Below are 57,130 nucleotides of genomic sequence, written 5' to 3' on the forward strand. Positions count from 1 at the left end.
GAGCTGGCGGGCGACGCGCATCAGTCCTTCCATGCCGTCTAGGGCCACAATTTGTTCGGCAGCGATCACGTCCGACGTACCAGACAAGCGCACCAGCGACGAATACAACACGCGTCTCGCTTCGTTTGAGCCAGCGGCGGCAAGCTCTTTCAGGATCGCGCTGCGTTGATACATGTCGCGATGATTCTCGGGTGTCGGCTCCTGGACTGTTGCTTCAATCGCCTGCACCACCTTCGTATTGAGCTTCGCACGTTCGATGATCGAGAACAGCCATGGCGCCCGCTCCGCCTCGCACTGAGGATCGTAGGTCAAGCACGACACGCACGCTGCCACGATATTGGCCGCCAGTCCACCCAATCCATAGCCATAGACTTGCTGCATCGCCCGACCGTGACCCGTCCGCAAGGCAGCCTCGAAGGCAGCAATTGAGAGAGGGAAGATAGGCTGTTCTATTCGCATTGAAAAAGTTTTTTTATCCCGCGTTCATGACGATAACCGCCCAATTCTCACTGCCCTTCACCCTCCTGACCATCCCCTGAACGGGTGAACTTAGCGTGGTAACGCCAACCCCATCACGATTGGCAGCCCCCTTCTCCCTCAAAGCGACACGGTTTCGCCCAGATGGCGGAACACCGCAGACACCCGCCGCAGATGCCGTGATTCGGGATGCGTGAGCAGCCAAAGTTCGGTCTGGCATTCATCGAGCGGTTCGGTCAGCTGTACCAGATCGGACCGAGTCTGCGCCAGAAACAGCGGCAGCACGCCAACGCCCAGGCCCGCGGCCACCAATTCCATCACGGTCAGGATGCTGCCCACGCGGTAGCGCGGCATCACCTTGGGAAAGTGCCGTTTGCGCCAGACCACGGAGGGGTGTTCGGGCAAGCCATCGTCGGGCCCGATCCATGACGCCTTGCCAGCCTCCACATCACCATAGTTGCGCGCCGGGCCCTTCTTGGCGCCATACAGCGCCACGCGGATGGGGCCCACGTGCTTGCCGACCAGGTGCTGGGGCGGGCGCTTGGTCGCCCGCACCGCAATGTCGGCGTCGCGCCGCGTCAGGCTGGTGAGTTCATTGCCCGCGTGCAGCTCATACGTTAGCAGCGGGTGGAGCGTGGCTAGCGTCTTGAGCGCGGGCGCAATCAGGCCGTGCAGCAGCGTATCCGTGGTGGTGATGCGGACCATGCCCGACACCAGCTCCGGCGTAGCCTGCGCCGCGGACCGCGCGCGCTCCAGCTGGGCCTCCACCTGCTCCGCATGCTCGGCCAGCGATTGCGCCAGCTCCGACGGCGCATAGCCAGCGCGGGAGCGCTCAAACAGGCGCTGGCCCAGGCCGCGCTCGATGCGGCGGATGGAGCGGAACACCGTGGACGCATCCACGCCCAGCCGCTCCCCTGCCCCCGCCAGGTTGGCCGCGCGCAGCATGGCCAGGATGACCTCCAGGTCAGCCGCGCTGACACTGTATTGCGTCTTTGCAATCATTGAATGCACTCATGCCTATTTTCATTGCACTTTCACAATACTACAGTCGCGGCCTACCCACTGCATTTGGAGTTGCCATGCAACCGCCCTTCGTCCTGATATCGCACACCCTGTGTCCCTATGTGCAGCGCGCCGCCATCGTGCTGGCCGAGAAGAACCTGGCGTTCGAGCGCCGCGACATCGACTTGGCCAACAAGCCCGACTGGTTCTTGCGCATCTCGCCTCTGGGCAAGACGCCGGTGCTGCTGGTCGACGATGAGGCCATCTTTGAATCAGCCGTGCTCTGCGAGTTTCTGGACGAGACCACGGCTCCACGCCTGCACCCGGAAGCACCCCTCAAGCGTGCCCGGCACCGGGCCTGGATGGAGTTTGGTTCTTCGCTACTCAACACCATTGGCGCGTTCTACAACGCCAAGGACATGGGGGCTTTGGCAATGCAGGTGCAGCAGATTCGCCAGCGCATGCAGCAGCTGGAAGACGCGCTGGGCGTCGGCCCCTATTTCGGGGGCAACCGCTTCAGCCTGGTGGACGCCGTGTTTGGCCCCGTGTTTCGCTACTTCGAGGTGTTTGACGCCATCCAGGACTTTGGCTTCTTCGATGGCCTGCCCAAGGTACAAGCCTGGCGCAACCGGCTGGCAGAGCGCCCCTCAGTACGCCAAGCCGCGCATGCCGAGTACCCGGCGCTGCTGCGGAAGTTCCTGCGGGCCAGGCAGTCGGCCCTGTCCCGACTGATGGACAACGCGGTAGCGGCTTGATGACCCGTCTGCGGCACAGGCGGATTGCTACAAAAACAGGAGCTGCCAGCGCAATAAATACGGGGGATAGAGGCCTATTTACCTCTTAAACCTTGTCGTTCAACGTAATGTCGCCACGCAAATCCACCACCGCTCGGCGCAGGTCAGCGGACCAAGCTCGGCGATCACGTCCGTCCGCCGTCTGCGCGGTACCAAAGCTCACCACGGCCTGCAGGTTCTGCGTCTTGAGCGTGCGCCACAGCGAATCGAGCAGAGTGTCGTCACCGATGTAGCAAGGCGCAAAGCTCACATGGCCTGTGGTCGCGTCCGAGAAATGCAGGGCTACTGGCAGCACTGGGGCGTGGGCCGAAATGGCGGCTTGCAGCATGTTGGCGTGGAATGGCTGCACGGTGCTGCCGTCGCCCGTGGTGCCTTCGGGGAACACGGCCAGCACATCGCCCGCGGTCAGACGCTCGGCCATGTGGTGCACCACGCGCATGGCGTCGCGGCGGGACTCGCGTTCGATGTAGAGTGTGCCCGCGCCATTGGCCAGCGTGCCCACGATGGGCCAGTGCTGCACCGCAGCCTTGGAGATAAAGCGGCAATGGCGCGCGGCGTGCATGACCACGATGTCCAGCCACGAGATGTGGTTGGCCACCAGCAGCAAGGGGCCAGTGGCGGGCGGGGTGCCATTTACTACCAATTTGATAGCTAGTCGCGCAAGCATGGCGCGGGCCCAGGCCTGAACTTCTGCATCACGCTCGGGTTGCGTCAGCTTGGGGAACAGCCAATGGATGCGCCAAGCCCCCACCAACACGTGGACCAATACGCGCAAGAAGCGCCAGCAGGCCAGGACGCGGTACATGCTAGGCCGCAAACGCGATGCGACCGGCCACCAGCGTGGTGTGCACACGGCCCAGCAACTCATAGCCGCTGAACGGGGTGTGGCGGCCCTGGCTGCGCAATGCGGCGGGCTCCACCACCCAAGGGGCTTGCGGGTCAAACACGCACACATCCGCCATGCCACCCACCGCGAGGCGCCCGACCTGGTTGCCCAGCTCTGCGCCCAAAACTTTGGCGGCATCGCTGGTCACCACGGCCAGTGCCCGTGACAGGCCCAGCTGGTGGTCCCCCGCCCACTTGAGCGACAGGCTCAGCAGCAGCTCCAGCCCCGTGGCACCGGGTTCGCTCTCGGCAAATGGCAGGGCCTTGGCGTCTTCGTCCACCGGCGTGTGGTCGGACACCAGGGCATCGATGGTGCCGTCGGCCAATGCGGCGCGCAGGGCGTCGCGGTCGCGCTGCTGGCGCAGTGGCGGGTTCACACGCATGCGGCTGTCAAAGTAGCCCATGTCCACATCGGTCAGGTGCAGCGAGTTGATGCTCACGTCACAGGTGATGGGCAAGCCCTCGGCCTTGGCCTGGCGCACCAGTTCCACGCCAGCGGCGCTGCTGATGCGGCACAGGTGCACGCGCGCCTGGGTGGAGCGCACCAACTCGAAGATGGTGTGCAAAGCAATCGTCTCGGCTGCCACCGGCACGCCGGACAGGCCCATGCGTGTGGCCAGCGGGCCGCTGGCGGCCACGCCTTTGCCCAGGTGGTATTCCTGCGGGCGCAGCCACACGCTGTAGCCAAAGGTGCTGGCGTACTGCAGCGCGCGCTGGGTCACCTGGGTATTGACCAAGGGCACCTCGGCTTGGCCAAAAGCCACACAGCCGGCTTCCGTCAGCGCCACCATTTCAGTGAGCACTTCGCCCTTGAGCCCGCGGGTCAGCGCGCCCATGGGGAACACGCGCGCCTGATTGAGGCGCTCGGCGCGGTAGCGCAGCATTTCCACCAGACCGGCCTCGTCCAGCACGGGGTCGGTATCTGGCGGGCAGACCACGCTGGTGACTCCACCGGCCACTGCAGCCGCCAACTCCGAGGCCAGCATGCCTTCGTGCTCCAGGCCGGGCTCGCGCAGGCGCACGGACAAATCCACCAGGCCGGGGGCGACCACGCAGCCCGTGGCGTCCACGGTTTGTTCGGCCACAAAGCCTGCAGGCACTGCACCAATGGCCAGCACCTTGCCGTCAGCAATCGCCACATCGGCCAGCGTGTCCAGCGACGAAGCCGGGTCAATCACGCGGCCACCTTTGATCAGAATATTCATGGTGTCAGTCTTTCTGTCTGCGGCCATCAGGCGTCATTGCCGGCAACGATGCTCATCACCGCCATGCGCACGGCGATACCAAAGGTCACCTGCGGCAGGATCACGCTTTGTTTGCCATCCACCACCGCAGAGTCAATCTCCACGCCGCGGTTGATGGGACCGGGGTGCATGACGATGGCGTCGGGCTTGGCCAGTTGCAGCTTCTCGGGCGTGAGGCCAAAGCTCTTGAAGAACTCGTGCATCGACGGCAGCAGCGCGCCACTCATGCGTTCGTTCTGCAGGCGCAGCATGATGATGACGTCGCAGTCCTTGATGCCTTCTTCCAGCGTGTGGCAGACGCGCACGCCCATTTGCGCCATGTCGGACGGCACCAGGGTCTTGGGGCCCACCACGCGCACCTCGGCACAGCCCAGTGTGGTCAGCGCATGGATGTCCGAGCGCGCCACACGCGAGTGCAGCACATCGCCCACGATGGCCACGGTGAGGTTGGAAAAATCTTTCTTGTAGTGCCGGATGGTGTACATGTCCAACAGACCCTGCGTGGGGTGGGCATGGCGGCCATCGCCCGCGTTGATCACGTGCACATGGGGCGCCACGTGCTGGGCAATCAGGTAGGGCGCGCCAGACTCGCTGTGGCGCACCACAAACATGTCGGCGGCCATGGCACTCAGGTTGGCAATCGTGTCTAGCAGCGACTCACCCTTGGAGGCGCTGGAGCGCGCGATGTCGAGGTTGATGACGTCGGCACTGAGGCGTGTGGCGGCAATCTCGAAGGTGGTGCGGGTGCGGGTGCTGTTTTCAAAGAACAGGTTGAACACGCTCTTGCCGCGCAGCAGGGGCACCTTCTTCACTTCGCGGTCGTTGACGGAGACGAAGTTGGACGCGGTGTCCAGGATGTGGGTGAGGATGCTTTTGGGCAGGCCTTCGACCGACAGCAGGTGCACCAGCTCGCCGTGCTTGTTGAGTTGGGGGTTGCGTTTGTAGAGCATGTCAGGCTTCCTGTACGTCGAAAGAGAACACGCCCGCGTCGCTGCGCGCCAGCGCCAGCGACTGTGTGGGTGCCACGCTCACGCGCGCCGCGGCGAAGTCGGGTTGTATGGGCAGCTGGCGGCCGCCACGGTCCACCAGCACCGCCAGTTGCACCGAGGCAGGGCGGCCAAAGTCAAACAGCTCGTTGATCACCGCGCGCAGCGTGCGGCCGGTGTAGAGCACATCGTCCAGCAGCAAAATCTGCGCCCCATTCACATCGAACGGCAACTGCGTTTGCCCGCCCGACGACAGGCCACGCTGGGCAAAGTCGTCGCGGTGCATGGCCGACGAAATCGTCCCAGCCTTGCCCGGCAGTTTCAGGTCCGCCTGCAGGCGCTCGGCCAGCCAGGCGCCGCCCGAGGTAATGCCCACCAGTCGGGTATCGGCGTTGCACAACTGCTGCACACCGCGCAGCAGCTCGCGGTACAGCGCCTCCGCATCTAAAGCCAATGTACTCACGTCAAACTCCTCAAAAACTGTTCCAGGATGATGCAGGCCGACGCCGCATCCGCATCCTTCGCGCCCGAGCTGATGGCTTCGGTAGTGCTGTAGCGCTCGTCCACCTCAAACACCGGCAGGCCAAAGCGGCCATTCAGCTGGCGGCCAAATTTCTTGGCCCGTGTGGTGCTCTCGTGCGGCGCGCCATCAGGGTGGTAGGGCACGCCAATCACGATCGCATCAGGCTGCCATTCCTTGAGCTTGGCGGCCACGCCGTCAAACCGGGCGTTGCCTTCGGCGTGAATCGAGCCTTGAGGCTGGGCGGTCTTCAGCAGCCGGTTGCCCACGGCCACGCCGGTGCGCTTGAGCCCAAAATCAAAAGCAATGAAGGTAGTCAGGTTCGCAGGCACGATCGCAGCCGGTGCGTTCATGCGTGCCCCGCTTGGGTGGAGATCATCCAGGCCTGCAGGCCCAGCAAGGCCAGGGCCCTGTCGTAGCGCTGCTCTACGGGCGTGTCAAAAATGATGGCTTGGTCGGCGTCTACGGTCAACCAGCTGTTTTCGCCCAACTCGGTCTCCAGCTGGCCTTCGCCCCAGGCGGAATAGCCCAGCGACACCAACACCTTGCGCGGGCCAGACCCGCTGGAGATGGCTTCCAGCACATCCTTGGAGGTGGTCATTTCCAAACCGCCGGGAATCGTCATGGTGGAGGCGTAGAGCGCTTGCTCAGGCTTGGCATCGAGCGCCCAGATGGCTTCGTGGAGCACAAACCCGCGCTCAGTCTGCACGGGCCCGCCCTGGAACACGGGGTTGCCATTGAGGTCTGCACGCGTCAGTGGCAGGTCAATCTTGTCAAACAGGGCGTCGAGGTTGATATCAGAGGGCTTGTTGATGACCAGCCCCAAGGCCCCACGGGCGGTGTGTTCACACACGTAGACCACGCTTTTGGAGAACATGGCGTCCTCCAAGCCGGGCATCGCAATCAAAAAGTGGTTGGTCAGATTGATGGGTGCAGAATCGCCGGGCATATCTTGATTTTAACGGGTGCCATGCCAACACAATTCGCTACCGGACTGGTCTGGTTACGCCGCGACCTGCGCGTGCACAACAACACCGCCCTGCACACCGCTTTGCAGCAGTGCGAACGCGTGGTTTGTGCCTTTGTTTTTGACCAGGACATCCTGGCACCCCTGCCGCGCGCCGACCGCCGGGTAGAGTTCATCCGCGAATCCTTGGTGGAACTGGACAACAACCTCGCGGGCAAGCTGGTCGTGCTGCAAGGCCGCCCCGAGGCCTGCATTCCGGCGCTGGCGCAAGAGCTGGGCGTGCAAGCGGTGTTCGCCGCGCGCGACTACGAACCCCAAGCTCAGGCGCGGGACGCCAAAGTGCGCGAAAACCTGCGCGCGCTGGATGCCACGCTGGTCCTTGTCAAAGACCATGTGATTTTTGAAGAGCGCGAAGTGCTCACGCAAATGGCCAAGCCCTATGGCGTGTTCACCCCCTACAAGCGGGCGTGGCTTGCACGGCTGGAACAGACACCATTGGTGCAGAACGACAGCACGGCGCTGCTGCACAAGCTGGTGGCCAAGCCACCGGGCCATGCCAAGGCGGTGCCCACACTGGCAGAACTGGGTTTCGAGGCTACCAACCTCCAGCAGCTCAGCATCCCCACGGGAGAGTCAGGCGCCCAGCAGCTACTCGCCAATTTTGTGGACCGCATGGGCCGCTATGACCAGACCCGGGACTTTCCGGCCGTCAAAGGGCCTAGCTACCTGAGCGTACACCTGCGCTTTGGCACGGTGTCGATACGCCAGCTGGTGGCCCTGGCCCAAGAGCACTGTGCACAGGGCAGCCCTGGCGCGGCCACCTGGCTGGGCGAGCTGGTGTGGCGCGATTTTTACTTCCAGATCCTGGCGAATTTTCCACAGGTGGCCACCCAAGCCTTCAAGCCCGAGTACGACCACATCGCCTGGGAACAGGGGGAGCATGCGCAGTTGCTCTACGCCGCCTGGTGTCAGGGCCGAACCGGCTACCCACTGGTGGATGCGGCGATGGCGCAGCTGAACCAGACCGGCTATATGCACAACCGCCTGCGCATGGTGACCGGCAGTTTTCTGGTGAAACACCTGGGCTTGGACTGGCGTTGGGGTGAGCGCTACTTTGCCGAGCAGCTCAACGACTTCGACCTGTCGGCCAACAACGGCGGCTGGCAGTGGGTGAGTTCTAGCGGTTGCGATGCGCAACCCTACTTCCGCATCTTCAACCCCATCACGCAGAGTGAAAAGTTTGATGCCGAGGGTAAGTTCATTCGCCGTTATCTGCCGACCTTGGCAGCCTTGGGCGCCAAAAGTATCCACGCGCCCTGGCTAGCCAAGCCGCTGGAACTGAATGCCGCAGGTATCGCGCTGGGCGAGAACTACCCGCTGCCCATCGTCGACCATGCCACCGCACGTGCACGCACGCTGCAACGCTATGGCATCGTCAAAAAAGCCGACTCAGACGGCTAGCGCAGTGCTGCAGTAGCTGCGCACCAGGCCCAGCAACTCGTCTTCGTTGTAGGGCTTGCCCAGGTAGTGGTCCACACCCAGATCACGTGCGTGCTCACGGTGTTTTTCCGCAATGCGCGAGGTGATCATGATGATGGGCAGGTGCTTGAGCTTGTCATCGCCACGGATGTTGCGAGCCAAGTCAAAACCGTCCATGCGCGGCATTTCAATATCGGACAGCACGACGGCAGGAATTTCTTCCTGCAGACGCTCCAGCGCTTGCAAGCCATCGTTGGCCAGCGCCACACGGTAGCCTTCGCGCTTGAGCAGGCGCTGCGTCACGCGGCGCACGGTGATGGAGTCGTCCACCACCAGCACCAGCGGCAGTTGGTCCGCAGCTTCCATCATGGAAGAGTTGCTGGCTTCCGCAACCGACGTGCCTTCGCCTGCAGCGGCTTCATCGGCTACCGCAGCGCCCAATGCGCGGGCCTGCTCGCCATACACCGCGGCCAAGGCCACGGGGTTGTAGATCAGTACCACGGCGCCAGACGCCAGCACGGACATGCCGGCCAAACCAGGCAAACGCGCCAACTGAGGGCCCAAATTCTTCACCACCACTTCGCGATTGCCCAACACTTCGTCCACGTGGACGGCCAGGCGCTGGCCCGCGCTACGGAAAACCGCCACCGGCATGGTCTTGCTCTTGGGCTCGTGGCTGCGTGCAGACACCTGCAACAAGGCGCCCGCCCAGAAGAATGGCAAGGCCTGCCCTGCCATGTCAAAGGCCTGGTCGGTATAAGCCTGCTCCAGCTTGTCGGCGGGAACACGCAGCACCGTTTCCATGATGTTCGCAGGTACGCCCACCGAGAACTCGCCCATGCGCAGAATCACCACCTGCGTCACGGCGGTAGTCAGCGGCAAAACCAGCTTGAAGGTGGTGCCCTTGTCTGGCTCGGTCTGGGTTTCAATGCGGCCACCCAAGGCATTCACCTCGGAGCGCACCACATCCATCCCGATACCACGGCCCGCCAATTCGGTCACCTGGTCGGCGGTGGAGAAGCCCGGCATGAAGATCAGGTTGGCTGCATCGCTGTCGCTGAGCTCGGCATCCTCCGTGACCACCCCATTGGCGATGGCTTTGGCACGGATACGGTCCAAGTGCAGGCCGCCGCCGTCGTCGCTGAAGGATACGGACACGTCGTTGCTTTCCTGGTGCACCAGAATATTGATGGTGCCTACCGCAGGCTTGCCAGCAGCGGCACGGGCCTCTGCCGTCTCAATGCCATGGGCGACCGCATTGCGCAGCAAGTGCTCAAACGCGGGGGCCATACGGTCCAGCACACCCCGGTCCATCTCAATAGAGCCGCCGGTAATGTCCAGCTTGACCTGTTTGCCTGCATCCTTCGAGGCCTGGCGCACCACGCCATACAGGCGGTCTGAGATACCTTCAAACTCCACCATGCGGGTACGCAGCAAATCGCGCTGCAGCTCGCGGGCCTGACGGCCCTGGGCGATCAAATCGTCTTCGGTGCCTTCCACCGAGCGCTGCAAATTGCGCTGCACGGTCGCCACATCGTTCACCGACTCGGCCATCATGCGGGTCAACTCCTGCACGCGGGTAAAGCGGTCAAACTCCAGCGGGTCGAAGGACTGCGCGGAATCTTTGGTTTGCGCCAAGCGCGATTGCATCTGCGACTCGGCCTGAAGTTCCACGTCGCGCAGCTGTTGGCGCAAACGGTCCAGGTTTCCACCGAGTTCGCCCAGTGATGAACGCAACTGGTTCAAGCGCGCATCCATGCGTGAACGCGTGATCATGACCTCGCCCGCCTGGTTGACCAAGCGGTCCAACAGGTGCGAGCGCACGCGCACCGACTGGTTGCTGCTGGCCTTGGGCAAAGCAGTCAGCGGCGTATGCACCACGGGCTTGATCTTCAAGGGCGCGGGCGCAGCAGTCTCTGCATCGCCACTGGCCTCCACATCGGCATCGTCTGCTTCCGGCACGGAGGCAGGAGCTTCTTCAGCCTCTGCCTCTGGTTTGCCCAGCGCCGCGAACACGGCCTGCAGCGTGTCAAAGCGCGTCAGCAATGGCTCCAACTGCACGGCTTGCAAAGCCTCTGTGCCAACCTGCTCAATAGAAGACTCCATGCGGTGGGCCATTTCCCCCAGACGCATGGCTCCAGCCAAACGGGCGCTGCCCTTGAGCGTATGCAGCAGCCGCAAAATTTCGTTGCGTGCGCCCATGTTGTCAGGGCGCGCTACCCACTGGCGCAGCGCCGTACCCAGCTGGGGCATGAGCTCTGTCGCCTCTTCTTCAAAGATAGGCAGCAGATCCTCGTCCAGGTGATCCTCGGCGTCGATGTCTTCGTCTTCGGCATCGACAATAGTCAGCGGTGCCGCACCCAGGGATGGCACATACACAGGTTCCTGCACAGGCGTAGCTACGGGGGCAGGAGCCGGCGCCTCTTCTTCCAGCAGGGAATCCAGATCGTCCAACACCGAATCGTCCAACGATTGGTTCGATGCACTTTCCAGAGCCGGCGCAGGGAATTCGGTCTCCGTGATCGCATGCAGGGCAGACAGCACCGTAGCATCCGCGTCCTTGAGGAACCCGGCCGCAAATTGGTGCAACAAACGGCGAATGTCTTCTGCCGCGTCATTGAACACGGCGGCCTGTTCGGCAGAACCCTGGCGGTGCAATTGCACATGCTGCAGGGCTTGTTCCAGGGCACGGGCCATGTCAGACAAGGCCACAAAGCCGACCGTGGCGGAACTGCCCAACAAGGAATGCGACAGTGCAATCACAGAGTCTGGCACTGTCTTGGGCAACTCCAGCGCCCATTCGCTAAGCTCAGTCTGCAAGCGGCGCGACCACTCGTCCGCCTCGTTCAGGTAGACGTTGTACAGCGGGATGCTCAGGCGCAATGGCCCAATGATCTTCATGCCATCGTCGGGCTCCATGAGCGGCGACTCGAGCAATGGCTCTTCTTCTGCCAGCTCTGCAGGCAGTTCCACCAGATCAGATATCACGGTGTCTGGGCCAGAATCCGACTCGACTTCTTCCTCGACAGGGACTTCCGCCACCTCGGCGGCAGGCTGCGCCGGTGCGGTCACTGGCGCATCGAAGCTACCAAAGTCGAAGTCGCCCAAATCGACTTCACTGACTTCGGTACCACCATGCGCGTCCATCGCATCCGCCTTCGCGGTGGGTACTTCAAATGCCTGCGTGGTGTCAAAACTGAAGATCTGCGTCGACACAAAATCTGGCGGCGGCGTAGCAGCAACGGGCTCCTGCACATCCAGCCCCGAGAACAACTGGGTCGATGCGAAGTCAGCCTGTCGTGGTTCGGGCTTGGCATCCAGCGACAGACCGTTGGACAACTGGGGGGAGTCAAAGTCTGGCCATGCAGCTTCTGGCTCTGCTTCGGGTGGCAATCCAGCACTTGCGGGTAATACAGGCGCGTCCACCGCTGGCTCAGCGCCGGGTGTTTGCAAGGGCTGCAGCGTGTTGTGCAAGCGCAGCGCTTCCGCAGTTTTGCGAAACTCCGAGGCACTCCAGGGAACGTCGGCCCCGGAGGCAATGTCTTCTACCCAGCGGCCAAACGCCTGCATGGCGTCACCGGATACGGACACCAAGTCATCGCTAGCCGGGCGCTGCTCGGCCAGCGAGGTATTGAGCAATTGCTCAAACGACCAGGCGGCCTCGCCAAACTCATTCAGCCCGACCATGCGCGAGCTGCCCTTGAGCGTGTGGAAAGCACGGCGTAACGTCGTTTGTTCGGCTAGGTTGGTAGGGTCCGCACGCAGTGACTCCACTGCCGCCAAACCGTTTTGCACCACTTCGCGCGCTTCTTCCAGGAAGATGTCGCGCAACTCAGCGTCGTCGTCAGCGTCTTCTGCAGGAACGGGACTTGGAGCGGCAACTGCGACCGGAGCCACCACCGGCACAGCGATGGCGACGGTGGGAGGTGCAACCACTTCAGGCACCGCAGGCGGGGCCGCCGTCAACATTTCGAGCGCAGCCACATCAGAGGCCACATCGGGTTGCGGCACAGGGGCGGCATCTTGCACGGCTGCGCGCTCACGACCCATCAAGGGCTTGAACTCACCGAGCTCTTCGTCGTATACAAACAAGGTCTTGGCCAGCGCGCGCTGGTAGCTCAGCATGTCGATGAGGAAGCCCATTGCCCCCAAGCTGCTACCAATCTTCTCAAAAATTCCGGTACGGGCGGTCGCTTCGTCGATGTCATCCACCAGAAACTGCTCCACACTGGCCCGCATACGGATGGCGGCGATGGAGGGCTGGTCCAGCCCCAGCACCGAGAACACGCCACGCATTTGCGCCAACTGGCTGGGCACTTCACGCAGGGGCGATTTGTCACGAGGGTCGCGGAAGAACTGGTCTAGTGATTTTTCCACTTCGGCCAGATTGGTCCGCAATTCGTCCACCACACTGCCCATGGTTTGGCGGTCGCTGACGCGGCGGTACAGCTCCTCCATCCAGGACTCCAGTGGCTCAGGATCGCCACCAGCGCCGACGTGCTCAAGGCGCTGCGCAAGCCTGGCACTGCGGTCTGCCATCTGGCTGTCCGTGGGGTCCAGATCCTCGTACGCTGCTTCCAGGTACAACACCGAAGTAGCCACTTCCATGGCCACAGCGGGTACAGGAGCAGCACCGGAACGCACCGTAGCCTCAATGGCACGGGACAGCGCCTTGGCCAAATCACCACTTTCCGCGTGCAGCTTCACCACCGCATCGGCCACGGCTGCAAATTGCTCACCCGCCGCCTTCAAACGGTTGGTGTCGCCACCTGCCAAGGCCGACCAAGTCTCCGCCGCGGAGGCAATCCGCTTGCGCGCCAAAACCAACAGCGCAGGATCAAACCGGCCGAACTGCTCGGTGTCGTAATCCACCGGCTTGGTCCGCGTCAGGCCGTAGGCATTGCGCACAGCCAACAAACTTGGCGAAGAGGCTGCGTCCTTGGGCGTTGCCCGCGAGCAGAAAAACACCAAGTCTTGGGCAAGGCGTTCAGAGACCGACGCACCACCCTTGGCCAGGGCCACATACTGCTGCAGGATGCGCGACGCGGCACGCTTGGTGTAAACATCACCAGAGAACAGGCCTTGGGCCATGGCCTCAAAGTAGCCTGCACACACCATCCAGAAGGTTTTGGTTTCAAGTTCGGTCGCCGCAGCGGCAAAACCGTGACTGATATCGCGCAGTTTCTGCGCAGCCCTGAGGTCACCGCTCTTGACCAACCGCAACACTGCTTGGTCCATATCACGGCGCACTTCGGCACCGTAGGCCAGCGGCGCTACACCGGCAGGCGCGGCTATCGCCACCCAGCGCCACTCGGGTGGCCACAGGTCTGCGGGATGAATGCGGTCCGCGCCAGCCAGCTCTTGCAAAGCCCGGTACTGCGGGAATAGCGCCACCGAGGATGCGGTTTTGCCTTTGAGTACGCCTTCCAGATATTCCGTCAGCGCAAAGCTGGCGCGCTCCATACGGTTGGCGGCGTCATCGCTGCACAACTCAGGGCGCTGCACGAACTTTTGCGCAAGCGACTCCATGGAACGCAAAAACTTGGCAGGTGCCACCAGCCCGACCATCTCCAACGCGCCCACCGCTTGGTGCAACTGCTGACGGGCAATACGCAGGTGGCTGGCATCCAGCTCCGTCAGGTCGGAGCCCCGAGCCAATTCGGCATCACGCACGAACCGGCGCATCGCCTTCGTCGCCCCGTCTAGTGACTTGCGCAGCTCATCAAGCACCCAGGCCAAAGGCCCAAGATCATTGACCGCTAGTTCGTTGTCGCCGGGAGCGGCTGTGTTCGATGACATGGGTTCAAGCTCTCCTGGATCTCACGGGGCGGGGTGAATGCGAAGCATGGCCTATCAGGCGATCTTGAATCGGGACACCGATTGGCGCAGTTCTTCCGCCATGCGGGACAGTTCACGCACCTGGTTGGCTGTGGCGCGGGTACCTTCACCGGTTTGCTCAGTCACCGCAAAAATGTGCTGGATGTTGTCGGCCACCACGTTGGCCAGACCGGCCTCGCGGGATGCGGAGTTGGAAATCTGCTCAATCAGATCCGCCACGCGGCGTGACACACGGTCAATTTCGGTCAGCGCCGTACCCGCGTTGTCGGACAGCTTGGCTCCTTCCACCACACCCTGGGTGGAACGTTCCATAGCGCCAATGGCATCCTGTGTGTCGGTCTGAATCGCCTTCACCAGCGCTGCAATCTGGCGCGTCGCATCGGCAGAACGTTCAGCCAGACGCTGCACTTCTTCCGCCACCACCGAGAAGCCGCGACCGGCTTCACCGGCGGACGCGGCCTGAATGGCAGCGTTCAAGGCCAGCACGTTGGTTTGTTCGGTAATGTCCGAGATCAGCTCGGTAATTTCACCAATTTCTTGGGAAGACTCACCCAGGCGTTTGATGCGCTTGGAAGTTTCCTGGATCTGGTCGCGGATGGAGTTCATACCGCCGATGGCGTTTTGCACGGCTTGCAGACCAGACTCGGCAGCTTGCAGCGATTGGCGCGCCACCGCGGCAGACTCTTGCGCCTGGGCGGATACCTCGTTGATTCGACCCGCCATGTCCACTACAGATTTACCGGTTTCACGAATCTCGTGCAGTTGTTCGTTAGAGGCTGCCAGCAGCTCGGTGGACGTGGCATCCACATCGGCCGTCGTCTGCGCAACCCGTGCCGCCGTGTTTTGCACGTTGGATACCAGCGAACGCAGTTCTTCCACCGTGTAGTTCACCGAGTCGGCAATAGCGCCGGTAATGTCTTCGGTCACCGTGGCTTCCTGGGTCAAATCGCCTTCAGCCACAGTTTGCAGTTCGTTCATCAGTCGCAAAATGGCGGCCTGGTTGGCGTCGTTCACGCGCTTGGCTTCCTGCTCCTGATGCTCAGCCTCCACACGCTGACCTTCGGCCATCACCTGGCGTTTTCGGCTGTCCAGCAACTGCACACGGGCTAGACCACCAGCGCACAACAGCGCAAAGGCCGCAGCAGCCACCATGATGGCAAAAGAAGCACCGCCGATACCGGCTTGACCAGACAGCTTGGCCTGCAGCTCTTCCAGGTTACGACGCAGCGGTTCGCTGTCCGCAATGATGGCACCCTGCGCTTCACGCGCAGACACCAGACCCTGCAAGTTGCCCAAAATGGCACCGGCTTGCACACGGGTTTCTTCGTACATCTTGATCAGCGCTTCCAACTGTTCGCGGGTGGCGGGGTCCTTAGTGGCAGTCAGGCGCAACTCGGTGCTGCCAGATAGCAGAGCTTCGGAGATTTCCTTGAAGGTATTCAAATCTTTACCCAGCAAGAACACAGCCTCAGGGCTCACGCCCTCAGCGGTCAAGAACTCGTTGGACGACTTGCCAATGCGCTGGGTCAACATCACCAACTGACCAACAGCAGAAATTTCCACCGCTGGCGCGTTTTGTTGCAGCTTCAGGGAGGCCACGGTTTCGGCAATTTCCAACAAGTCAGACGACTGGCGGTTAATCAAGCGCAGCGCTGACCCAATCTGGGTCAGCATCTTCTGTTGGCCCATCACAGCCTTGGCATTCTTTTCAGCACGCTCAACCAGCGGCGCAACTTTATTCAGCTCAGGCGCGTAATTTTCGTCCAGCGCATTGATGCGCATTTCGTCGTCACCGGCCTGCAAGCCTTTGACCGATTTGCCCAAAATGCCCGCGCTTTCCGACACGTCAGGAAACGCCTGCGCACTCCCCACCACGGCCTGGGAAACCGACTTCGCCAGGCGTTGCGACTGCATCAGCGATTGACCAGTCGCCCCTAGCTGTTGAGCCACGCGCTCAGATTGCCCCAGCACAACGAACACCACCACCCCGAGCACAACCAGCGCGACACCCAGCAAGATGGACAAAGTGCGCTGGTGTTGCCCCACAGTGCGCCGGCCCAATACAGGAATGGATACCAAGTCAGCCTCGTCCACCTGCGGTTCTGCAAGCACGTCTTTCGCAGGCTCAGCCGGCGTGGCTTGCAGTGGCGAGTTTTGCGATGGCGACTCTTGCAAGGTTTCGTTGCCCCCGCTGTCCACTGTGGCGTCCGGCATAGCCAAACTCAGACGCGAATCCAGTTCGGACTCTGGCGGCTTTTTGGAAAACAGGTTTTTTAATTGATCGACAACAGACATGATGGGACCTTACGGGTGAACTAAGCGCTGATGCTCAAAAACTGGGGACTGAGGGACAGAGTACGCAAATTGATTTCTTGCCAATGCTCGCCGGCCGAATCGACAAACTGGTTGCCAAAAAACGGTGGGGCATCAGCTTCGGGCGGTTTGGAAGCCGTGAATGCGTCCGGGCCACGCAGCCCCGCCAACACATCGACCTGCAAGGCGCAATTGACTTCCAGTGCGGCGTTCATCGTGACCACGCTGGGCTCGGCCACCGCTGGCTCCAGGCGCTTGGCAGCACCACAGGCCGTCACAAACGCAGCCAAATCCACCACACCGAACAGGCCGCCACGGATGTTGAGCACCCCGCGAAACCAGTCCAGTGCATAGGGCACCGGTTGCAAATGGCTTACGGGGACGATTTCACCCGATTGACCCAGTGGGAATAGGTAGTTGTTGCCCCCCGCCCGCACCGCAAGCCAGGCCACAGACATGCCCTCGGAACGGGCCGCTTGCAAGCGGCTCGCCAAACGGGCTTGGAGTTCTCGAAGTGCTTCTCTGTTGGCCATGGAGCGAGCGAATCAGTCCAGAGCCTTGATTTTGGCGAACAGCTCAGCGGCATCCACCGGCTTGGTGATGTAGTCCTTGGCGCCCTGGCGCATGCCCCATACCCGGTCTGTCTCCAAGCTCTTGCTGGTGCAGATGATGATGGGGATCTCGGAATATTCGGGTGTACGGTTGATGGCACGGGTGAGCTGGAAGCCGTTTTGGCCCGGCATCACCACATCCATGAGAATCAGGTGGGGCTTGTCTTCGGCCAGGCGCTTGAAGGCCTCATCGGCGTTCTCGGCAGAGCGCACAGTGAAACCGTTTTTCTGCAGCAGTTCGGTCAAAAACATCAACTCGGTTTTCGAGTCGTCCACGATCAGTACTTTAGTTATTGCCATCAAATAGCTCCTTGCAATACGGCCCCAAACTGCTGCACAGCCTGCAGCAATTGGTCTTTGGTAAAGGGTTTTGTCAAATAGTCCTGCGCGCCGACCATGCGACCACGCGCCTTGTCAAACACCCCGTCCTTGGAGGACAGCATCACCACCGGAACCCCAGAAAACTTGGCGTTGCGTTTGATGATGGCGCAGGTCTGGTAACCGTCCAGACGCGGCATCAGGATGTCGCAAAAAATCAAGTGCGGCTGGTAGTCGTTGACTTTGGCCAGCGCGTCAAAACCGTCTTCAGCCAGCATCACTTCGTGTCCACCTTGCTTGAGAAAAATCTCTGCACTGCGCCGAATGGTGTTGCTGTCGTCAATAACCAGAACTTTGAAAGTGGGTGCTGTCGTGCTCAAGGGGCGTTGCTCCAGTACTAGTGCATCAAATCTGCACCATTTCAAAATCTTCCTTGCGCGCGCCGCACTCGGGGCAAGTCCAGTTCATGGGCACATCGGCCCACAGGGTTCCTGCTGCAATTCCGTGGTCGGGCGCGCCGGCGGCCTCGTCATAGATCCAACCGCAAATCAAGCACATCCAAGTTTTAGTATCGGTCACAGCTTATAGGGCCTTCAAATAGAATGCAACGATTGTATAGAGCAGCTATTGTCAAAAAGCACGCCGCCCGCTGAAAGATCGCCATTCTGCATGAAGACAAACCCCAACACAGGCCTCTAGATGTCGGCAACCCCCGCCCCCGCTCCTGAAGAAGAAATCGACGACGACGGCCCGTCCGCCTGCGTCATGGCGTTCAACGCCAACGACCCCAGCGGGGGCAGTGGCACCGCCGCCGACCTGAGCGCGATCGCCTCGGTCGGTGCCCACGGATTGCCGGTGGTGACCGGGGCCTATGCCCGCGATACCTCGGAGATCGTGGACCATTTCCCCTTTGACGACGAGGCCGTGAGCGAGCAGGCGCGCGTCATCCTGGAAGATGTTCCGGCCCAGACGTTCAAGGTCGGTTTTGTCGGTACGCCGGAGAATCTGAGCGCGATCGCCGAACTGGCTTCTGACTACGCCGACGTGCCCTTGGTGGCCTACATGCCCGACCTGTCTTGGTGGCAGGAAGACCAGATTGACCTGTACCAGGATGCCTGTACCGAGCTGCTGCTGCCGCAAACCACGGTGTTGGTTGGAAACCACAGCACCCTGTCCCGCTGGCTGCTGCCGGACTGGAGTTCGGACAAAAGCCCGACCGCACGCGACATCGCCAAGGCCGCCAATGCCTTCGGTGTGCCCTACACCCTGGTGACCGGCATCCCCCTGCCCGACCAGTTCATCGACAACGTGCTGTGCTCGCCCACAGCGGTGCTGTGCAGTGAGAAATTTGAGCGCTTTGAGGCCGTGTTCACCGGCGCGGGCGACACCCTGTCGGCCGCCCTGGCCGCACTGATCGCCAGCGGCACCGAACTGACCGAAGCCGTGACCGAAGCGCTGAGCTACCTGGACCGCTGCCTGGAAAGCGGCTTTCGCCCCGGCATGGGCCAGGTCATCCCCGATCGCCTGTTCTGGGCCCACCCCGACGCCGAGGGCGAAGACGCCCCCGAAGAAACCGACTTTGAAGTTCCTCCCCATGCCACCCGCCACTAATACCGACACCACCGATCGCAACCAGCAACTCTTTGACCGTGCCAAGCGCGTCATTCCCGGTGGCGTGAACTCCCCCGTGCGCGCCTTCAAGGCCGTGGGTGGCACGCCGCGCTTTGTGCAGCGCGCCCAAGGCGCCTACTTCTGGGACGCCAATGGCAAACGCCATATTGATTACATCGGATCCTGGGGCCCCATGATCCTGGGCCACGGCCACCCCGCGGTACTGGAAGCGGTGCAAAAAGCCGCCCTGGACGGCTTTTCCTTCGGCGCCCCCACCGAGCGCGAAGTGGAGTTGGCTGAAGCGATTTTGGAACGCGTACCCAGTATGGACATGGTGCGCCTGGTCAGCAGCGGCACGGAAGCCGGCATGAGCGCCATCCGTCTGGCCCGTGGCGCCACCGGCCGCAGCAAGATTTTGAAGTTTGAAGGCTGCTACCACGGCCATGCCGATGCGCTCTTGGTAAAGGCTGGCTCGGGCCTGGCCACCTTTGGCAACCCCACCAGCGCCGGTGTGCCGCCCGAGGTGGTGCAGCACACGCTGGTGCTGGAGTACAACAACATCCTGCAACTGGAAGAAGCCTTTTCGCTGCACGGCAAGGAACTCGCATGTCTCATGATCGAGCCGATTGCCGGCAACATGAACTTTGTGCGGGCCAGCGTGCCCTTCATGAAGCGCTGCCGCGAGTTGTGCACGCAATACGGTGCGCTGTTTGTGTTTGACGAGGTGATGACCGGCCTGCGTGTGGCCTTTGGCAGCGCCCAAAGCGTGTACGCCCGCAGCATTCCCGGTTTCGAGCCCGACATGACAGTGTTGGGCAAAGTGATTGGCGGCGGCATGCCGCTGGCAGCCTTTGGCGGCAAGCGCGCGGTCATGGAGCAGCTCGCACCGCTGGGCCCGGTCTACCAGGCCGGCACCCTGTCTGGTAACCCCGTGGCCACTGCGTGCGGCTTGGCCACCTTGAAAGAAATCGGTAAACCCGGCTTCTACGAAGACTTGGGCCGCAAGACCCAGCTGTTGATCAGCGGCCTGCAAGCCGAGGCTGACAAGGCCGGCGTGGATTTCTGTGGTGACAGCGAAGGCGGCATGTTCGGCTTCTTCCTGTTCAAGGAGCTGCCGCAGAACTACGCCAAGGTGATGACCACCGACAACGCCCGTTTCAACACCCTGTTCCACGGCCTGCTGGACCGCGGCGTCTACATCGCCCCGGCGCTGTACGAGGCCGGCTTCATGAGCGCGGCGCACACCGACGTCGACATTGCAGAGACCGTGGCTGCGGCCAGCGAGGTGTTCAAATTGCTATCAAAATAGAAGCTGCTGGCGCATGTTTCACGGGGGCTAGAGGCCAATTTGGCATCTAGCCCTTGTTTCTTTGGGCGCCCGCTTCGTCCGCCCGCAAGCCTCACTCGCCGATGTAGTTCTCAGGGAAGAAGTGGCGTTCGATGAGCTCGATCAGGATGTGCAGCACCTTGATGTGCAACTCCTGCACGCGATCGGCGTAGGTACCGCCGGGCGTGCACACATAGACGTCACTCAGGGGCTCCAGCTTTTCGCTGCGTTTGCCGCTGAGGATGATGACCTTCATGCCCAGCGCCTTGGCAGCCTCTGCGGCCTTGATCACATTCTTGCTGGTGCCGCTGGTGCTCAGGGCCACCAGGCAATCGCCAGGCCGGCCATGGCCTTCGATGTAGCGGGCAAACACCTGGTCATAGCCGTGGTCGTTGCCCACACAGGTCAGGTGTCCTGCGTCGCTGATGGCTGTAGCGCCCAAGGCCTTGCGGTCCTTGCGATAGCGGCCAGTCAGCTCTTCGGCAAAGTGCATGGCGTCACACATGGAGCCGCCGTTGCCGCAGGAATACACACGGCCCTTCTTCTCGAAGGTGGCAATCAGCAGCTGCGCGGCCTGCTCCACGGACGCCAACGCAGCCGGGTTGGCCAGCAAAGCCGCCAGTGCGGAGGAAGCCTCTTGCAGGCTCGATTCAATATGGTGTTTCATGCAGCGATTATTCCCGGTCGCGCCGAAACCGTACGGTAACCACGGGTTTGGCCGTCAGACGCGTCAATCCACCCGCGCGCCGGTGGCCTTGACCACCTTCTCGTACTTGGCGCGTTCGGCCTTCATCAAAGCATCAAAGGCTGCGGGTGTGGTGGGCGTGGGTTCGGCCAGCAGGGTGGCGAAACGGGTCTTGGTTTCAGGCGCCTGCAGGGCCGCCACAAAAGCCTGGTTCAGCTGCGCAATGCGCTCCTTGGGCGTGGCGACCGGGGCCACCAGCCCCCACCAGGTGTCGATGCCAAAGCCCTTGAGCGTTTCCGACATTGCGGGCACATCGGGCAAAGCGCTGCTGCGGGTCAGTGACGTCACAGCCAGGGCCTTGAGCTTGCCCGAGCGGATGTTGGGTGCGGCATTGGCCAGGTTGTCGAGGTTGAAGTCCACCTGACCGCTGAGTAACGCCATCTGCGCCGGGTTGCCGCCGTTGTAGGGAATGTGCAGCGCAAAGATGCCTGCTTCCTTCTTGAACATCTCGCCCGCCAAGTGGCCAGCACTGCCATTGCCACCGCTGCCGTAGTTCAGCTTGGCGGGGTTGGCCTTGGCATAGGCAATGAGGTCGGCCAAGGAGTTGATATGCAGGCGCTGTGCCGCCTCCGCGTTCATCACCAGCACATTGGGCACGCGCACCATCTGCGTGATAGCCGCAAAGTCGGTGGCGGCGTTGTAGGGCATCTTGGCGAAGAGCCAGGGGTTCACCGCATGCGTAGCCGTGGCCGCAATGCCAATGGTGTAGCCATCGGGCACGGCCTTGGCAATCGCGTCCGCGCCGATATTGCCACCGGCACCAGGGCGGTTGTCCACCACCACCGTACCCAGGCTGTCTTTCACCCGCTCGGCCAGCACGCGGGCCGTGATGTCCAGCGGGCCGCCAGGCGCATAGGGCACGATCAGGCGGATGGGTTTGTCAGAGGCTTGCGCCCACACGGCAGACACCGCCAGCAGTAGCGAAGCACCGGCCAGAACACGTTGGAACGACAGCATGGATGGCCTTCTGCTTAGTGGCGGAAGTGGCGCACGCCGCTGAACACCATGGACACACCGTGCTCGTTGGCCGCGTCGATGACTTCCTGGTCGCGCATGGAGCCGCCGGGCTGGATGACGCAGGTGGCGCCTTGGTCCACCACCACGTCCAGACCGTCACGGAAGGGGAAGAACGCATCACTGGCCACCACGGTGCCAGCCAAAGACAGATTGGCGTGACCGGCCTTGATGGACGCGATACGTGCCGAGTCCAGGCGGCTCATCTGGCCGGCGCCCACGCCCATGGTCATGCCGCCCTTGCAGAAGACGATGGCGTTGGACTTAACGTATTTGGCTACGGTCCAGGCGAACAGCAGGTCGTTCAGCTCTTCGGCAGTCGGTTGCTTGGTGGTGACTACTTTCAGGTCGCTCAACGCCAGCTCGTGGTTGTCAGCCGTTTGCAGCAGGATGCCGGACCCGATGCGCTTCATGTCCATGAGGTTACGGCCCTGGTCCCATGCAGTACTGCCACCTTTGGGCAAATCAATTTGCAGGATGCGCACGTTCACCTTACTCTTGAAGACTTCTAGCGCGGCAGGTGTGAAGCTGGGCGCCATCAACACTTCCACAAACTGCTTGGAAATCTGCTGCGCACCGGCTTCGTCTAGCTCGCAATTCAAGGCGATGATGCCGCCGAAGGCCGAAGTCGGGTCAGTCTGGAAGGCCTTGCTGTAGGCCTCCAGCGCGTGGGCACCGACGGCCACACCACAGGGGTTGGCATGCTTGACGATCACACAGGCCGGGGTGGTGAAACTCTTCACGCATTCCCAGGCTGCATCGGCATCGGCGATGTTGTTGTAGCTGAGTTCCTTGCCCTGCAATTGCTTGGCGGTGACCAGCGAGCCGGGCGCGGGGTACAGGTCGCGGTACAGCGCGGCTTGCTGGTGGCTGTTTTCGCCATAGCGCAGGTCTTGCACCTTGACGAAGCGGCCGTTGCTCTGGCCGGGGAATAGGTCCAGTGTAGGCGCCTTGTCGCCCGCAGGCACATCGTCACCCATAGCAATCGCCGACAGGTAGTCGCTGATGGCACCGTCGTACTGGCTGATGCGGTTGAACGCAGCGATGGACAGGCCCAGCTTGGTCTTGTCGCTCACCTTGCCGTTGGCCTTCAATTCAGCGATCACGGTGGTGTACTGGGCCGCGTCGGTCAGTACCGCCACGTCCTTCCAGTTTTTGGCGGCGCTGCGCACCATGGCGGGTCCGCCGATGTCGATGTTCTCGATCGCGTCTTCTAGCGTGCAGCCGACCTTGGCCACGGTGGATTCAAACGGGTAGAGATTCACGACCAGGAAGTCGATGGTGTTGATCTGGTGCTCAGCCAGCGCCGCCATGTGCGTCGGGAAATCGCGGCGTGCCAACAGACCGCCGTGCACGCGCGGGTGCAGGGTCTTCACACGCCCGTCCAGCATTTCGGGGAAGCCCGTCATCTCGGCCACCTCGGTCACGGGCAGGCCCTTCTCGGCCAGCAGCTTGGCCGTGCCACCGGTGGACAGCAGCTTGACGCCCTGGGCGTGCAAGGCCTGGGCGAGTTCAACGATGCCGGTTTTGTCCGAGACGGACAGCAGTGCGGTTTGGGGTGCGTTCATAGTGCGGGAGTGAAGTAAAACCAAAAATCAAAAGGCCCGCACCACCGCCCATGGCGGCCATGCCGGGCAGCGGGGTGTCAGGGAACCAGCTTGTGTTCCAGCAGTTTCTTGCGCAGGGTGTTGCGGTTCAGGCCCAGCCACTGGGCAGCTTTGGACTGGTTGTGGTCGGCCTGGGCCATCACCACTTCCAGCAGGGGCCGCTCCACCGCACGCACCAGCATGTCGTACATGCCATCGGGCTCTGTGCCACCCAGGTCTGCGAAATATCCTTCCAGGCTCGCGCGAACGCACTCCTCGATGTGCTTCTTGCTCATGCTGCCATTTCCATCATGTCATGTCCCCTTGCCAGACTGGACACTTGCCCCCGGCTCGGGATGCGGTCCATGTTTTCATTCAAACCATCCAAATACTGTTCCACCGCGGCCACCTGCGCCCCGCTGTCTTCCAGCAAGTTCATCTGGCGGCGGAAATCCTCGCCTCCGGGCAGCTCACGCAGGTACCAACCAATGTGCTTGCGTGCCGAACGCACGCCGATGAACTCGTCGTACAGGCTGTAGTGGTCATGCAGATGCTCCACCAACAGCCGTTTGACTTCGCTCACCAGCGGTGGTGCAAGGTGCGTGCCAGTGGCCAGAAAGTGCGCCACCTCGCGAAAGATCCAGGGGTAGCCTTGGGCCGCGCGGCCAATCATGATGGCGTCGGCGCCCGTGGCTTGCAGCACGTCACGCGCTTTCTCGGGCGTGGTGATGTCGCCATTGGCCACCACAGGAATCTTCAGAGCGGCCTTGACGGCGGCAATCGTGTCGTACTCGGCCGCACCCTTGTAGCCCTGCTCGCGCGTGCGGCCATGCACGGTGACCATCTGCACGCCCACAGCCTCGGCGGCGCGCGCTAGCACCACGGCATTCTTCTCGGCCTGGCACCAGCCGGTGCGCATCTTCAACGTGACCGGCACGTTACGTGGGGCACAGGCATCCACCACGGCCTGCACGATCTCCATGGCCAACTGCTCGTCCTGCATCAGCGCAGAGCCGGCCCACTTGTTGCACACCTTCTTGGCGGGGCAGCCCATGTTGATGTCGATGATCTGCGCGCCGCGGTCGATGTTGTAGCGCGCTGCGTCGGCCATCATCTGCGCCTCGGTACCGGCAATCTGCACTGCAATGGGGCCGGGCTCACCGTCGTGGTTGGCGCGGCGCGAGGTCTTGAGCGTGTCCCACAGATCGCGGCGCGAGGTCACCATTTCGCTCACCGCATAGCCCGCACCCAGCCGCTTGCACAGCTGGCGAAATGGGCGATCTGTCACCCCCGCCATGGGCGCGACAAAGAGGTGATTCGCCAGAGCGAACGGGCCAATGTGCATGGACGACAACTGAAACGGGAGTGGCTATAAAAGACAAGGGCCCCAAGACGTTGGGGCCTGGGCGCAATTCTAACTGCTCAAAATTTCAGCAATTGAAATTTGCCTGCTGCAGCGCAACGAAACCCCACCCTGCCTATACTGCGCTCGCCATGGACACTTGGATACCCACCCTTCTGCACCTGCTTGCACTGCCCGAGTACAGCCTGTCCACAGTGTTTGTGGTGTCCTTTGTGTCCGCCACGCTGTTGCCCATGGGCTCCGAGCCGTTGGTGCTGGGCCTGGTGGAGCTGAACCCCGCGTTGTTCTGGCCTGTGATCGGCGTGGCCACGGTGGGCAACACCCTGGGTGGTGCGGTGAGCTGGTGGATGGGGTTTGGGGCGCACCGCGTGGTAGACAAATACGGCCATTCGGCCCACCACCTGCGGGCACTGGATTGGTTGCGCCGCTTGGGGCCCAAGGCCTGCCTGCTGGCCTGGCTGCCGCTGGTGGGAGACCCACTGTGCGCGGTAGCGGGTTGGCTCAAGCTGCCGTTCTGGCCCTGTGTGGCCTACATGGCCGTGGGCAAGTTGGCCCGCTATGTGCTGATGACCGCCGCACTCACCGGCCTGTTGCGCCTGTGGTGACACCGCAGGGCTAGAGGCTAAAGCTTGGCCACCAGCGCGTCTGCGCGATCCAGCCAGGTTTGCAGGGGTGCCGGGTAAGCGGGCTCGTCTCCCAAGCGCCAGCGCCGCTTGGTTTGCCTTGTCAGGGCACGCAGTTGCCAGAGCGCCTCCTGCGCCAACAGGCTGAGTTCCAGGCGCAGGGCCTCGTCCAGGGTTTCGCCTCCCAGTTGGGTCAGCTGCAGATCGGCCACGCCCACCGTGGCCAGCGTGCGGCGCAACTGGCTGGCCTGCACCAAAACCGCCGCCATGCCCTCACGCCGCGCATCGCTGAGCGGCAACTCTTGCAGCGCCGCGGCGGGCCAGTCCGACACCGTGGCATTGATTTCCTGCAACCGGCCGACCGGATCGTCCAGCAACTCCAGCCCTTCCCCCGTGAGCTCGCTCTGCGGCCGCAGGTGCTGCTGCACCCGCGCCACGAGGGCCGCGTCATAGCGGTGTTTGTTCATGCGCAGTTGTACCCACAGCCGCATCTCGGGCGCATCGCGCCCGGACTCCAGCATGGAGGTCACCAACTCGCCCAGCGACAGGATGCGACCCAGTGGGCCAATCGCGTCGCCCTGCAAATTGCGCGGGTAACCCGAACCATCCAGAAATTCGTGGTGTTCCTTCACCGCCCGCAGCAGCTCGCGCGGGTACTCGTGGTGGCGCTCAATCAACACGGTAGAGACCAGCGGATGCGAATAGAGTTGGCGGCGTTGCAGGCTGGTGATCTCGTCCTCTGGTTGGAGCAAACGGGGATCCAAGTGCAACATGCCAATGTCATGCAACAGCCCTGCGGCAGCGGCCATTCCCAGGTCATAGCGCGACACCACCGGCGTCAGGCTCAGCCAGGCCGCAAACAGCGCCATCTGCACCGAATGGCGAAACAGCGCAGGGCGCACCTCATTGGCCAGCAGCAACTGAAAGGCCATGGGCTCGGGCAGGGTCAACTTGTCCAGGCTGTCCAGCAGCAGGCTGCGGTGCTTGGGGTCCGCGCCGATGCGCTCGAAGAAAGGCACCTCGCGCATGGCCTGCTCGGCATGCTCGCGCAAGACCGGGCCCGTAATCATGGGGACGCTTCTGACGGATTGCTCGATGGGAATGGGCAACTTGTGGGCAATCAGCCGGTCATAGAGCGTGGCGTTGACCGCCACCCCTTTTTCCAGAATCTTGACGCCGCGGTCGTTGAAGATCGCCTCGGTGGTCACCACGGGGCGTTTTTCGCCCAGCTCGGTTACGGCCTTGGTGAAATAGTCAGGGTTGACGTCTGTTGCATTCATACAGTGGGGGACATCAGAGTCTGAGAGCGGCGAGATAGCCGCTCCGTCTCGCATTCTAGTGCGAGGGGTACACGAATTTCGCTATTATTTCAGGAGCAGCTGGCGCAATACTTACGGGGGCTAGCGCACTAAAACGAGTGCAGTCCCGAGGACGGTACAAGCTGCGCCCCACCAGGCACCGCGCGCCGGCGCGCGGCCCAGATGCCACCATAGCAATGGCAGCACCAGCACGGGCGAGACGGACGATAGGATGCCCACCATGCCCACGTCGCCATAGCGCAGCGCCAGCAGGATCAGGCTCATGCCCAGCCCCATACCGATCATGCCGCTCAGCGACACCCAGGCCAGCACACGGGCGGAGAGTGCGTTCTGCGTGCGCGCCACACCCACGCCAGCCCAGAGCAGCACCAGGTGCGCCACGCAAGTCGCGCCCACACGCACCACGGTCGCCGCCACCGGGTCCACGCCCGCTGCCATGATGGGTTTGGCAATCAGCGAGCCCATCGCCTGGCACAGCGCGGCCAGCAGGCCCAGTGCCACACCCAAGGGCCAATGGCCGCGCGTGACTTCCAGCGCATGTGATTCATTTTTGTGCGCGCCCAACGCAACGGCCATCATCACACCGCCCACCACCAGTGCACCACCCAGCAGGGCTTGTGCACCCATGCGTTCGCCCAATACCCCAAACCCCAACAAGGCACTGAAACAGGCGTGGGTGGCAAACAGCACGCCAGTGCGGCGCGGCCCCAGCCGGTTCATGGAGGCGAACAGCGCGGTGTCACCCACAAAAATGCCGATCAGGCCGCTGAACGCCAGCACGCCGAAGGAGGCCCAGGACAGGGTATGCCAGCCTCCGCTGAACACCACCACCGGCAGCAGCATGAGGAACACGAGCCCCATGCGCCAGCGCGTAAATGCAAACGCGCCCAGATGGCGCGCTTGCGGGGCCGAGAGCAGCCCGGTGACGGCCCAGCAGGCCGCGGCCCCCAGGGCCAGCCAGTCGTACGACAGGGTCACGGTGTGGTGAAAAGCAGGGCCTAGGAGCTGAACAGGAAGTTCATCACGTCGCCATCCTTGACGACGTATTCCTTGCCTTCGGCGCGCATCTTGCCCGCGTCCTTGGCGCCCTGCTCGCCCTTGTGGGCGATGAAGTCGTCAAACGCGATGGTCTGGGCGCGGATGTAGCCCTTCTCGAAATCGGTGTGGATCACGCCGGCCGCCTGCGGACCGGTATCGCCCACATGGATGGTCCAGGCGCGCACTTCCTTCACGCCGGCGGTGAAGTAGGTTTGCAGACCCAGCAGCGTATAAGCCGAGCGGATCAGGCGGTTCAGGCCGGGTTCAGATTGGCCCAACTCTTGCAAAAACTCGAGCCGATCGGCATCTTCCATTTCCGACAGCTCGGCTTCGATCTTGGCGCAGATGGCCACCACGGGCGCGTTCTGCTTGGCGGCAAAGGCTTTCAGGCGGTCGAGAAATGGGTTGTTCTCGAAGCCGTCTTCCGACACGTTGGCCACAAACATGGCAGGCTTGGCGGTGATCAGGAAGAATTGCTTCAAGAGCGGCTGCTCTTCCTTGCTGAAGTCCAGCGTGCGCACGGGCTTGGCCTCGTTCAGCGCGGCCTGGCATTTCTCCAGAATCGCCACCAGCTTGATGGATTCCTTGTCACCGGAGCGCGCCAGCTTGGTCACGCGGTGCAGGGCTTTTTCCACCGCGCCCAAGTCGGCCAGACACAGCTCCGTCTGGATCACTTCGATGTCGGCGATCGGATCCACCTTACCGGCCACGTGGATCACGTTGTCGTCTTCAAAGCAACGCACCACGTTGATGGTGGCGTCGGTCTCGCGGATGTGGGCCAGGAACTTGTTGCCCAGGCCTTCGCCGGTGCTGGCACCGGCCACCAGGCCAGCAATGTCCACAAACTCCACGATCGCCGGCACGATGCGCTCGGGCTTGACGATGTCAGAGAGCTGTTGCAGCCGCGGATCGGGTACTTCCACCACCCCCACATTGGGCTCAATGGTGCAAAACGGATAGTTTTCTGCAGCAATGCCCGCCTTGGTCAGGGCGTTGAACAGGGTACTTTTCCCCACATTGGGCAGGCCTACAATGCCACACTTCAAACTCATAACAAACCTCTAAAAACTGGGTGCCAAGTGTATGCCATACCTGCTTTCGCGCCCGTTGCTGGCCCTGGCACTATGGCTTGCCGCCACTCTGACACCGGGTTGGGCCGCCGCTGCAGCTGGCATTGACGCCCTGGTTTTGGGCAATGGCAACACCCAGTTCGAACTCGATGAGCCGGTGCCCACCTGGCTGGACAGCAACGAGCGCACCACGGTGCAAGAGGTCGCCAGCAATCCCAAAAACTTCGTCCCTACGCCTGCGCTGCAGCGCCATGCGCTGACCGCAAACAACCGCCTCTGGATTCACCTGCGCCTGGTGCGCGCGGCGGGCAACACCGAGCGCTGGGTCCTGAACATTCCGCTGCCCTTTGTGGACCAGGTGACGCTGTACCAGCGCCGTACCGATGGCAGTTGGGCAACCCAGTCTGCAGGCGACCAGTTGCCTCAATCCGCCTGGGCCAAGCGCGGTCTGTACCCCGAATTTGAGCTGGATCTGCCCAGCGGCGTGCCGCAAGACCTGTACCTGCAGGTGCGCAACTTCAAGCACCTGAGCATCCCGCTTCGGCTGGCCACCAGCCCGGAGCGCGAAGCCCAGCGCCTGCTGGAGGTCATCAGCCTGGGGCTGGTGCTAGGCACGCTGATCACCCTGGCAGCGCTGTCCATCATTCGCCACCTGGAGTACCGCAATCGCGTTGACATGACGGCCGCGCTGTACGGCCTGCTGATTGCAGCCTCGGTGGCGCAAATCAATGGTGTGCTCAACGCGCTGCTGTGGAGCAACACGACCACCTGGGCCGACTACGCCAACAGCGTGATGCCGGCCCTGGCCGTGGGTGCCTCGCTGCTGTTTGTGCGGCGGCTGTATGCGCTCTCTACCCACTTTCACCATTACGACAAAGCCCTGGGCTTTATCGCCTGGACCACCCTGGGTTCGGTGCTAACCTATGTGGTGCTGGACCGCCCGCTGGCCGACCAACTGGGCGCCGCGGTCCTGTTTGTGGCCACCACCGCCGGGCTGGGCGCCACCGTCCTGAGCTGGCGCAGCGGCTCGCAGATTGGCACCTGGCTGTTGTTGGCCTATGTGCCGCAGTTTCTGGTGCTGCTGCGTCTGGTGGCCGAGGCCTTTGGCCTGGCGCCCACCTTTTGGCAGTTGCGCTACCTGATGTCCATGGGCGTGGCGCTGTCGGTCCCTGCGCTGATCTATGCCCTGAGCCGCGCCACCCACGACCGCAAGGAATTGGCCCTGCGCGCCGAGCAACTACCCACGCAAGATGCGCTGACCGGCCTGCTGACCGAGCAGACCTTCCAGTCCCATCTGGGGGACGCCTACCAGCGGGCCGTGGACAACCGCGAGCCCACGGCGCTGGTGCTGGTGAGCGTGATCAACCTCGAGCACATTCGCGCCAGCAGGGGCAACCCGATTGCCGAACAGTGCCTGCTGCGCGCAGTGATCAAGCTGCACCGCATCCTGCGCGATGTGGACCCCGCCGCACGCATGGGTACCGACCGCTTTGCCATGCTGCTCGAAGGGGTGGCCAGCCGCCAGGCACTGACAGAACGCCTGGTCAAGCTGGTGGCCTCGGGCCTGGTGCCGCTGCAGGGCCTGCAGCCCGAGGTGACGCTGCAATTCCAGGCCGCCTGCGTGCTGCTGCATGACAACCCGGTGCCCGCCGACCGGGTAATGCAGGACCTCTCCAAAGTGTTGGCCAGCATCTCGCCACGCACGCGCCGCCCCATCCGTTTTCTGGAGCCGGTGCCCACACTGGCTGCCCCGCTAGGCGGCACGCCTGAAACCCCATGACCCCGCTCTCCTACGCCGCCCCCGCGCTGCGGGCCTTGCTGTTAACGACCCTGCTGGGGCTGCTGACCGCGGCACCCGCGCTGCACGCTGCGACCAACGCGGGAAGCGAGGGTGCAGTGCTGCTGCTCAACGGCTCCGACCCCACGCCGCAAGTGGGCGGCATGCTGGAAGTGCTGATGGAGGCCGAGCCCAGCGTGGGCATCAACGCTGTGGCCCGCAAGGCGCGCGGCAGCTTCTCGCCCTCCCTGGCGGACACCGTGTTTGCACTGAACGAAGGCAAGACCCTGTGGATACGCCTGCGCCTGCAGCGCGACAGCATAGCCACGCCCGACTGGACGTTGCACATCCCCCTACCCTACCTGGACCACGCCGCCCTGTACCAGCAGGACGGACGCGGCAACTGGGTCGCGCAGATCGCGGGTGACACCAACGCCGTAGAGCGCTGGACCCGTCCCTCGTTGTACCCGGACTTCAGCATCAACCTGAGCGAACCCGGCGTGCAGGAGCTGTTTTTGGAGGTCCGCAATTTCAAGCCCATCGCGCTGCCGCTGCTGCTGGCCACGGCCGCCGCGCGCGACCGCCAGCACGAGGTGGAATACGTGTGGCTGGGCATTCTCATGGGCGCCCTGCTGATGCTAATTGGCGTGTGCGGCATCCACTACCTGCAGGGCCGCAGCCGGGCCGAGGGCTGGTATACCGGCTATGCCACGCTGGTGCTGCTGGTGGTGAGCACCACCACGGGTCTGGCCGGCATGTGGCTGTGGCCCAGCTCCCCCATGTGGGCCAACTACGCACACATGGCACTGCCAATTTTGGGGGTGGGGGCCACGGTGCTGTTTGTGCGCCATATGTCGTCGCTGGACGTGGGCTTTCCGCGGCTGGCGCGCACACTGTATGCGTTTGGACTATCAGGGCTGCCGCTGTCGTTGCTGTGCGCAGCTATCGACCGGCGCGTGGCCGACCACTTGAATGCAGGGTATCTGGCAATTGGTCCCATCCTCGCGGTGACGGCCACTGCGTTGGCTTGGCGGCGTGGCTATGCGGTGGGTAAATGGCTGTTTTTGGCCTACCTGCCACAGGGCCTGTCCGTGCTGTTCATGGCGGCGCAGGTGCTGCACCTGGTACCCGCCTGGTGGGAGACTCGCTACGTGATGGTGATGTGCATTGCGCTGGCCGTGCCGCTGCTGCAACAGGCGCTGCAGACCCGTGCGCGCGAACGCCGCGAAGCACAGGACCGCGCCGAAGCCTTGCCTACCCAGGATGCGCTGACCGGCCTGCTGACCGCACCGCTGTTTTTGCAGCAGGTGGAAACCGCGCTGAACCGCGCCAAGCACGACCGCGAGCCCTCGGCCATCGTGTTGGTGGACGTGGTGAACTTCAAGTATCTGCGCGATTCGTACGGCGACGCGGTGGCTGAGCAGTGCCTGCTGCGCGCCGCCGTCAAGCTGCACCGTGTGCTGCGTGATGTGGACCCCGCGGGCCGTGTGGGCACCTCACGCTTTGGCATGGTGCTGGACGGCACGACCAGCCGCCAGGCGCTGACCGAGCGCATGGTGCGCCTGATTGCCTCGGGGCTGATTCCGCTGCCCGGCCTCAAGCCCGAAGTCACACTGCAGTTCCACGTGGCCTGCGTGTTGCTGACCGAACTGATCCCCGACAGCCAGCGCATCCTGAATGAACTGGGGGCGCTGCTGGAAGGTATTTCACCGCGCACACGCCGGCCCATCCGTTTTCTGGACCCGGCCATGACCTCACCCTCGCCACTGAGCAGCCAGATGGGCCCGGCCACCGAAATACCGACTCAGCCGAACGTGTAGCCGCCCTGCACCGCCTGGCCCACCCGCAGCACGGTGCCAGCACCCTGGGTAACGATGGCGTTCATGCCAAAGGTGATGGCGCCGCCCACCCGCGCGTCCTGGCGGTAGGCCTGCAGCGCATCGCCCACGCCCGGATGGCTTTGGGCTGTCACGGGGTCAATATTCGGGATTGGGCAGCGCGCGCAGGGCTTAACCAACTGCAGCCGGGCAGCCACATCACCATTTGCATCCAGACATTCCAGCGGTCCCCAATGGTCTTCGTCATGCGGGGGCAATCCTGCCAGCACCACATTCGGCCGAAAGCGCAGCATGCCCACGGCGGGATGGTCCATGGCGGCCAGCCGCGTGTTGAGCTCGTCCATGGAGCTGTCGGTGGTGACCAGCACCGGGTAGCCGTCGGCAAATTGCGTGCTGGCAGCCACGCCCTGGGTCCACTTGGTGCTGCAGGCGCGCTGCGCAGCCGGGTCAAAGCGCACCAGACGGTGTGCGGGCGCACCCAGAAACGTCTGCAGCCATTGGCCCACCGCGGGCCCCATGTCCAGTGCATCCACCGTGTCATCCCACACCTGCACACGAGTGGCGGAGCCGTCGGCATGCAGAGGCACGGACACGTCAGGCATGCCGGGCGCGTGCAACACCAGCGCGTCAACGCGCAGCTCGGGGCGTACCAGCGCCATGCGCGCACATTCGCGCTGGGTCACAAACAGGCCCTCTGCATCCACCACCATCCAGTGGCGGTCCCACTGCAGGCCGGTCTCCAGCAGCACAGCCTGGTCCACCGCCACGCCCGCAAAAGACTTCACGGGGTAAATCATCAGCTGGGCAATTTGCCCGCTCACATCGTTGGCGTCGTCGCTCATCGGGTTGTCCTTGTGGTTCAGCGCGCCATTGTGCACGGCCTCCTACAATGGCTGCATGGCCCAAACCTATGACATTTGTATCCGCGGCGCTGGCATTGTGGGGCGCACGCTGGCCCTGCATCTGGCGGCCAAGCGCCTGCGTGTGGCGTTGTGCGCCACTCCCAACTCAGCCAGTCCGTCCGCCTCTGATGTACGCGCCTACGCACTGAACCAGCCCGCCCGCGCCCTGTTGGAAGCCGTGCGCTGCTGGCCCGCCGAGTCCCAGGCCACGCCCGTGCAGCGCATGGAAGTGCATGGCGACGATGGCGCAACCGTGGTGTTTGACGCCGCCGACCAGGACGTGGCCGCACTGAACTGGATTGTCGATGTGCCCGCACTGGAAGCCCAACTGGCCGAGGCCGTGCGCTACCAGCCACTGATTGAGCTGGTAGACACACCAGCCCCCGCCACGCTAACCGTGGTGTGCGAAGGCCGCGCCAGCCGCACGCGCGAGGAACTGGGCGTGGATTTTTCCATCACGCCGTACAACCAAACGGCCATTGCCGCCCGTGTGGAATGTGCCCAGAGCCATGGCCAGGTGGCACGCCAGTGGTTTCACCAGGGCGAAATCCTCGCGTTGTTGCCGCTGAGTGGCCCGGGCGGGAACTTCTGCGCCGTGGTGTGGTCAGTCAGTGCTGAGCGCGCCCACACCTTGCAAGCCCTACCCGACATGGAATTTTCCGACACCCTGCACGCTGCCAGCCATGGCGCCTTGGGCAGCCTCACGTTGACCAGCCCGCGCCACACCTGGCCGCTGCAGCATGCGCTGGCCAGCCGCTGGAGCGGCAGCCATGCGAGTGGACCCTGGGTATTGGCCGGTGACGCCGCCCACAATGTGCACCCCCTGGCTGGCCAGGGCCTGAACCTGGGCCTGGGCGATGTGGCCGAGCTGGTGCGCGTGCTGGACGGCCGCCCCTACTGGCGCAGCGTGGCCGACCCCAAGCTGCTGCGCGCCTACGAGCGTGCCCGCAAGGCCGACTTCGCCCTGGTGGGTGGTGCCGGCGATGCGCTGCAGCAGTTGTTCGCCCACCCCCATGCTGCGGCCCAGGGGCTGCGCAACTGGGGCATGCACCAGTTCAACACCCTGGGGGCCGTCAAACACTGGGTGGCCCAGCGCGCCATGGGCACCCGCCCGCAATGACCCTGCAGCCCCATCACATTTACATTTCTTTTTTTGAGTACTTCTCCATGAAAAAACTCCTCTCCCTCCTCGCGCTGGCTCTGACCCTGGGGGGCCTGGGCAGCAGCGCGCTGGCCCAAGAGGCCGCGATTCGTGAGGCCATTGCCAAGCGCATTCCCCAGCTCAAGGACATTGACGAGGTGCGCAAGACCGATATTCCCGGCATCTACGAAATCCGCGTGAACGGCACCGAGGTCTATTACACCGACGCCAAGGGCGACTACCTGTTCCAGGGCAATCTGTTTGCCACCAAGGGCAAGGACCTGCGCAACCTGACCGAGGAACGCGTCAACAAGCTCACCGCGGTGAAGTTCGACAGCCTGCCGTTCAAGGACGCCTTCACCATCGTGCGCGGCAACGGCTCGCGCAAGATCGCCGTGTTCGAAGACCCCAACTGCGGCTACTGCAAACGCTTTGAGCGTGACCTGCAGAAGGTGGACAACGTAACCATCTACATGTTCCTCTACCCCATCCTGGGTGCGGACTCGGGCGAAAAATCCAAAGCCATCTGGTGCGCCAAGGACAAGGGCCTGGCCTGGCAAGACTGGATGCTGCGCGAACAGGCAGCAGCCCCCGCCGCCGCCATGTGTGACGTGGCCGCGCTGGGCCGCAACGTGGAATTTGGCAAGACCTACAAGATCCAAGGCACGCCCACGCTGATCTTCCAGGACGGTAGCCGCGTGCCCGGCGCCATTGACGCTGCCCAGGTCGAAAAGCACCTCGTCGGCACCAAAGGCTAACGTCGTTCCGGAGCATCGGGGCGGCAGCCCGCCCCTTTTTTCACTCCTGTTTTTATAGCTGCTCGCGCAGTATCCACGAGGGCTAGCGGCCTGTTTGACATGAAAACCACCTCCACCGCCCGAAAACCCGCTGCCCCCATTCACTACCAGGTCGAGGTGCTGGACCCGAGCACCCACCTGTTCCAGGTCACGCTAACCGTGCCCGCCCCTGCGGCCACACAAACCCTGAGCCTGCCGGTATGGATTCCGGGCAGCTACTTGGTGCGCGAATTTGCCAAGCACCTGCAAAGGCTGGAATGCCGCCAGGCCGGCAAGCGCGTCGCCGTGTTGCAGCAGGACAAAGCCACCTGGGACGTCACCTGCACACCCGGCACACCGCTGCACGTGCAGTACGAGGTCTACGCGTTTGACAACTCGGTGCGCACCGCCTGGCTGGATTCCACGCGCGGCTTTTTCAACGGCACCAGCCTGTGCCTGCAGGTGGCCGGGCAGGCCGATGCCCCGCACACGCTGGCCGTGGTGGCCAGCGACACGCTCAAAGGCTGGAGCGTGGCCACCGGGCTGGAGCCAGTGCGCGTGACCAAGGCCGGCTTTGGCCTGTACCGCGCCGACAACTACGACACCCTGGTGGACTGCCCGGTGGAGATGGGCCCCTTCTGGAGCGGCAGCTTTGTGGCCTGCGGCGTTCCCCACCGCTTTGTGGTGGCCGGTGTACCGCCCAGCTTTGACGGCGCCCAACTGCTGGCCGACACGCAGGCCATCTGCGAGGCCGAGTTGCACTTCTGGTACGGCGATGCGGTGGGCACCGATGTCAAAAAAGTGAGCGCCTCGCGCAGGAAGGACGCGGGCCAGAGCCCGATTCCGTTCAAAAACTACGTCTTCATGCTGAACGCCGTGCACGACGGCTACGGCGGCCTGGAACACAAAAACTCCACCGCCCTGATCTGCAACCGCAAGGACCTGCCGCGCCAGCCGCGCACCACGCTGGCTCCGACCACGCACAAGCAGCCCGAGGGCTACACCACGCTGCTGGGCCTGATCAGCCACGAATACTTCCACACCTGGAACGTCAAGCGCCTGCGCCCGGCCGAGCTGGCCACGTATGACTACACGCGGGAGAACTACACGCAGCTGCTGTGGTTCTTTGAGGGCTTTACCAGCTATTACGACGACCTGCTACTGCGCCGCGCCAAGCGCATCGACAACGCCGCCTACCTCAAGCTGCTGACCAAGACCGTCAACCAGGTCAACCAGACACCGGGCCGCCTGGTGCAGAGCGTCGCGCAAAGCAGCTTTGACGCCTGGGTGAAGTACTACCGCCAGGACGAGAACACCGCCAACGCCACGGTGAGCTACTACACCAAGGGCTCGCTGGTCGGCTTGTGCCTGGACCTGACGCTGCGCGCCGAGGGCAAGACCACGCTGGACGCCGTGATGCGCGGCCTGTGGACCCGCTGCGCCGGCGGCCCCATGGCCGAGACCGATTTGCTGGCCGTGCTGCAGGACCTGGGCGGCCGTTCCTTTGCCAAAGAGATCGCCCACTGGGTGCACAGCACCAAGGAACTGCCTGTGGCCGAACTGCTGGAACAGCACGGCGTGCAAGTGAACCGCGAGCCCGACCAGGTGGCGCAGCAGCTGGGCCTGCGCGTCAAGGAAAACGGTGGTCTGTTCATCCAGCAGGTGCTGCGCGGTGGCGCGGCGGAGAAAGCCGGTTTTGCCGCCGGCGACGAGTGGATTGCGGTACAGACCGAGGGCGAGCCCTGGCGCATGCAGGTTCTGGACGATTTGACGCTCTACACCGGCAAAGCCAAGAAAGTCAGCGCGCTGGTGTCACGCGACAAGCGCCTCATGAACCTCACCTTGACCCTGCCGCCCCCAAGCACGGCCGTGCGCTTGTCCGTTCGCGATGCGCCGGCCGTCGCGAAGTGGCTGGATGGAAGCGCCTAACTGCCGATGAATTTGGGCGCCCGTTTCTCGCGGAACGCGCGCACCCCTTCCACATAGTCGTCCGTGCGCCCCACGGCGCTTTGGACATCGCGTTCGGCATCCAGTTGCTGGTGCAGGGTGCGCGCGGTGCATCTCGCGGGTGAAGGCGTTGAGCGCAGCGGGGCGGTTCAGCATCAGCAGGGCGACGGCGCCGTGCTCGGCGTACAAAACAGGCGTTTCTGGTGGGGCAGTCGTGCCGGTGTCAGTCATGTGCAAACCCTCTTCGCTATAGTGCCAAGACGCAAAAATCTGGAGACCCCATCATGAGCTACGAATGCATCACCACCCGTATCGAAGGCGACAAGGTTGCCGTCATCACACTCAACCGCCCCAAGGCGCTGAATGCGCTGAACGACCAGCTCATGGACGAGCTGGGCGCCGCGCTCAAGGGCTTTGACGCCGACCCGGCCATCGGCTGCATCGTGCTGACCGGCAGTGAAAAGGCCTTTGCCGCGGGTGCCGACATCACTGTGATGGCCAAGTTCAGCTTTGCCGACGCCTACAAGGGAGACTTCATCACGCGCAACTGGGAAACCATTCGCTCCATCCGCAAGCCGGTGATTGCCGCCGTCAGCGGTTTTGCCCTGGGCGGCGGTTGCGAGCTCGCCATGATGTGCGACTTCATCATCGCCGCTGACAACGCCAAGTTCGGCCAACCCGAGATCAAGCTGGGCATCATTCCCGGCGCCGGCGGCACGCAGCGCCTGCCGCGCGCCGTGGGCAAGGCCAAGGCGATGGACCTCGCGCTGACTGGCCGCATGATGGACGCCGCAGAGGCCGAACGCGCAGGCTTGGTTAGCCGCGTGGTGCCGCTGGACAAGCTGCAAGACGAAGCCCTGGGCGCCGCGCTACAAATTTGCGCCTTCTCGCAAATCGCCACGATGGCGGCCAAAGAGGCGGTGAACCGCGCGTTTGAGGGCACGTTGGCCGACGGCATTATGTTCGAGCGTCGCCTGTTCCACGCGTTGTTTGCCACCACCGACCAGAAGGAAGGCATGGATGCCTTTGTGAACAAGCGCGCGGCCCACTTTACCCACCAATAATTTTTAGTCTATAATTCTGGGCTCCGGTCGTATAGCTCAGTTGGTTAGAGCGCAGCATTCATAATGCTGATGTCGGTGGTTCAAATCCACCTACGACCACCAAATTGAGAACCCGCAGTGCGCGAGCCCTGCGGGTTTTTCTTCGGCCCCACACGGCCCTGCGCCGCTAAAATCGCGGCTTCTTCACAGCCTCTGGATACACACCATGAACCGCTGCGCTTCTCTCACCGCTTTGGCCCGCGCCTGCTGCATCGCCACCCTCATGGCGACCACCACATGGCCCGCGCTAGCCCAGACCACGGCCGTGGTCGCTATCCGCCAATTCCCGCCCAAAGCTGTGCGCGGCACCTTGAAGGTGGTGGCACCGCCCGAGGTGGTGATGGACGGCAAGGCCGACCGATTGTCACCAGGCTCACGCATCCGCGGGTCCAACAACATCATGGTGATGTCGGGCGCTATCGTGGGCCAGACCGTGGTGGTGAACTACACCCGCGAGCCCACCGGCATGATCCACGACGTCTGGATCCTCAGCGCCGACGAGATCCGCCTGCTGCCCGTGCCGGCACCGGCACCCACCCAGCCCGTCACCACGCAGTAAGTATCAGCGCCACCGCGCTACTTTCAAGCCAAATCAGCCTCCAGCCCTCGCGAACAGTGCGCGAGCAGCTCCTTTATTCATAGCATTTCCCCGGGGTACGCCATGTCCAAAAAAGTCTTTATCAAAACCTTCGGTTGCCAGATGAACGAGTACGACTCGGACAAGATGGCCGACGTGCTGGGCGCCGCCCAGGGCTACGAGCCCACGCAGAACGTGGACGAGGCGGACCTGATCCTCTTCAACACCTGCTCGGTGCGCGAAAAAGCGCAGGAGAAGGTGTTTTCCGACCTGGGCCGCATCAAGCACCTGAAGAAAAAGGGCGTGCAGATTGGCGTGGGCGGTTGCGTGGCCAGTCAGGAAGGTGCTGAAATCATCAAGCGTGCGCCCTATGTGGACGTGGTGTTTGGCCCGCAAACCCTGCACCGCCTACCCGAGCTGCTGAACCAGCGCGCATTGCAGAACAAGCCGCAAGTGGACATCAGCTTCCCTGAGATTGAAAAATTCGACCACCTGCCACCCGCCAAGGTGGATGGCGCATCTGCCTTTGTGAGCATCATGGAAGGTTGCAGCAAATACTGCAGCTACTGCGTGGTGCCCTACACCCGCGGCGAGGAAGTGAACCGCCCGTTTGAAGACGTGCTGGTGGAGATTGCTGGCCTGGCCGACCAGGGGGTGAAAGAGGTGAACCTGCTGGGCCAGAACGTGAACGCCTGGCGCCATACCATGGGTGGTACCAGCGAGATGGCCGACTTCGCCACGCTGCTGGAATACGTGAGCGACATTCCCGGCATCGAGCGCATCCGCTACACCACCAGCCACCCCAACGAGTTCACGCCCAGCCTGATTGCGGCCTACGATAAGTTGCCCAAGCTGGTGAGCCACTTGCATCTGCCGGTGCAGCACGGCAGCGACAAGATCCTCATGGCCATGAAGCGCGGCTACACCGCCATGGAATACAAGAGCACCATCCGCAAGCTGCGCGCCATCCGCCCCGACATGTCGATCAGTTCCGACTTCATCGTCGGCTTCCCCGGTGAGACCGACGATGACTTCGCCAAGATGATGAAGTTGATTGCCGACATCGGCTTTGACAACTCGTTCAGCTTCATCTTCAGCCCCCGTCCCGGCACCCCCGCGGCCAACCTGCATGATGAGACCCCGCACGAAGTGAAGCTGGCGCGCCTGCAGGAACTGCAAGCCGCCATCAACGCCAACATCGCGCGCATCAGCGACCAGCGCCTGGGTACGGTGCAACGCATTCTGGTGGAAGGCGCCAGTAAGCGCGACAACGGCGAGCTGATGGGCCGTACCGAGTGCAACCGCGTGGTGAACTTTGCTGGCCATTCGCGCTTGGTGGGCCAACTGGTGGATGTGCGCATCACCGAGACCCGCAGCTACACGTTGCGCGGCGAGGTGGTGACGCTAGAGTTGGTGGGCGCTTAAAGGGGGTAACAACCCCTTACAAAACAACGGGCTACGAATAGTCCGAAAGAGCCATGGCGCCATGGCACTATTCTGGGCTTTCTTGAAGATACTCAGCTTTCGTTTTAAGGGAGCTTTCGTATGTTCAAAAAAATCGCTGCTGGCGCTCTGCTGGCTGTTACCTTTGCCGCCGCACCAGCCTACGCAGCTGCCGTGCACGATGCCAACCTGTTCACCACCAACACCTTGGCTCGCAATGACGATCTGTCTACGGGTCTCGTATCGCTGGGCTTCAACGTCAACTTCTTTGGCCAGAGCTTCAGCAACCTGTATGTGAACAACAATGGCAACGTGACGTTCAACAGTGCGCTGCCTACGTACACCCCCTTCAACCTGCTTACCACCAACGTGCCCATGTTGGCGCCCTTCTTTGCAGACGTGGACACCCGCCACGCCGACAGCGGCGTCACCCAGTATGGCCAAACCGTGCTGAACGGACACCAGACTTTCGGCGTGAACTGGCTCAACGTGGGTTACTTCAACACCAAGGCTGACAAGACCAACAGCTTCCAGCTCATCGTGACGGATCGCTCGGACACGGGCGCCGGCAACTTTGACTTCCAGTTCAACTATGACAACGTCAGCTGGGAAACGGGCAGCGCCAGCAGTGGTTCAAATGGCTTCGGTGGTGCCTCGGCTCGCGCCGGCTGGTCCAACGGCACCAACACCTCCTTTGAACTGGCTGGCTCCGCCATCAACGGCGCCTTGCTCAACTCCGGCGGCAACGCCTTGATTGACCACCGCCTGAACTCCACCATCGATGGCCAGTACAACTTCCAGGTACGCAACGGCACGGTGATCCCCTCGGTGCCAGAACCCGAAACCTATGCCATGCTGCTGGCCGGCTTGGGCTTGATGGGTGCCGTGGCACGCCGCCGCACGAAGGCCAGCAAGGCCTGATCGCTTTGCCGACCGCAAGCGCACTGCGCTTGTAAAAAAGGGCTCCCTCGGGAGCCCTTTTGCTTGGTGATGTCCGCTGCGCTTACTTCGCGGCTTCGGCCTTCTTTTCCACGACCTTCTTGGCGTGGTGCTTGACCTTCTTCACCTTCTTCTCTGGTGTCGCGGCAGGCGCTTCCTTGGTGTCCTTTTTGGCTTCTACCTTGGCAGGGGCCGTGGCAGCAGCAGGAGCCGCAGCCGGTGCCTGAGCAAAAGCACCCACAGAAATCAAGCCAGCGATCAGGGTTGCGAAAACTTTGTTCATGTCAGTAGCCTTTCAGGTTTTGAGATTCGCTCCAGTGAATCTGGATGCCCTCCCACAACGGCGCCCTCGCACTGGGTGTTGACCGTGCCCGTGTGAAGATAGGTAAAGCCGGACATTCACTCCGCAGGCACATACAGCCCCAGATCCGCCTGCGCGGCAACCACCGCACCGGCTCTGAGCGGAACCCAAAACGCTATGAATTCAGGAGCTGCTTGCGCAATGAATACGGGGGCCAATGGCCTATTTCACTAGGAATCAGTGCTCAGGTGGCTCTGCGGAGGCCCGGCTTTCATGCGCCGTAAGCAAAGCACCCGCAGCACCACACACCGCGATCAGCCCCATGCCCACCAGCGACCAATGGTCTGGCACATGGGCAAACAAGAGCCATCCTCCCAGCATGGCAAAGCCGATCTGCGCATACATATAGGGCATGAGGGTGGCCGCCGGGGCGCGCTTAAAGGCCAGGATGAACAGAAAGTGCCCCACGGTGCCCATCACACCCATCAACAACAAGCCGCCCCACAGCGCGGGTGCCGTGATCTCGGCCCACACCCATGGCAAGGCCAAAGCGGGCAAGATGGCTCCCACCCAGCCAGTGTAGAACTGCATGGTCATGGGGTCTTCAGTACGCGCCATGCGGCTGGTGAGCAGTTGGAAGCCCGCATTCGCCACCACCACGCCCACTGGGAACAGCAGGGCCCACGTGAAATCCTGGCCACCCGGGCGCACGATGGTCAACGTGCCAATGAAGCCGCCAGTCACCAGCAACTTGCGCAGAGGGGACACGGTTTCGCGCAACATGCGCGCCGCCAGCAAGGTCACCACCAGCGGCGTGAGCAGCACAATCGCGGTGAATTCGCCCACGGGCATGTGCTTGAGGCTCAGAAAGGCCAGCAGGCTGGTGGTGAGCAGCAGCACACCTCGCGCCACATGCAACCCCAGGTGCCGGGTGTGCAGCAGCGCTCGCCCGCGCTGAGGGTACACCGCCACGGTGGTGGCGACCGCCTGAAACAGATAGCGAAACCCGATCGCCACCATCAGCGGAACGCCCAATGACACCCACTTAGTGGTCGTGTCCAGCACCGCAAAGCAGGCCATGGCCAGCACGGCCAAGCCAATCCCGGCCAAGGTGCGAGAGCGTTCTGGGCCGCTCAAAACGGCATCTTGGGCATGCCCTTCATGCCGCCCAGGCGTTTCATCATTTTCATCATGCCGCCGCCCTTCATCTTCTTCATCATGTCCTGCATCTGCTCAAACTCCTTGAGCATGCGATTCACTTCCTGCACGTGCACACCGGCGCCAGCCGCAATGCGGCGCTTGCGTGTGGCCTTGATGAGATCGGGCTTGCGGCGCTCCAGCGGCGTCATGCTGTGGATGATGCCTTCCTTGCGCTTGATGTCGCGCTCGGCCTTGTCCATGTCGACCTGACCGGCCTTGGCCGCCATGGCGGCCGGCAGCTTGTCCATGAGGCTGGAAAGGCCACCCATCTGCTTCATCTGCTGGATCTGGGCCAGGAAATCGTTCAAGTCAAAGCCCCCACCGCTTTTGACCTTGTCGGCCAGCTTCTTGGCGGCCTCGATATCCACGCCCGCGGTGACCTGCTCCACCAGGGCCACGATGTCGCCCATGCCCAGGATGCGGCCCGCATGGCGCTCGGCGTCGAATACCTCCAGGCCGTCCAGCTTCTCGCTGGTACCCGCAAACTTGATGGGCGCACCGGTGATCTGCCGCACCGACAGGGCCGCACCGCCGCGCGAGTCACCATCCGTCTTGGTCAGGATGATGCCGGTCAGCGGCAGCGCCTCTTTGAAGGCCTTGGCGGTGTTCACCGCGTCCTGACCCTGCATGGCGTCCACCACGAACAGCGTCTCCACCGGATTCAGCACGGCGTGCAGGTTCTTGATTTCCAGCATCAGCGCTTCGTCAATCGCCAAACGGCCGGCGGTATCAACCAGAAGCACGTCAAAGAAATGTTTTTTGGCGTAATCCAGCGCAGCGCGGCCAATGTCCACCGGATTTTGATCCGGCGTGCTGGGGAACCATTCGGCGCCAGCCTGGGCCGTCACGGTCTTGAGCTGCTCGATGGCGGCGGGGCGGTACACGTCACCGGACACGGTCAGCACCTTCTTTTTGCGCTTCTCGATTAGGTGCTTGGCCAGCTTGGCCGTGGTGGTGGTTTTGCCGGCGCCTTGCAGGCCTGCCATCAGGATGACGGCGGGTGGTTGGGCCGCGAGGTTGATGTCACTCACGCCCTCGCCCATGGTGGCCGCCAGCTCGCGGTTCACGATGCTGACCAAGACCTGGCCCGGCTGCAGGGAGCCCAGCACTTCCTGGCCCAGCGCTTTGTCCTTCACGCGGGCAATGAAGTCGCGCACCACCGGCAAGGCCACATCGGCCTCCAACAATGCCATGCGCACCTCGCGCAGCATGTCGGTCACATTGCTTTCGGTGATGCGGCCTTGGCCACGCAGGTCTTTGACGAGGCGGGAGAGTTTGTCGGTGAGGGCGGAAGCCATAAGACGTATTCCGGCTGGCGGAACCTGTGGTGAGGGCCAGCCGGGGGCTGGCAGGGAGCAAAACGCTAAACTGTACGCATGATTTTAGCCAGTGCGTCCCCCACCAGCCTGACCCTATCGGTTTTGGCAGCCAGCGCCTATGCTTGGCCCGCGCTGCGCGCGCGCATCCTGTCGGCCCAGACCGCCCGTGCCTGGGTGGCCGTAGCCTGGTTGCTGCACGGCGCCGCACTGGCCTGGAGTCTGTTCGGCGAGAGTCCGCACTTTGGATTTGCCCCGGCGCTGTCAGTCACGGCTTGGTTGGTGGCCGCGGTATATGGCGTGGAGAGCCAAGTGTTCCCACAATTGGAAACCCGCTGGGCACTGGCCGCCGTGGGCTCGGCGGCGGTGCTGCTGGCCTGCATATTCCCTGGCGCCAGCCTAGTCGCAACCGCATCGGTGTGGCTGCCGGTGCATCTGGCGTTTGGCGTGGCCTGCTACGGCCTGTTTGGCACCGCCGTAGTCCATGCCTGGTTCATGACGCGGGCCGAAGCCCGCATCCGCCAGGCGGCGGACCCCCACAGCGGGCTGCCGCTGCTGACGCTGGAGCGTCTGACCTACCGCCTGGTCGGCGCAGGCTTTATTTTGCTGACTGTCACACTGGCCGTGGGCTACTGGTTTGGCGATGTGGTGTATGGCCCCACGCACGCATGGCGCTGGGATCACAAGACAGTGTTCTCGCTGCTGTCGTGGATCACCTTTGCCGTGCTGCTGGTGGGGCGTGCGCAGTTCGGATGGCGTGGAAAGCGCGCAGTCGGCGTGCTGTACGCGGGCTCGGTGTTGCTGTTCCTCGCATACGTGGGCTCGCGCTTTGTGATGGAAATCATTTTGGGGCGGGTGGCGTGAAATACCTGCTGGTCTTTCTGGTCGTCTTTCTGGTGGCCTGGCGTTGGCGCAGCGCGCGCGGACTCGAACACCACGCCCGCGCCCAAGACAAGGCGACGCGGTTGGCCGAACCCACCACCATGGTGGCCTGCCGCCGCTGCGGCGTACACCTGCCCGAGCACGATGCGGTGCCAGGCACCCATGGCAGCTACTGCAGCGCGGCCCACCGCGCCGCGGCCGAAAGCTGATGCCTACCGCCCACCCCGAACACTCCTGGTTTGGCCCCGCTGCCCTAGAAGTAGGCCCGCCCCAAGACGGGCACGACGACACCCAGGAATTCGCCCGCCTGTGGCAGGGGTTCATGACGGCACGCCTGACGCTAGGCGTGGTATTGCTGGTGCTGCAAAGCGTGTTGTACGCCAGTGGCAACGCCCACAGCAAGGCCTTGGTGGGGGTCAGCGTTGCCTACTTCATCGGCACGCTGGTGGCACGGGTGTTTGCGCGACCACGCCCCCTGGGCCAGGCTTTCAACCGTGCCTGGGGCGTGCTGATCGGGCTGGACGTGCTCGCTTTTTCTGCCATGCAGCTGTTGCAGGGCAACACTCTCAACTACACCCCCCTGTTCGCGCTGCCGATTCTGTTGGCCTCGGTGTTGGGTTCTTTGCGCCTGGCGCTAGGCACCGCCGCCGGCGTCACCATGCTGCTGTTGGGTGCCACGTTATGGACGTATTTGTCCAGCCCGACCGATGCCACGCCCTACTTGGTGCAAGCCGCACTCAGCGGCGCCGGCTACTTTGTGATTGCGCTGCTGGCCCACCAGCTGTCGTCGCGGCTGGTCAGCGCGGGCAAGCGCGCGCGCCTGAGCCAGCTGGCGGCCAATGTGCAGCGGCAAGTGAACGAGCTAGTGATTGAAGCACTGCCCGATGGCGTGATGATTGTGGACAACGCTGGCAATGTGCGCGCCGCCAACCCCGCCGCCCGCACATTGCTGGGCACGCCCGTGGCCCTGCGCGCCAACACCTTTGACCTCAAGGGCGAACCCGCTTGGCACGCCCTGCTGCAGCTCACGCGCCTGAGCATGGGCACCGGGCGCGGACAGCAGGCCGAAATCACCATTCGCCATGAGGGCGCCGGACCACGCCGCGTGTTGGCACGCACACGGCTGGCAGCGCCCCAGGGCATCGGCCATGAAAGTCTGTGTGTGCTGTTTCTGCAAGACCAGCGCGAGCAGGAGGCCCGCTTGCGCACTGAAAAACTGGCCAGCATGGGCCGCCTGTCTACGGCCGTGGCGCATGAAATTCGCAATCCGCTGGCCGCCATTGCCCAGGCCAACGCACTCTTGGACGAAGACATCACCGACCCGCGGCAGAAGAAACTCACAGCCATGGTGGGCCAAAACGCCAAGCGCTTGGAAAAAATTGTGGATGACATTTTGAATGTTTCACGCGTGCGCGGCGCCAGTCCACTGCTGCAACCCGGAGCCGTCTTGCTCAATGAACTGGTGCACCGCATTGCCACCGACTGGGCGGCCCAGAACGGCCTGGAGACCTTGGTGCAGATCCACTTGGCAGAGCAAGCCGCCTGGGTTCGCTTTGATGCCGACCACCTACGCCAAGTCCTGGTCAACCTGCTGGACAACGCGCGCCGCTATGCCAGCAAGCGCACAGGCAGCATCCAGGTTCTCACTGTGGTGCAGGCGCAAGCAAGCAGTGTGTCGGTGTGGAGCGATGGCGCGCCCATGGACCAATCGGTGCAGCGCCACCTGTTCGAACCCTTCTTTTCCTCCGAGAGCCGCTCCAGCGGCCTGGGCCTGTACATCTGCCGCGAACTCTGTGAGCGCCATGGCGCAACGCTGGGCTATCAGCGTAGCCCGCAGGCCCTGGAGGGTGTAACCACCGAAGGCAATGAATTCGTGATCGCACTGGCCCTTCCCGAGCCCTCGGCGCCGCAGGACAATACCGAGACACCATGGCAAACCACCCTGTACTGAGCGACGCCCGCATTCTGGTCATCGACGACGAGCCGGATTTGCGCACCCTGTATGAACTCACGCTGTTGCGCGAAGGCTACCGGGTGGAAACCGCTGGCACGGTACAGGACGCCAAAGACCAGCTGGCGCAGCAGCGTTTTGATGCAGTGATCACCGACATGCGTCTGCCCGACGGCCTGGGCACCGACATCCTGGGCCAACTGCGCGCCGAGCAGCGCACAGAGCGTTGCATTGTGATTACCGCCTACGGTTCAGCCGAAAACGCGGTGGAATCCCTCAAGGCGGGTGCATTTGACTACCTGACCAAGCCGGTGGATCTGAAGCAGTTTCGCAGTGCGGTCGCCAATGCGCTGCGGGGCGTCTCCTCCAATGCGCCCGCCGCAACGGGCACAAAACCCACGGCCACCAAAACCGCCAACGCAGCGATGCACCCGTCAGGCTTGGCCGTACTGGACCGCCTGGCAGGCTCCTCGGCCACCATGCAAAGTGTGAAAGAACGCATTGTCAAGGTGGCACGCAGCATGGCGCCAGTGCTGGTGCGCGGAGAATCGGGCACCGGCAAGGAACTGGTGGCCAATGCCGTGCACGCCAACAGCCACCGTGCCACGGGCCCGTGGGTCGCCGTCAATTGCAGCGCCATACCTGAGAACCTCATGGAGGCTGAGTTTTTTGGCGCCCGCAAAGGCGCGTACACCGGGGCTATGCAGGACCGCAGCGGTTTTTTCCAGGCGGCACACGGTGGCACCCTGTTTCTGGACGAGATTGGCGACCTACCGCTGGCCATGCAATCCAAGCTGCTGCGCGCCATCCAGGAGCGCAATGTTCGGCCTCTTGGTTCGCACCAGGAGGAGGCCGTGGATGTGCGCATCGTCAGCGCCACCCACAAGGATCTAAGCGCCGAAGTCCAGGCGGGGCGCTTTCGCCAGGATTTGTATTACCGCCTGAATGTGATCGATATTTATATCCCGCCGCTGCGAGAGCGCTGCGAAGATTTGCCCGCCTTGTGTGATGCCTTGTTGTCGCGTATCGCGCAGGAATCGGGCTCGGCTGTGGCACAGCTGTCACCCTATGCCATGAGCCAACTCACCCAATTGTCCTTGCCGGGCAATGTTCGCGAACTTGAAAACCTGTTGCACCGCGCGGTGGCCCTCTCCGACGGTGCCGTGTTGGAGCTCGACACCCATCCGCTGGCCACCAGTCCTGCACCGCTACGCACTGACAACGCAGGTGCAACCGAGACAGCCCCCCTCCCGTTGCAGGCCAACGCACCGCCCACACCTGTCACTGCGCCCATCGAGATTCCCGTAGATTTGCAGCGCTACCTAGACCTGCAGGAGCGCGACATCCTGGTACGCACCCTCCAGGAAACGCGCTACAACCGCACCGTGGCGGCCCAGCGCCTAGGTATCAGCCTGCGCCAGATCCGCTACCGCATGGCCCGACTGCAGATCGACGTGCCCCACGCATCGGACGAAGCGCCCGATGCCTGATCCGCACGACGCGCTCTGGCAAGAAGGCTGGTACCGGTTCGCGCACCGACTGGAGTCGCCCAACTTCGGTCCACGTCCCACTGCGACGCAGGTTGATCTGATCGTGCTGCACTCCATCAGCCTGCCACCGGGCCAGTACGGCACCGGCCAGGTGCAACGCCTGTTCACCAACACGCTGGACTGGAATGCACACCCGTACTTCAAAAGCATTGAAGGGATGCAGGTATCTGCCCACTTTTTTGTGCAGCGCAACGGAGATATCTGGCAGTTTGTGAGCTGCGACGCCCGCGCTTGGCACGCCGGCGTTTCCCACTACCGCGGCAAAGGCAACTGCAACGACGACTCCATTGGCATTGAGCTGGAAGGACTGGAAGGGCACACCTTCGAGTCGGCGCAATACGAGGCCTTGCAGGCCTTGTGCCCTGCCATTGCCCAACACTACCCCATCCAATACATTGCTGGGCACGAACACATCGCACCAGGACGCAAAGCCGACCCGGGGCCGGGCTTTGAATGGACACGGCTGCACAAAAGCCTGGGGCTTCCAACCTCGAGCTTTCCGGCCGACACCAACAGTTTGGTAACAAAATAAAAATATTTCGGTGCTGTTTGGTGTCCCCGCAAAGTACGCGGCCGTACACACCAAAGCGGCGCGCACAGCAGCCATGCGCCTCGTAAGGGCAAATGCCCCCAGGAGGCGCGTCAAATGGTGCTATAGATCCGAAAAAGCCCATCTAGCAAGGGCTTGCGATTGTGGCCCTATAGCCACCCTGCAAACTGCCGTAGCTGCACCACCACACAAGCAGGCGGTACACTACCGGTAGTGGCTTGTCACCACCCCAGACCCCAGATATAGTGTGCGCTGGTGAAGACGCACACTGACGAATTCGACCCCTACAGCGCCAGCCGGCGGGTCACCAGACGCACATAAAAACACTGATTTAGACGAGGAAATCATGCAATCCATTTCTACCGTAACCCCCACCCCCACGGCTACCCTGCTGACCCCGCACAGCACAGCTGCCGCAGAAGGTGGTGCGGTCAACACCTTGGCCCATTACCAGATCATTCGCCGCAATGGCGCCGTGGTTCCGTTCGAACCCAACAAAATCGCCGTTGCTCTGATGAAGGCCTTTCTGGCCGTACACGGCACCCAGGGCGCGGCCTCGGCCAGCGTGCGTGAAACGGTGGACGGTTTGACGCAACAAGTGATCCGCGCGCTGATGCGCTCGCGTCCCGGAGGCGGCACCTTCCCGATTGAAGACGTGCAAGACCAGGTGGAACTGGGCCTGATGCGCGGCGGCCACCACGAAATCGCCCGTGCCTATGTGCTGTACCGCGAACGCCGCACCCAGGAGCGCGCCAAGCAAGTCGCGCAGGCAAAACCTGCCGCACCGGTCATCCATGTACTGGAAGCCGGTCAGCGTGTGGCGCTGGACCTGGACCGCCTCCAATCCCGCATTGAAACCGCCTGCTCGGGTTTGGGCGCAGATGTCAAAGCCGACCCCATCGTGGCCGAAACCATGCGCAACCTGTACGACGGCGTGCCCATGGACGAGGTGTATAAGGCCTCCATCCTGGCAGCCCGTACCCTGATTGAAAAAGACCCGGACTACACCTACGCCACCGCGCGCCTCTTGTTCCACACGATTTCCCGTGAGGTGCTGGGACGCGACGTAGCCCAGGCCGACATGCAAGAGGCCTATGCCGATTACTTCCCAGGTTTTATCAAGCGCGGTGTGGACGCCGAGTTGCTGGACGAGAAGCTGCTGCAGTTTGACCTGAAGCGCCTGGGTGCCGCCGTCAAGGCCAGCCGCGACCTGCAATTTGATTACCTCGGCCTGCAGACGCTGTATGACCGTTACTTCCTGCACGAAGGCAAAACTCGCATCGAACTGCCCCAGGCCTTCTTCATGCGCGTGGCCATGGGCCTGTCGCTCAACGAGATTGACCGCGAAGCCCGTGCCATCCAGTTCTACGAAGTGCTGTCCAGCTTCGACTTCATGTCCAGCACGCCCACGCTGTTCAACAGCGGTACGCTGCGCTCGCAACTCTCCAGCTGCTACCTGACCACCGTGCCAGATGACCTGGACGGCATTTACGAATCCATCAAGGAAAACGCCCTGCTGTCCAAATTCGCGGGCGGCCTGGGCAATGACTGGACGCGCGTGCGCGCCCTGGGTTCTCACATCAAGGGCACCAACGGCGAATCCCAAGGCGTGGTTCCTTTCCTCAAAGTGGTGAACGACACCGCTGTGGCCGTGAACCAGGGTGGCAAGCGCAAGGGCGCGGTCTGCACCTATCTGGAAACCTGGCACCTGGACATCGAAGAGTTTCTGGAGCTGCGCAAGAACACCGGCGATGACCGTCGCCGCACACACGACATGAACACGGCCAACTGGATCCCCGATCTCTTCATGCGCCGTGTGATGGAGAAAGGCAGCTGGACCCTGTTCTCGCCCTCCAACGTACCCGACCTGCACGATCTGTTTGGCGCCGACTTCGAAAAAGCCTATGTGGCCTACGAAGCCAAGGCTGCCCGCGGCGAAATCAAGCCATCGCGCACCGTGGAAGCCAGCGACCTGTGGCGCAAGATGCTCACCATGCTGTTTGAAACCGGCCATCCCTGGATCACCTTCAAGGATGCCTGCAACGTGCGCTCCCCCCAGCAGCATGCCGGCGTGGTGCATTCGTCCAATCTCTGCACCGAGATCACACTCAACACCAGCGACACCGAAACTGCGGTCTGCAACCTCGGTTCGGTCAACCTGCGTCAGCACTTGAAAGATGGCAAGCTGGACCACGACAAGCTCAAGCGCACCATTGGCACCGCCATGCGCATGCTGGACAACGTGATCGACATCAACTACTACGCGGTCAAGAAGGCACGCGATTCGAACATGCGCCACCGCCCCGTGGGCCTGGGCGTGATGGCCTTCCAGGACAGCCTGTACGCCCTGCGCATTCCTTACGCCAGCGACGCTGCTGTGCAGTTTGCCGACGAATCCATGGAAGCCATCAGCTACTACGCCTACTGGGCGTCCACAGAATTGGCCCGTGAACGCGGCCAGTACTCCAGCTTCAAGGGTTCGCTGTGGGACAAGGGCATCCTGCCACCCGACACCCTGGACATGCTGGCCCAAGCCCGTGGCGGCTATGTGGAAGTGGACCGCTCCTCCACCTTGGACTGGGATGCCCTTCGCAAGAAGATCGCTGCCGACGGCATGCGCAACTCCAACTGTGTGGCCATCGCCCCCACCGCCACCATCTCCAACATCATTGGTGTGGACGCGTCCATCGAACCCTGCTTCGGCAACCTGTCGGTGAAGTCCAATCTGTCGGGCGAATTCACCGTCATCAACAGCTACCTGGTGCGCGACCTCAAGGCCTTGGGCCTATGGGACGACGTGATGGTGATGGACCTGAAGCACTTTGATGGTTCGCTGAGTCCCATCGACCGTGTACCCCAAGAAATCAAGCAGCTGTATGCCACAGCATTTGAAGTGGAAACACGATGGCTGGTGGAGGCCGCAGCACGTCGCCAGAAATGGATTGACCAAGCGCAGTCGCTGAACATCTACATGGCCGGCGCGTCGGGCAAGAAACTCGACGAGACCTACAAGCTGGCCTGGTTGCGTGGTCTGAAAACCACCTACTACCTCCGCACCATGTCCGCTACCCACGCGGAGAAATCCACGGTGACGGCAGGCCGCATGAACGCAGTGTCCTCGGGCAACGATGCGCAAGGCTCCACCAAAATGTCCAGCGCCTTGGAGGCGGCTGCCGCTGCAGCACATGCACAGATGGAACTGGCCAGCAATGCGGCGACCGACATCAAGTTCTGCGGTGTGGATGACCCCACATGCGAGTCTTGCCAATAACAAGAGAGGCGCATCGCAACTGACATTGCGATGCTACAGAGCAACACAAATGGGCAGCGAAATGCATGACTACTTTTCATTTCATTTCGCTGCTCTCATAATCCGCTGATTGGAATCATCTATGTTGACCTGGGACGAAGAAGTCAAGCCCACACCGCCGAGCAACTTTGCGCGCAACCCGTCTGAACAGCTGTCGGTTGCGCAGGCACCAGTCACCCCTGCTTCCGTACCTACTCCAGCGGCCGTGGCAGCCGTCATGCAGACCGGGACCCCACGCCGCATCCGCGCCGATGACAAGCGCATAATCAACGGCCAGACCGATGTGAACCAACTGGTTCCCTTCAAATACAAATGGGCCTGGGAAAAATACTTGGCCAGTTGCGCCAACCACTGGATGCCGCAAGAAGTCAACATGACGCGCGACATCGCTCTGTGGAAAGACCCTAACGGCCTGACCGAAGACGAACGCCGTATCGTCAAGCGCAACCTCGGCTTCTTTGTGACCGCCGACTCGCTAGCTGCCAACAACATCGTGCTGGGCACCTACCGCCACATCACAGCACCCGAGTGCCGCCAGTTCCTGCTGCGGCAGGCCTTTGAAGAAGCCATTCATACCCACGCTTACCAGTACATCGTGGAATCACTGGGCCTGGACGAGAGCGAGATCTTCAACGCCTACAACGAAGTCCAGTCCATTCGCGACAAGGACGAGTTCCTGATTCCGTTCATCGCGGCCATCATGGATCCGAACTTCCACACGGGCACGGCCGAGACCGACCAGACGCTGCTCAAGTCGCTCATCGTGTTTGCCTGCCTGATGGAAGGCTTGTTTTTCTACGTGGGCTTCACGCAGATCTTGGCCTTGGGTCGCCAGAACAAAATGACGGGCGCTGCCGAGCAGTACCAGTACATCCTGCGCGACGAGTCCATGCACTGCAACTTTGGCATCGACCTGATCAACCAGCTCAAGCTGGAAAATCCCCACCTGTGGACGCCCGAGTTCAAGGCAGAGATCAAAGGTTTGTTTGAAAAAGCCGTGGAACTGGAATACCGCTACGCCGAGGACACCATGCCACGCGGCGTGCTGGGCATGAATGCCTCGATGTTCAAAGGCTACCTGCGCTACATCGCCAACCGCCGGGCTACCCAGATTGGTTTGGAGCCGCTGTTCCCGAACGAGGAAAACCCGTTCCCCTGGATGAGCGAAATGATTGACTTGAAGAAGGAACGCAACTTCTTCGAGACCCGCGTGATCGAGTACCAATCGGGCGGCGCCCTGTCTTGGGATTGAAACGCTGATTATGTTTTCTAGAACTTCACGCCTCCAGCATCGCAGCACAGACTGCGGACTGGGTGCGTGTCACCGCGTTCATGTTGCTGGGACTGCGCCCAACAACATGAATCGCTTCTTGCACCCAACTGGCAAGAAGTGCTCTTTGTAAATTGATCAAGGAGAAAATCATGGCAACTGCAAAAAAACCGGCCGCAAAAAAGGCCGCTCCCGCGAAAAAAGCTGCACCCGCTAAGAAAGTAGCAGCAAAGAAGGCAGCTCCTGCTAAGAAAGCCGCTCCCGCTAAAAAGGTAGCAGCAAAGAAGGCAGCTCCTGCTAAGAAAGCCGCTCCCGCCAAAAAGGTAGCAGCAAAGAAGGCAGCTCCTGCTAAGAAAGCCGCTCCCGCCAAAAAGGTAGCAGCAAAGAAGGCAGCTCCTGCTAAGAAAGCTGCTCCCGCCAAAAAGGTAGCGGCAAAGAAGGCAGCTCCTGCCAAGAAAGCAGCTGCGAAAAAGGCTCCAGCAAAGAAAGCCGCTGTTGCCAAGAAGCCTGCAGCGAAGAAGCCCGTAGCCAAAAAAGCAGCGAAGAAGCCCGCTGCGAAGAAAGCCGCGAAAGCACCCGCTGCCAAAGCTGCCCCTGCGGCCCCTGCGGCGCAAACTACGCTGAATCCGCAAGCGGCCTGGCCGTTTCCGACTTCCAGCAAGCCCTGAGCGTTTACGCGATAGGCTCCAAAGCCCGATACCGCAAGGTCTCGGGCTTTTTTACGTCTGACCTTCGGCCTAGATCTTCAGGGGTAGAACGCCAGCAGGCGATAACCAGAAATGCGCTCGGTGCTGCCACTGGTTTTCACGCTGATGGGCAATGATGCAGATACTTCAGCTCCCGCCTCCAGCGTGTCCTTTTTGAAACCCAGCTCAGAAGGCTGCAGCACGCGCCTAATCACGGCTTGGTCCTGCATGTCCGTCAAGGTGAGCTCCAGCGAAGGCATGGCCAGCGAGGTGGCTGCGGTGCTCTTGAGCGCAAAGTTCAGGCGGTACACATCCGAACGCACCTTGGTGAACGCCGAGCTGTCGATCACCACCGCGTCGATCTGACGCAACGGCATCACCTGACAAGCCATCCACTCGCACAAGGCCACCAGCGCATCGCGGCTGGCGGGTTCGGTAGCCACAATGCGGTCACGTTCGTGCACCACCACCTGCAGCACCAAGGCCCCCAGCAGCAACAAACTCAATAACGACAGGCCCACGCGCACACTGGTGCGCTGCCAGACATTGGTGCGCCCAGCGTGGCGCATGAATGAAAGTTTGGGAGCGTCGGTGACGTCCACCGTTTTGACACCGGCCTGCACGTAGCGAGGCTCGGATGCGTCTGCATTTTTGGAGGCAGGTTTGACCTCCACGGTTTGCGCCGACGCCTTGTCGTAGGCGAACTCACCGGGACGGTGATCCAGCAGCGAATCAACGGTGGGAGAAACCGCATCAAAATCGATGGACTCCACCTCGCCGTCACGCATCACTTCCGACATCTCGCGCACCACCGAGTCAAATGACTCCACGGTTGTGGGCGAATCTATCGGCTGGGGGGAAGGCTCTTGGGCGGCAAAACGCAGCGACGAGGCCCAGTCTTGGTCAGCCTCTACGGCATCATCGTCGGCTTCAGCCATCGCCGGACTAGCGGCAGGCTCTGCCGGGACAGGAGACTCGACAGCAAGCTCGGGGTCCTTGACCATATTGGCGTTCGCGTCGAACACCTCGTCGCATTGGCCGCAGCGCACCCAACCGTCCGAAATGCGCAACTGGTCTGGCACGACCTTGAACATCGTGGCGCAGGCTGGGCATTGGGTAATCAGGCTCATCGCGTCACATTGTAGGGCCCGCACCCACCCGTTTTAGAGCGTGGCGGTCATCAAAATCCAGCCATCTTCGCGGTCTGCCACAGACAGCTTGCAGTACGGCGCATAGGCAGCCTTCAACTCGTCTTCCTGGCGCGCCAAAATACCGGCCAACACCAGGTGCCCGCCGGGCTGCACATGGGAACACAACAGAGGAGCCAACACTTTCAGCGGCGTGGCCAGGATGTTGGCCAGCACCAGGTCATAGATCCCGGTGGCCAATTCCGGCAAGCCAGCTTGCAAGCGCACGTTATTGGCCTCGGCGTTCAAATCCGTAGACTGCACCGCAGCGTCATCAATGTCCACCGCCACCACCTGTTGCGCGCCAAACTTGGCGGTACCGATGGCCAAAATGCCGGAGCCACACCCGTAGTCCAGTACGCGGGCTTGACCTGGATGGTTGGCAATCCAGCGCAAGCACATACGAGTAGTGGGGTGGGTGCCGGTACCAAAGGCCAGGCCCGGGTCCAGGCGAATTACCTGCTTGGCCTGCTCGGGTGGCTCGTGCCAGGTGGGGACAATCCAGAACTCGGGCGTGATCTCGACGGGTGCGAATTGCGACTGGGTCAATCGCACCCAGTCTTGGTCTGCCACCACAGCCACGCCCAATACCTCGCAGCCCTCAAAAAAGTCTTGTGCTTGCAGCAAGCGCGCGGCATCGTCGGCCAGCGCCTGATCGGCAAACAGCGCGATCACCCGGGAACGCTGCCAACCATCTTTGGGTGGCGGCATGCCGGGCTCGCCAAACAGGGCTTGCTCGGCATCGGTCTGGGCGTCCGCGTCTTCCACGCTCACGCTCAAGGCGTCCAACGCATCCAGCGCATCACTCAGGCTTTCGACTCGATCTTCGGGACACATCAAACGCAATTCAAACATGCAAGCCTTTAGCGTTTGTGCTGTTCCAGCCAGTGTTCCAGGTAGTGGATGTTGGTACCACCGTCCATGAACTTGGCGTCCACCATCAGCTCACGGTGCAACGGAATGTTGGTGTTGATCCCTTCCACCACGGTCTCGGCCAGCGCAGTACGCATGCGGGCCATGGCCTGCTCACGGGTGTCGCCATGCACAATGATTTTCCCGACCATCGAGTCGTAGTTGGGCGGCACGAAGTAGTTGGTATAGATGTGCGAATCCACCCGTACGCCGGGACCACCCGGAGCGTGCCACATGGTCACGCGACCTGGGGAGGGCGTGAACTTGTAGGGATCTTCCGCATTCACGCGGCACTCGATGGCATGCCCGCGCACCTCGATCTGGCGCTGTGTGAAGGGCAGTTTTTCGCCCGCCGCCACCATGATCTGGGTTTTGACAATGTCAATGCCCGTCACCATTTCGGTCACCGGATGCTCCACCTGCACGCGCGTGTTCATCTCAA

Annotated in this window: 51 protein-coding genes, 1 tRNA gene and 1 pseudogene (2 of these 53 only partly in view); 23 read left to right on the forward strand and 30 right to left on the reverse strand. The window is 62.4% G+C overall.

Annotation, left to right across the window (positions count from 1 at the left end):
* Positions 1-381: the start of a hypothetical protein gene (locus J2X15_RS05740; RefSeq protein ID WP_310340187.1), read on the reverse strand. Its footprint begins 861 nt before the window's first position; only the first 381 of its 1,242 coding nucleotides appear in the window; its start codon is at positions 379-381; its stop codon lies beyond the left edge, outside the window.
* A 216-nt stretch (positions 382-597) separates the two neighbouring features.
* Positions 598-1,479, reverse strand: a complete 882-nt coding sequence (locus J2X15_RS05745) for a LysR family transcriptional regulator (protein WP_310340189.1) — start codon at positions 1,477-1,479, stop codon at positions 598-600.
* A 77-nt stretch (positions 1,480-1,556) separates the two neighbouring features.
* Here J2X15_RS05745 and J2X15_RS05750 point away from each other — a divergent pair, with 77 nt between their 5' ends.
* The gene (locus tag J2X15_RS05750) at positions 1,557-2,234 is read left to right on the forward strand and encodes a glutathione S-transferase family protein (protein WP_310340192.1); all 678 of its coding nucleotides are present in this window, start codon (positions 1,557-1,559) and stop codon (positions 2,232-2,234) included.
* Between the two features lie 85 nt (positions 2,235-2,319).
* Here the strand turns inward: J2X15_RS05750 and J2X15_RS05755 are convergent, their stop codons facing one another.
* Genes J2X15_RS05755 through J2X15_RS05780 form a run of 6 tightly spaced genes read right to left on the reverse strand, consistent with a single transcriptional unit; the run spans position 2,320 to position 6,857 of the window.
* Positions 2,320-3,078 (reverse strand): lysophospholipid acyltransferase family protein, encoded by a 759-nt coding sequence (locus tag J2X15_RS05755; RefSeq protein ID WP_310340195.1) that lies wholly within the window; start codon positions 3,076-3,078, stop codon positions 2,320-2,322.
* A 1-nt stretch (position 3,079) separates the two neighbouring features.
* Positions 3,080-4,363: a dihydroorotase gene (locus tag J2X15_RS05760; RefSeq protein ID WP_310340198.1), complete on the reverse strand. Its 1,284-nt coding sequence runs from the start codon at positions 4,361-4,363 to the stop codon at positions 3,080-3,082.
* A gap of 26 nt (positions 4,364-4,389) precedes the next feature.
* Positions 4,390-5,352, reverse strand: coding sequence for an aspartate carbamoyltransferase catalytic subunit (locus J2X15_RS05765; protein WP_310340200.1), 963 nt, complete (start codon positions 5,350-5,352; stop codon positions 4,390-4,392).
* A gap of 1 nt (position 5,353) precedes the next feature.
* On the reverse strand, positions 5,354-5,851 hold the full coding sequence (gene pyrR / locus J2X15_RS05770; RefSeq protein WP_310340202.1) for a bifunctional pyr operon transcriptional regulator/uracil phosphoribosyltransferase PyrR: 498 nt from the start codon (positions 5,849-5,851) through the stop codon (positions 5,354-5,356).
* Complete coding sequence (gene ruvX / locus J2X15_RS05775; RefSeq protein WP_310340205.1) at positions 5,848-6,261, reverse strand: Holliday junction resolvase RuvX; 414 nt, start codon at positions 6,259-6,261, stop codon at positions 5,848-5,850. Before ruvX ends, pyrR begins: the two co-directional genes overlap by 4 nt.
* Complete coding sequence (locus J2X15_RS05780) at positions 6,258-6,857, reverse strand: YqgE/AlgH family protein (protein ID WP_310340208.1); 600 nt, start codon at positions 6,855-6,857, stop codon at positions 6,258-6,260. Before J2X15_RS05780 ends, ruvX begins: the two co-directional genes overlap by 4 nt.
* Before the next feature lie 21 nt (positions 6,858-6,878).
* On the opposite strand from J2X15_RS05780, the gene J2X15_RS05785 reads away from it, so the two are divergent.
* Entirely contained in the window at positions 6,879-8,336 is a 1,458-nt protein-coding gene (locus J2X15_RS05785) for a cryptochrome/photolyase family protein (protein ID WP_310340209.1), read from the forward strand.
* On the opposite strand, the gene J2X15_RS05790 is transcribed toward J2X15_RS05785, so the two are convergent.
* From J2X15_RS05790 to J2X15_RS05815, 6 genes are read right to left on the reverse strand one after another with little or no spacing between them, the layout of a single operon-like run.
* Positions 8,325-14,153 (reverse strand): hybrid sensor histidine kinase/response regulator, encoded by a 5,829-nt coding sequence (locus J2X15_RS05790; RefSeq protein WP_310340211.1) that lies wholly within the window; start codon positions 14,151-14,153, stop codon positions 8,325-8,327. The genes J2X15_RS05785 and J2X15_RS05790 overlap by 12 nt on opposite strands.
* Before the next feature lie 54 nt (positions 14,154-14,207).
* Entirely contained in the window at positions 14,208-16,487 is a 2,280-nt protein-coding gene (locus tag J2X15_RS05795) for a methyl-accepting chemotaxis protein (protein WP_310340214.1), read from the reverse strand.
* 20 nt (positions 16,488-16,507) lie between these two features.
* Positions 16,508-17,038 carry a chemotaxis protein CheW gene (locus J2X15_RS05800; protein ID WP_310340217.1) on the reverse strand — a complete coding sequence of 177 codons (531 nt, stop codon included), beginning with the start codon at positions 17,036-17,038 and terminating at the stop codon, positions 16,508-16,510.
* 12 nt (positions 17,039-17,050) lie between these two features.
* Positions 17,051-17,416, reverse strand: a complete 366-nt coding sequence (locus J2X15_RS05805) for a response regulator (protein WP_310340219.1) — start codon at positions 17,414-17,416, stop codon at positions 17,051-17,053.
* On the reverse strand, positions 17,416-17,814 hold the full coding sequence (locus J2X15_RS05810; RefSeq protein ID WP_310340220.1) for a response regulator: 399 nt from the start codon (positions 17,812-17,814) through the stop codon (positions 17,416-17,418). The genes J2X15_RS05805 and J2X15_RS05810 overlap by 1 nt, the downstream gene beginning before the upstream one ends.
* Before the next feature lie 25 nt (positions 17,815-17,839).
* Positions 17,840-18,013, reverse strand: coding sequence for a rubredoxin (locus J2X15_RS05815; protein ID WP_310340221.1), 174 nt, complete (start codon positions 18,011-18,013; stop codon positions 17,840-17,842).
* A 120-nt stretch (positions 18,014-18,133) separates the two neighbouring features.
* Between J2X15_RS05815 and thiD the strand changes: the two genes are divergently transcribed.
* The gene (gene thiD / locus J2X15_RS05820) at positions 18,134-19,045 is read left to right on the forward strand and encodes a bifunctional hydroxymethylpyrimidine kinase/phosphomethylpyrimidine kinase (RefSeq protein WP_310340224.1); all 912 of its coding nucleotides are present in this window, start codon (positions 18,134-18,136) and stop codon (positions 19,043-19,045) included.
* Entirely contained in the window at positions 19,029-20,354 is a 1,326-nt protein-coding gene (hemL, locus tag J2X15_RS05825) for a glutamate-1-semialdehyde 2,1-aminomutase (RefSeq protein ID WP_310340226.1), read from the forward strand. The genes thiD and hemL overlap by 17 nt, the downstream gene beginning before the upstream one ends.
* Positions 20,355-20,445: 91 nt before the next feature.
* Here the strand turns inward: hemL and J2X15_RS05830 are convergent, their stop codons facing one another.
* From J2X15_RS05830 to dusB, 5 genes are all read right to left on the reverse strand, one after another.
* Positions 20,446-21,039, reverse strand: coding sequence for an SIS domain-containing protein (locus J2X15_RS05830; protein ID WP_310340229.1), 594 nt, complete (start codon positions 21,037-21,039; stop codon positions 20,446-20,448).
* Positions 21,040-21,102: 63 nt separating this feature from the next.
* Positions 21,103-22,074 (reverse strand): Bug family tripartite tricarboxylate transporter substrate binding protein, encoded by a 972-nt coding sequence (locus J2X15_RS05835; RefSeq protein WP_310340232.1) that lies wholly within the window; start codon positions 22,072-22,074, stop codon positions 21,103-21,105.
* Between the two features lie 14 nt (positions 22,075-22,088).
* Positions 22,089-23,699 carry a bifunctional phosphoribosylaminoimidazolecarboxamide formyltransferase/IMP cyclohydrolase gene (gene purH / locus J2X15_RS05840; protein WP_310340235.1) on the reverse strand — a complete coding sequence of 537 codons (1,611 nt, stop codon included), beginning with the start codon at positions 23,697-23,699 and terminating at the stop codon, positions 22,089-22,091.
* A 77-nt stretch (positions 23,700-23,776) separates the two neighbouring features.
* On the reverse strand, positions 23,777-24,013 hold the full coding sequence (locus tag J2X15_RS05845) for a helix-turn-helix domain-containing protein (protein ID WP_310340237.1): 237 nt from the start codon (positions 24,011-24,013) through the stop codon (positions 23,777-23,779).
* A complete protein-coding gene (dusB, locus tag J2X15_RS05850; protein WP_310340239.1) occupies positions 24,010-25,062 on the reverse strand; it encodes a tRNA dihydrouridine synthase DusB in 1,053 nt (350 codons plus the stop codon). The genes J2X15_RS05845 and dusB overlap by 4 nt, the downstream gene beginning before the upstream one ends.
* 149 nt (positions 25,063-25,211) lie before the next feature.
* Here dusB and J2X15_RS05855 point away from each other — a divergent pair, with 149 nt between their 5' ends.
* Positions 25,212-25,685, forward strand: a complete 474-nt coding sequence (locus J2X15_RS05855; protein ID WP_310340244.1) for a YqaA family protein — start codon at positions 25,212-25,214, stop codon at positions 25,683-25,685.
* 17 nt (positions 25,686-25,702) lie between these two features.
* Here J2X15_RS05855 and J2X15_RS05860 read toward each other — a convergent pair whose 3' ends face one another.
* The 3 genes from J2X15_RS05860 to ychF form a co-directional block, all read right to left on the reverse strand.
* Positions 25,703-26,983, reverse strand: a complete 1,281-nt coding sequence (locus tag J2X15_RS05860; RefSeq protein ID WP_310340246.1) for an HD-GYP domain-containing protein — start codon at positions 26,981-26,983, stop codon at positions 25,703-25,705.
* Between the two features lie 120 nt (positions 26,984-27,103).
* The gene (locus J2X15_RS05865) at positions 27,104-28,000 is read right to left on the reverse strand and encodes a DMT family transporter (RefSeq protein WP_310340248.1); all 897 of its coding nucleotides are present in this window, start codon (positions 27,998-28,000) and stop codon (positions 27,104-27,106) included.
* Positions 28,001-28,020: 20 nt separating this feature from the next.
* A complete protein-coding gene (gene ychF, locus J2X15_RS05870) occupies positions 28,021-29,112 on the reverse strand; it encodes a redox-regulated ATPase YchF (protein WP_310340250.1) in 1,092 nt (363 codons plus the stop codon).
* A gap of 31 nt (positions 29,113-29,143) precedes the next feature.
* Between ychF and J2X15_RS05875 the strand changes: the two genes are divergently transcribed.
* Together J2X15_RS05875 and J2X15_RS05880 are read left to right on the forward strand one after the other, a co-directional pair.
* The gene (locus tag J2X15_RS05875) at positions 29,144-30,910 is read left to right on the forward strand and encodes a sensor domain-containing diguanylate cyclase (protein WP_310340251.1); all 1,767 of its coding nucleotides are present in this window, start codon (positions 29,144-29,146) and stop codon (positions 30,908-30,910) included.
* A complete protein-coding gene (locus tag J2X15_RS05880; protein WP_310340253.1) occupies positions 30,907-32,727 on the forward strand; it encodes a sensor domain-containing diguanylate cyclase in 1,821 nt (606 codons plus the stop codon). The genes J2X15_RS05875 and J2X15_RS05880 overlap by 4 nt, the downstream gene beginning before the upstream one ends.
* On the opposite strand, the gene J2X15_RS05885 is transcribed toward J2X15_RS05880, so the two are convergent.
* Entirely contained in the window at positions 32,712-33,587 is an 876-nt protein-coding gene (locus tag J2X15_RS05885; RefSeq protein WP_310340254.1) for an MOSC domain-containing protein, read from the reverse strand. The genes J2X15_RS05880 and J2X15_RS05885 overlap by 16 nt on opposite strands.
* A gap of 55 nt (positions 33,588-33,642) precedes the next feature.
* Between J2X15_RS05885 and J2X15_RS05890 the strand changes: the two genes are divergently transcribed.
* The 3 genes from J2X15_RS05890 (at position 33,643) to J2X15_RS05900 (ending at position 37,493) form a co-directional block, all read left to right on the forward strand.
* A complete protein-coding gene (locus J2X15_RS05890; protein WP_310340255.1) occupies positions 33,643-34,767 on the forward strand; it encodes an FAD-dependent monooxygenase in 1,125 nt (374 codons plus the stop codon).
* 47 nt (positions 34,768-34,814) lie between these two features.
* Positions 34,815-35,546, forward strand: coding sequence for a DsbC family protein (locus J2X15_RS05895; RefSeq protein ID WP_310340258.1), 732 nt, complete (start codon positions 34,815-34,817; stop codon positions 35,544-35,546).
* Positions 35,547-35,645: 99 nt separating this feature from the next.
* Complete coding sequence (locus tag J2X15_RS05900; protein ID WP_310340259.1) at positions 35,646-37,493, forward strand: M61 family metallopeptidase; 1,848 nt, start codon at positions 35,646-35,648, stop codon at positions 37,491-37,493.
* Here the strand turns inward: J2X15_RS05900 and J2X15_RS05905 are convergent.
* A pseudogene (locus tag J2X15_RS05905) lies at positions 37,490-37,612 on the reverse strand (2-(1,2-epoxy-1,2-dihydrophenyl)acetyl-CoA isomerase); the annotation flags it as partial. The gene J2X15_RS05900 and the pseudogene J2X15_RS05905 overlap by 4 nt on opposite strands.
* A 183-nt stretch (positions 37,613-37,795) precedes the next feature.
* Here J2X15_RS05905 and J2X15_RS05910 point away from each other — a divergent pair.
* From J2X15_RS05910 to J2X15_RS05930, 5 genes are all read left to right on the forward strand, one after another.
* A complete protein-coding gene (locus J2X15_RS05910; protein WP_310340262.1) occupies positions 37,796-38,575 on the forward strand; it encodes an enoyl-CoA hydratase in 780 nt (259 codons plus the stop codon).
* Between the two features lie 25 nt (positions 38,576-38,600).
* Positions 38,601-38,677: transfer RNA gene (locus J2X15_RS05915), tRNA-Met, on the forward strand.
* Between the two features lie 103 nt (positions 38,678-38,780).
* Positions 38,781-39,173: a hypothetical protein gene (locus tag J2X15_RS05920; RefSeq protein ID WP_310340264.1), complete on the forward strand. Its 393-nt coding sequence runs from the start codon at positions 38,781-38,783 to the stop codon at positions 39,171-39,173.
* Between the two features lie 102 nt (positions 39,174-39,275).
* A complete protein-coding gene (gene miaB, locus J2X15_RS05925) occupies positions 39,276-40,616 on the forward strand; it encodes a tRNA (N6-isopentenyl adenosine(37)-C2)-methylthiotransferase MiaB (protein ID WP_310340265.1) in 1,341 nt (446 codons plus the stop codon).
* A 120-nt stretch (positions 40,617-40,736) separates the two neighbouring features.
* On the forward strand, positions 40,737-41,555 hold the full coding sequence (locus tag J2X15_RS05930; RefSeq protein WP_310340266.1) for a nidogen-like domain-containing protein: 819 nt from the start codon (positions 40,737-40,739) through the stop codon (positions 41,553-41,555).
* Positions 41,556-41,637: 82 nt separating this feature from the next.
* On the opposite strand, the gene J2X15_RS05935 is transcribed toward J2X15_RS05930, so the two are convergent.
* The 3 genes from J2X15_RS05935 to ffh form a co-directional block, all read right to left on the reverse strand.
* On the reverse strand, positions 41,638-41,856 hold the full coding sequence (locus J2X15_RS05935) for a hypothetical protein (protein ID WP_310340269.1): 219 nt from the start codon (positions 41,854-41,856) through the stop codon (positions 41,638-41,640).
* A 255-nt stretch (positions 41,857-42,111) separates the two neighbouring features.
* Entirely contained in the window at positions 42,112-43,011 is a 900-nt protein-coding gene (locus tag J2X15_RS05940) for a DMT family transporter (protein ID WP_310340272.1), read from the reverse strand.
* Complete coding sequence (ffh, locus tag J2X15_RS05945; protein ID WP_310340274.1) at positions 43,008-44,372, reverse strand: signal recognition particle protein; 1,365 nt, start codon at positions 44,370-44,372, stop codon at positions 43,008-43,010. Before ffh ends, J2X15_RS05940 begins: the two co-directional genes overlap by 4 nt.
* 78 nt (positions 44,373-44,450) lie before the next feature.
* Here ffh and J2X15_RS05950 point away from each other — a divergent pair, with 78 nt between their 5' ends.
* The 8 genes from J2X15_RS05950 (at position 44,451) to J2X15_RS05985 (ending at position 54,571) form a co-directional block, all read left to right on the forward strand.
* Positions 44,451-45,254: a cytochrome C assembly family protein gene (locus J2X15_RS05950; RefSeq protein WP_310340277.1), complete on the forward strand. Its 804-nt coding sequence runs from the start codon at positions 44,451-44,453 to the stop codon at positions 45,252-45,254.
* Complete coding sequence (locus J2X15_RS05955) at positions 45,251-45,481, forward strand: PP0621 family protein (protein ID WP_310340280.1); 231 nt, start codon at positions 45,251-45,253, stop codon at positions 45,479-45,481. Before J2X15_RS05950 ends, J2X15_RS05955 begins: the two co-directional genes overlap by 4 nt.
* Positions 45,481-47,223, forward strand: coding sequence for a sensor histidine kinase (locus J2X15_RS05960; RefSeq protein WP_310340283.1), 1,743 nt, complete (start codon positions 45,481-45,483; stop codon positions 47,221-47,223). The genes J2X15_RS05955 and J2X15_RS05960 overlap by 1 nt, the downstream gene beginning before the upstream one ends.
* A complete protein-coding gene (locus J2X15_RS05965; RefSeq protein ID WP_310340285.1) occupies positions 47,202-48,713 on the forward strand; it encodes a sigma-54-dependent transcriptional regulator in 1,512 nt (503 codons plus the stop codon). The genes J2X15_RS05960 and J2X15_RS05965 overlap by 22 nt, the downstream gene beginning before the upstream one ends.
* The gene (gene ampD / locus J2X15_RS05970) at positions 48,706-49,305 is read left to right on the forward strand and encodes a 1,6-anhydro-N-acetylmuramyl-L-alanine amidase AmpD (protein ID WP_310340287.1); all 600 of its coding nucleotides are present in this window, start codon (positions 48,706-48,708) and stop codon (positions 49,303-49,305) included. The genes J2X15_RS05965 and ampD overlap by 8 nt, the downstream gene beginning before the upstream one ends.
* A gap of 364 nt (positions 49,306-49,669) precedes the next feature.
* On the forward strand, positions 49,670-52,594 hold the full coding sequence (locus tag J2X15_RS05975; protein WP_310340289.1) for a ribonucleoside-diphosphate reductase subunit alpha: 2,925 nt from the start codon (positions 49,670-49,672) through the stop codon (positions 52,592-52,594).
* Between the two features lie 121 nt (positions 52,595-52,715).
* Positions 52,716-53,885: a ribonucleotide-diphosphate reductase subunit beta gene (locus J2X15_RS05980; RefSeq protein WP_310340292.1), complete on the forward strand. Its 1,170-nt coding sequence runs from the start codon at positions 52,716-52,718 to the stop codon at positions 53,883-53,885.
* 170 nt (positions 53,886-54,055) lie between these two features.
* Positions 54,056-54,571: a histone H1-like DNA-binding protein gene (locus tag J2X15_RS05985; RefSeq protein ID WP_310340298.1), complete on the forward strand. Its 516-nt coding sequence runs from the start codon at positions 54,056-54,058 to the stop codon at positions 54,569-54,571.
* 77 nt (positions 54,572-54,648) lie between these two features.
* Here the strand turns inward: J2X15_RS05985 and J2X15_RS05990 are convergent, their stop codons facing one another.
* The 3 genes in view from J2X15_RS05990 to accC are tightly spaced (at most 33 nt apart) and all read right to left on the reverse strand, a layout consistent with a single transcriptional unit that may run on beyond the window.
* Positions 54,649-55,719, reverse strand: a complete 1,071-nt coding sequence (locus J2X15_RS05990) for a zinc-ribbon and DUF3426 domain-containing protein (protein WP_310340299.1) — start codon at positions 55,717-55,719, stop codon at positions 54,649-54,651.
* Positions 55,720-55,752: 33 nt separating this feature from the next.
* Complete coding sequence (prmA, locus tag J2X15_RS05995; protein ID WP_310340301.1) at positions 55,753-56,631, reverse strand: 50S ribosomal protein L11 methyltransferase; 879 nt, start codon at positions 56,629-56,631, stop codon at positions 55,753-55,755.
* Positions 56,632-56,639: 8 nt separating this feature from the next.
* On the reverse strand, positions 56,640-57,130 hold the end of the coding sequence (gene accC, locus J2X15_RS06000; RefSeq protein ID WP_310340303.1) for an acetyl-CoA carboxylase biotin carboxylase subunit. The gene runs 859 nt beyond the window's last position; the window shows 491 of its 1,350 coding nt (coding positions 860-1,350); its start codon lies beyond the right edge, outside the window; it ends in the stop codon at positions 56,640-56,642.

The sequence above is a fragment of the Rhodoferax saidenbachensis genome, from assembly GCF_031457975.1.
Classification (GTDB): Bacteria; Pseudomonadota; Gammaproteobacteria; order Burkholderiales; family Burkholderiaceae_C; genus Allorhodoferax; species Allorhodoferax saidenbachensis_A.

Bases quoted from the DNA above. Each gene is read 5' to 3' on its own strand.
- J2X15_RS05910 (WP_310340262.1), top strand. From the start codon at position 37,796: ATGAGCTACGAATGCATCACCACCCGTATCGAAGGCGACAAGGTTGCC.
- J2X15_RS05950 (WP_310340277.1), top strand. From the start codon at position 44,451: ATGATTTTAGCCAGTGCGTCCCCCACCAGCCTGACCCTATCGGTTTTG.
- ruvX (WP_310340205.1), bottom strand. From the start codon at position 6,261: ATGAACGCACCGGCTGCGATCGTGCCTGCGAACCTGACTACCTTCATT.
- J2X15_RS05885 (WP_310340254.1), bottom strand. From the start codon at position 33,587: ATGAGCGACGACGCCAACGATGTGAGCGGGCAAATTGCCCAGCTGATG.
- J2X15_RS05750 (WP_310340192.1), top strand. From the start codon at position 1,557: ATGCAACCGCCCTTCGTCCTGATATCGCACACCCTGTGTCCCTATGTG.
- J2X15_RS05990 (WP_310340299.1), bottom strand. From the start codon at position 55,719: ATGAGCCTGATTACCCAATGCCCAGCCTGCGCCACGATGTTCAAGGTC.
- purH (WP_310340235.1), bottom strand. From the start codon at position 23,699: ATGAACGCACCCCAAACCGCACTGCTGTCCGTCTCGGACAAAACCGGC.
- J2X15_RS05745 (WP_310340189.1), bottom strand. From the start codon at position 1,479: ATGATTGCAAAGACGCAATACAGTGTCAGCGCGGCTGACCTGGAGGTC.
- J2X15_RS05965 (WP_310340285.1), top strand. From the start codon at position 47,202: ATGGCAAACCACCCTGTACTGAGCGACGCCCGCATTCTGGTCATCGAC.
- J2X15_RS05845 (WP_310340237.1), bottom strand. From the start codon at position 24,013: ATGAGCAAGAAGCACATCGAGGAGTGCGTTCGCGCGAGCCTGGAAGGA.
- J2X15_RS05805 (WP_310340219.1), bottom strand. From the start codon at position 17,416: ATGGCAATAACTAAAGTACTGATCGTGGACGACTCGAAAACCGAGTTG.
- J2X15_RS05890 (WP_310340255.1), top strand. From the start codon at position 33,643: ATGGCCCAAACCTATGACATTTGTATCCGCGGCGCTGGCATTGTGGGG.
- J2X15_RS05985 (WP_310340298.1), top strand. From the start codon at position 54,056: ATGGCAACTGCAAAAAAACCGGCCGCAAAAAAGGCCGCTCCCGCGAAA.
- J2X15_RS05790 (WP_310340211.1), bottom strand. From the start codon at position 14,153: ATGTCATCGAACACAGCCGCTCCCGGCGACAACGAACTAGCGGTCAAT.
- J2X15_RS05920 (WP_310340264.1), top strand. From the start codon at position 38,781: ATGAACCGCTGCGCTTCTCTCACCGCTTTGGCCCGCGCCTGCTGCATC.
- J2X15_RS05760 (WP_310340198.1), bottom strand. From the start codon at position 4,363: ATGAATATTCTGATCAAAGGTGGCCGCGTGATTGACCCGGCTTCGTCG.
- J2X15_RS05935 (WP_310340269.1), bottom strand. From the start codon at position 41,856: ATGAACAAAGTTTTCGCAACCCTGATCGCTGGCTTGATTTCTGTGGGT.
- hemL (WP_310340226.1), top strand. From the start codon at position 19,029: ATGCCACCCGCCACTAATACCGACACCACCGATCGCAACCAGCAACTC.
- J2X15_RS05860 (WP_310340246.1), bottom strand. From the start codon at position 26,983: ATGAATGCAACAGACGTCAACCCTGACTATTTCACCAAGGCCGTAACC.
- miaB (WP_310340265.1), top strand. From the start codon at position 39,276: ATGTCCAAAAAAGTCTTTATCAAAACCTTCGGTTGCCAGATGAACGAG.
- prmA (WP_310340301.1), bottom strand. From the start codon at position 56,631: ATGTTTGAATTGCGTTTGATGTGTCCCGAAGATCGAGTCGAAAGCCTG.
- J2X15_RS05960 (WP_310340283.1), top strand. From the start codon at position 45,481: ATGCCTACCGCCCACCCCGAACACTCCTGGTTTGGCCCCGCTGCCCTA.
- J2X15_RS05900 (WP_310340259.1), top strand. From the start codon at position 35,646: ATGAAAACCACCTCCACCGCCCGAAAACCCGCTGCCCCCATTCACTAC.
- J2X15_RS05880 (WP_310340253.1), top strand. From the start codon at position 30,907: ATGACCCCGCTCTCCTACGCCGCCCCCGCGCTGCGGGCCTTGCTGTTA.
- J2X15_RS05895 (WP_310340258.1), top strand. From the start codon at position 34,815: ATGAAAAAACTCCTCTCCCTCCTCGCGCTGGCTCTGACCCTGGGGGGC.
- J2X15_RS05975 (WP_310340289.1), top strand. From the start codon at position 49,670: ATGCAATCCATTTCTACCGTAACCCCCACCCCCACGGCTACCCTGCTG.
- J2X15_RS05980 (WP_310340292.1), top strand. From the start codon at position 52,716: ATGTTGACCTGGGACGAAGAAGTCAAGCCCACACCGCCGAGCAACTTT.
- thiD (WP_310340224.1), top strand. From the start codon at position 18,134: ATGTCGGCAACCCCCGCCCCCGCTCCTGAAGAAGAAATCGACGACGAC.
- J2X15_RS05800 (WP_310340217.1), bottom strand. From the start codon at position 17,038: ATGGCCAACAGAGAAGCACTTCGAGAACTCCAAGCCCGTTTGGCGAGC.
- ampD (WP_310340287.1), top strand. From the start codon at position 48,706: ATGCCTGATCCGCACGACGCGCTCTGGCAAGAAGGCTGGTACCGGTTC.
- J2X15_RS05785 (WP_310340209.1), top strand. From the start codon at position 6,879: ATGCCAACACAATTCGCTACCGGACTGGTCTGGTTACGCCGCGACCTG.
- J2X15_RS05930 (WP_310340266.1), top strand. From the start codon at position 40,737: ATGTTCAAAAAAATCGCTGCTGGCGCTCTGCTGGCTGTTACCTTTGCC.
- J2X15_RS05795 (WP_310340214.1), bottom strand. From the start codon at position 16,487: ATGTCTGTTGTCGATCAATTAAAAAACCTGTTTTCCAAAAAGCCGCCA.
- J2X15_RS05875 (WP_310340251.1), top strand. From the start codon at position 29,144: ATGCCATACCTGCTTTCGCGCCCGTTGCTGGCCCTGGCACTATGGCTT.
- dusB (WP_310340239.1), bottom strand. From the start codon at position 25,062: ATGCACATTGGCCCGTTCGCTCTGGCGAATCACCTCTTTGTCGCGCCC.
- ychF (WP_310340250.1), bottom strand. From the start codon at position 29,112: ATGAGTTTGAAGTGTGGCATTGTAGGCCTGCCCAATGTGGGGAAAAGT.
- J2X15_RS05830 (WP_310340229.1), bottom strand. From the start codon at position 21,039: ATGAAACACCATATTGAATCGAGCCTGCAAGAGGCTTCCTCCGCACTG.
- J2X15_RS05780 (WP_310340208.1), bottom strand. From the start codon at position 6,857: ATGCCCGGCGATTCTGCACCCATCAATCTGACCAACCACTTTTTGATT.
- J2X15_RS05765 (WP_310340200.1), bottom strand. From the start codon at position 5,352: ATGCTCTACAAACGCAACCCCCAACTCAACAAGCACGGCGAGCTGGTG.
- ffh (WP_310340274.1), bottom strand. From the start codon at position 44,372: ATGGCTTCCGCCCTCACCGACAAACTCTCCCGCCTCGTCAAAGACCTG.
- J2X15_RS05835 (WP_310340232.1), bottom strand. From the start codon at position 22,074: ATGCTGTCGTTCCAACGTGTTCTGGCCGGTGCTTCGCTACTGCTGGCG.
- J2X15_RS05855 (WP_310340244.1), top strand. From the start codon at position 25,212: ATGGACACTTGGATACCCACCCTTCTGCACCTGCTTGCACTGCCCGAG.
- J2X15_RS05755 (WP_310340195.1), bottom strand. From the start codon at position 3,078: ATGTACCGCGTCCTGGCCTGCTGGCGCTTCTTGCGCGTATTGGTCCAC.